The sequence below is a fragment of the Streptomyces graminofaciens genome, from assembly GCF_030294945.1.
Lineage (GTDB): Bacteria > Actinomycetota > Actinomycetes > Streptomycetales > Streptomycetaceae > Streptomyces > Streptomyces graminofaciens.
In genome coordinates this window covers 282055-339725 of the sequence record NZ_AP018448.1, presented here as the reverse complement: position 1 = coordinate 339725, position 57671 = coordinate 282055, and the positions used below count along the sequence as shown (strand labels likewise).

Genomic DNA, 57671 nt, shown 5'->3' with positions numbered 1-57671 from the left:
CGGGAATCTCGCCGAGCTGATCGCCAACCGGTACGTCGTCGGTGTCACCACGTCCCCTGCCATCTTCCAGGTGGTGATCCCGGCTGCGGTTGTGAGGACAAGAGGGCCGACCTCGCCATCCGAGGCGAGGAAGCCGTGCGCAAGATGACCACCGCCGACGTCCGTGATGCCGCCGACATCCTGCGCCCGGTCCACGACCGCACCGGAGGTCGCGACGGCTGGGTGTCCATCGAGGTCGACCCGTGCTTCGCCGAGAGCACCGAGGCGCCCCCTCACCAGTCCTGTGACTGGTGAGAACTCAGTCACAGCCCGCGCCTGGGGCCTATGGACCACTGGATACTGTTCAGTGGCATAAACGCGACCGTGTCCGATCTGCCGCGGATGGGCACGGTCGCTGGGGTACGTACGGCATCGGGCCTGCGCCCCAACCGCCCGCAACGAAGCGTGCTGCCACCGCAGACAGGCGTCCTTGGTGCTCCAGGACGATTGCGAGCCGTTGGAAGGCGAGAAGGTCGTGACCATCCGGACATCAGACGTGGGGAAACTGCCCGCGACCCTGACCACGTTCGTGGGCAGGCGCCACGACCTCGCCGAAGTGCGCGACCGGCTGGGGACGACGCGGCTGCTGACGCTCACCGGCGCGGGCGGGGTGGGCAAGACACGCCTGGCGCTGGAAGCGGCCGCCGCGTCGGCGGCGGAATTCGCGGACGGTGTGTGGCTGGTGGATCTGGCGCCGGTACGGGACCCGTCGCTGGCGGCGAACGTCACGGCGACCGCGCTGGGGATGCCGGACCTGGGCACCGGACCGGTCATCGACCAACTCGCTGCCTTTATGACGCACCGCCGGGCGCTGATCGTGCTGGACAACTGCGAACACCTCGTCGACGCCTGCGCCGATCTGGCCCACGCGCTGCTGTCGGCCTGCCCGGCGCTGCGCATACTGGCGACGAGCCGCCGGGCGCTGGGAGTCTACGGCGAGCGGGTCTTCGCTGTTCCTCCGCTGGAGCCCGACGACGCGGTGGAGCTGCTGCGGGACCGGGCCACCGCCGTCCGCCCGGAGTTCCAGATCACCGACGGTAACCGCGCCCAGGTCCGCCGACTGTGCGACGACCTGGACGGGCTGCCGCTGGCCATCGAGCTTGCCGCGTCCCGGCTGCGGACCCTCACCGTCGACGAGGCCGTGAACCGGCTGGAGAACCGCTTCGGACTGCTCACGAGCGGCAGCCGGGTCGCCCGGCCGCATCAGCGGACGCTACGCGCGTTGATCGACTGGAGTCACGAGCTGTGCACCCCCGACGAACGGCTGTTGTGGCACCGGCTGTCGGTCTTCGCCGGCGACTTCGGCCTGGACGCGGCCGAGGCCGTCTGCGCGGGCGACGGCATCGGCCGGGACGAGGTACTCGATCTCCTCGATCGACGGGTCGTTCAGTCGATCGTGGTGCCCACCGAGCGCGAGGGCCTGCCGCGCTACCGGCTGCTGGAGACCATCCGCCAGTACGGGCGGGACCGGCTCGCTGAATCCGGCCAAGAACAGCAGACACTACAACGGCACCACGATTTCTATTTGGCCCTCGCCGAGCGCAACGCCGACGGCTGGTACGGCCCCGGCCAGCAGGAGAGCCTGACCCGGTTGCGTGCGGAGCATGCCAATCTGCGCGCGGCGCTGGTCCAGGGCGGCGACACGCAGGCCACCCTGGCGCTGGCCACCGCGCTGCGCTTCCACTGGTGCGAGGGCGGATTCCTCGGTGAGGGACGCCGCTGGCTCGACCACGCGCTCGCCGCCGCACCCGACCCCACCCGGGCCCGGGCCAGGGCGCTGTGGGTCGCCGCCTGGGTGGCGGTGCTGCAGCGCGATCACGCTTTGGCGTACCGGTGGCTGGACGAGGCCGCAGAGCTGGGCGAACAGCTGGACGACCCGGTGGTGTGCGCCCACGTCCAGAGCCTGCGTGGCGCGTTGGCGTTGTTCGGCGGCCGGCTGGAGGAGGCTGTGTCCTTGTTGGAGGAAGCGGCAGCCGCTCATAGCGGGACAGGCGAGGAGATCGGGATGGCCCACGCGCTGGCTCTGATGGCTATCGCCCAGTACCACCTCGGGGATCCACGCATCACGGAGACCTGCAGGCAGGCGCTCGCCCTTGCCGCGGAGCATGACGGGCGGTTGGTCCGCGCATTTGTGCAGTGGGCGCTCAGCTACGACGCGTGTAGGCGCGGCGACCTGGCGGAGGCTGCGGCACGGCTCCGGGCCGCGCTGGAGAACGAGCAGGGCTTCAACCACTACATCAGGGTCGGCGTGATGCTGGAGCAGCTTGCCTGGGTCACCGCCGCGGGCGGTGACCACAAGCAGGCGGGGCGGTTGCTGGGTGCCACGCGTGTCCTGTGGCGGGACCTCGACGCATCCATCTCGGCGTTCGGCCCGCACACGGCCGAGCAGCACGACCGGTGCGAGGAGGAAGTTGTACGGGCCCTGGGCCCGGCGGCTTACGAGAAGGCCCTCGCGGAGGGCGGCCGCCATCGCGGCCCCGACGAGGCCATCGCCTACGCCCTGCGCCCCTGGCCCGAGCCCGTCGCCACGACTCCCGCCACTCCTGTCCCAAGCCCGCTGACCCCCCGGGAGCGGGAGGTGGCCGCGCTGGTGGCCAAGGGCATGAGCAACCGGCAGATCGCCACAACACTCTTCCTCTCCCCGCGCACGGTGGACCGCCACATCGACAACATTCGAGCCAAGCTCCGGTTCAGCCGCCGTACCCAGATCGCGGCATGGTGGGCGGCGAACCAGCTACCCAATTCCTGAGTATCCGCAAAAACACCCATGGTGCGCCGGCGGTCGCGCACCAATGATTGCTGCAACCCACCAAGGCGGAACCGAGTCACCCCTGAGGCAGCTCCTGGTCCCTCCTTCATGCTGCGGCTCGGCCCCACACAAGGGTCTGCCGTCGGCGGTGGCGGCTGTCACATTGGCTGGACGCGGCAGCGCATAGGTCGAAAGGGTAGGCGTAATTCGCCTGAAGGACAGCACACCCAAAAGGTGTGAGGCGACTTTCGCGCAGGATGGGGGGATTTCACCGGACGAGGAAATTCCGCGCCGGTGCCCTTCTGACGTCAAGCCGTGAGGGTCGTCGGGTCCCCGAATGCGAAGGCCTGATCATTCGACGTCGAGGGATCGCATGCATCTCTGATTTTTCCAGACCAGATCCGAGAATTGCATTGTGAAACGTTTCAATGCACGAGTCACATGGTTCGAATTCTCGATTGACGCTCTAGCGGAAAGAAAGATGAAAGTGAGAGCATCCATGAAATCGAAGAGACTCGCCAGAATGGCGATCGGGGCCGCAGTCGTCGCGGTATCCCTGGCAAGCCCGACCCCCTCATGGGCGGCTGATGAGCCGGCCGCAGCAGCGGCGAAGAAGCCGAGCCAGGCCCAGTGGGAGGAACTGGACAAGGTCGCCAAGAAGCACTCCGCTTTCGGCGTGTTCGGTGTCACGAGTGACTCCGGTCCGGTACTGACGTTGCCCGCGGGCGCGTCTGCCGACGAGAAGGTCAAGGTGGTGGCGGAGGTCCCGGATGGGATCCAGGTCACCGTCAAGACCAGCAAGTTCACCAAGAACGAGGTGGACAAGATCCAGAAGGGGATTGGGGAAGCCAAGTGGCACAAGGATGCGAAGAAGTATGGCCTCGGCGCGTTCTATGACGGCGAGAAGGACACGGTGGTGGTCAACACCGACGCCCCCGAAAGCATCAGGGAAGCACTGAAGAATTCCTATGGCGACAAGATCCAAGTGGTCCAGTCGCGCTTCGAACAACAGGCCACGCGATTCGACGACTATGAGCGGTTCTACGGAGGGGCCTCGATCCACAACAACCATGGGACCTGTACGGCCGGATGGAAAATTCGGGCGGTCAATCCCGACAACGGCCAGTCGGCCGATATGCTGACCACTGCGGGGCACTGCTTCCTGAACAACGAACTCGTCCAGAACAGCGGAAGCAACCGCTGGATGGGGTGGGTCAAGAGGTTCGGGGGGACTTACGGGGGAGGTGACCTCGAAGCATTCGTCGGTTACCAGTACTCCAACCACATCTACACCGGCGGTTACTACAGCAGCACATCGAACATGCAGACCGGGAGCCTTTCGGGCATGTACACCGGCCTGCACGTCTGCGTGAGTGGGCAGACGACGTACAACCACTGTGGCCACCCCATCGCGTCCACCAACTATGGCTTCAGCTGGTATGACCGCAACGGCCATTCCCACTACAACAACAGTGCGGACGGCTTCACTTACAACCGGGGTGGAACCAACAACAACGGCACGCTCACCGCGGCCGGTGACTCGGGTGCTCCCGTCCATGTGCCACACGACCAATACACCACGAGTGCCACCGGCAGCCACTCCGGCCTTGTCTCGTGGTACGAGGGCGCCTGCGGTTGTACGCAGTACCGGATGTACGGGGTCAAGGCGCAGTTCGTCCATGACAAGTGGGGTGGCAGCGTATCCACCTCCTAATCGCCGCGGCCAGCGGGGCGTAAGCAGCCAGGTGCGGCCCTTACCGACGGGCGTGGCACCGAGGGTCGGGCCGCCAGGCACTGCCGCCCCTCTCCGGTCCGGCGGACCGGGGAATGTCTGAGCGCCACCCGGCAGGTCATCGTGGGCGACAGACCGGGCAGTGGGTTCGGCGTGGCCCCAGCAGACGGGTGTCGGCTGCTCTTCACGGAGCGACCGGCACCCGCCCCCAGACCCACTCCGTGTGCCACCGCCCCCACGTCCGCTGCAATGCCCTCCTCCCCGCGCTCCGTCAGGTCCCCAAACATCCCAGTTCTTCTCGACACACCCACCCGTAACACCCCGAGCCGTCCTGCTGGGCGGTACCGCACAACCCTGGAGCTTGATCTTGTCCCCCACCTCGTCCGTCTCCCCGGCACCGATGGACCAGTACGCCGCACCCGGCCGCCGTGCGGTCACCAGGCTCGGCCTGTGGCTTGCTGCCGGTACCGGCCATCTGGCCACCCTGACCGCCCTCGGCGGCCTGCTGGTCGCCCTCGCCTACGCGATCGGGGGCTGGGGGATCACCGCGTTGTCGGTCAACGTCACGGGCCAGGGATTCTCCTGGCTGCGATCTGACAGCTGGGCCGTGGCACTGCTGCAGACCGGCAACATCACCCTGGATCTCCTGGGCCTCGCCATCGCCCTGTACACCGCCTACGGCATCGCCGGCCGGCCGGCCGTGATCCCCGCCTTCGCCAGTGGCCTGGCTGCGATGACCATGGAGACCGGCTATCTGGGCGGTCTGGCCGCCGGCGTGATCGCCGGCGTCACCACCCGGGCACTCCAGCGGATCAACGTCCCGGCCAGATGGCGACCTCTCATGGTTGACGCGGCCATCCCGATGGTCGCCACCCTGTTCACCGCGGTCGTGTTCTTCCGTGCGCTCGTCGCCCCCCAAATCGCCCAACTCGACGCGTGGCTCTACGACAAGCTGGTCACACTCGAAGTCACCGACCACCACGTCGTGCTCGGTCTGGTGCTCGGCCTGATCGTGTGCTGCGACTTCGGCGGGACCGTCCAAAAGGCCGCCTTCGCCTACGCCCTCGGGGGCATCGGTTCGTACGTCCCTACCCCGGCCCACATGACGTTCATGGCCGTGGTGGTGGCGGCCGGCATGGTTCCGGCACTGGGCATGTCGCTGGCCACCGGGGTACGCCGCAAGCTGTTCACCGAGGCCGAGCGGAACTACGGCAAGGTGGCCTGGCTGCTCGGTGTGGTCTCCGCCCCCGTAGGCGCGGTCCCCTTCGCGCTGCGCGACCCGCTGCGGGTGATCCCGGCCTCCATGGCCGGAGGCGCCGTCACCGGCGTGCTGATCATGACCTTCGGCTCGACCATGGCCGTCCCCTACGGCGGCTTCTTCGCCGCCGGTCAACTCGGCAAGCCGCTGCTGTTCACCGCCGCCGTCGCCGCCGGCGCCCTGGTCACGGCAGGCGTCGCGGGCGCGCTGAAGAGCCTGCGCCGCACCGCACCGGCCACCGCGACCACAGGCGCTCGCCCAAAGATGTCCGTTGCTGTCTGAGCCCCTTCCGGGCATAGTCCATGCGGCAAGTGCCTGGGTGAAGCCAGGCCCTTCCGCCCACTGCCGTCATTTCTCCGCGACCCACAGCGCCCCGCCCTTTCTGACGGAACGGCGGCACCTGACCTGACAGGAACGCCTGTCGCCGGCTTTCCGGCGCGCTGCGAAAACCGTCAGACCTTATTAAGCGGCCAGGGCTGGAAATCGCCGCACTGCCCGAATTCCCCGCAGGATGGGGAGCCGCGTTTCCCAGCACCGGCCCTGGACGTGCCGCGCCCCGCGCGACCAAGCGCGGCTGCACCGGATACCGCCATCAGCGGAACTCGACCGAGCGCCTGAACGACCGATGCCGGGCCCGTTCGCCCCATAGGGAGGCGCCGCGAGCGGAAATATGGGTTCAGAAAAAGCAGAATTGATGCGAGCCAAGAAAGTCTTGTGCATCGATGGGCTGGGCCCAACAATAGAAAGCAAGCCAGCTTTCCTGGAATATCGAGAAATCGGCTCGGCGGCCACCAATCACCAATGTGCCCCGGATGAAATAATCTGCGGCCTGAAAGAACACGGCGAGGTTGAATAACATGAAGCGAAAGATGTTCAGGGCGCTCCTGGTGGGCGGCCTCGTGTCTGCGTCAGTCGCGGTGGGCATCGCCCCGTCGTACGCAATCATTGAAGACCCGACGAACGCGGGGATCAGTGACGAGGACTGGGCCAAGTTCGTACAGCTCGGCGACTACAACGGCGCCCTCGCCGAGTTCGTGGACGACGACGGCGTGCCAGAGATGTTGTTCCCCGCTGGATCGACCGCCCCTGCCAATCTGCAGTATCCCGCCGACTGGACGCCGTGGACCACCTTCGGCCTCTACGCTGCATGGGACAGCCAGTTCACCGGCATGACCGAGATCTCGGCGATCGAGGACAACGCCGTCACGACGATACTGAACGCCGGTTTCGACGCCGGAGCATCCTTCAACCCGGAAGAGGACACCGTGGTGGTGGTCACCTCGGCACCGTCATCGGTCACAGCTCCCCTTGTCACCACCTACGGCGGCAAGATCCGCATCATTGCGGGGAGCGGCGCCGCGCAGTCGGCCGCCGGTGGCACGTCAGACGATTCCCCGAAGAAGCACTCCGGCAAGAAGCACGCCAAGAAGTACTTCACCAAGAAGGAGGCGTCCGCCAAGCCCGTCAGGAAGGCACCCGCACCCACCGGAAAGTGATCCTTTCGGTAGCCGATCTCAGGTGACGCGTTCACTACGGTACTTGCCGGCATGACGGCAGCGGCCCCTCGTGATGCACGTCCCGCCGAGTGGATGACCACTACAGCGTGGCCCGCGATTGCAGGAGTCACACCGACACACCGTAAGTCCTACGAGAGCCAGCCTCGATCGTTCACGAGTCCCCGTCAGCCTGCTGCTTGCTGACGGGGACTTTGTGGCTGCGTGGTGGCGTCTTTTCGGGGCTGGGGCAGGCTGAGGGCCCGGCTCTCGCGTCGGGTGGGCGCCGGGTTCCACTCGCCGGTGCGGTGGTGCGGGTTGGTGAGATGGTCGAAGTGGCTGGTCAGCCGGGGTTCGGCAAGGTGTGGAGCCGGTCGATCGCGTGGGTGATGACGTCGGTCCAGGGCCATCGGGCGGTGAAGCGGAGCCAACGACGGCGTCCGGTATGCACGAGCTGGGCGGCGGAGAACAGGCGCAGGCGGAAGCCGTTTGGGTTTCCCAGCGGCGGCTTTGGCCGGTCAGGGCGAGCATCGCCATCCAGGCGAGGAGGTCGAGTGCGAGGGAGACGATCTCCAGCCAGATCCGGTTCTTTGCGATCTCGTGCAGGGGAAGGTTCCGCAGGCCGGTGTCGCGGGCGTTTCGGACGCGGTCCTGACAGCGGGCCCTTCGGCGCTGGCGTAGTTCGAGGTCCGCGAGCTGGCCGCCTTGGCCAGTGGCCTGGCCGCGATGACCATGGAGACCGGCTACCTGGGAGGTCTGGCCGCCGGCGTGATCGCCGACGTCACCCCCCCCGGCAGTCGTCGCCCGCACTTATGCACATGGATCTCGGCGGCCCTGATCATTCGCACAGTTGCCGTGTACAAGAAGGTCCCCTCTGCCCCATTGACGATGGCTCCCGGCACACGGCACTCTGTATTCCGTCATACAAAGTTCATCCCTGGGAAGCAGAGGTGTGACGTGGCCGGGTCTGGACTCGATCTTCGGGTGACGCAGGACAAGCTCGTACGGGACAAGGTGGTCGACGCGCTGCGCCGGGCCATCCTGGACGGGGCCCTGCAGCCTGGTCGCAGACTCACCGAGCGCGAGTTGACCGAGCTCACCGGAGTGAGCCGCACGTCCGTGCGGGAGGCGCTGAGGCGTCTCCAGGCCGAAGGGCTGGTCGAGGAGTCGCCCAGCCGAGGACTGCGGGTGACCACTCCGACCGCGGAGGAGATCGAACAGATCTATGAGATCCGCGCCGAACTCGAACCGCTCGCGGTGCGCTTGTTCGTCGAGCGTGCGACCCAGGAAGAGGTCGACGAACTCGCCTCCGTCACCCAAGAGTTGAACCCGGGGGGCGACGCCAACAAGGACGTGCTGGACCGCTTCGACGGGATCTTGCTCGCCGGCTGCCGCAACCCCATGCTGGCGGAACTGCTCGGCGGCCTTTACGGCCGGATCCACGCCCTGCGCCGCATCTCGGCCGCCACCCCCGGCCGTATGGCCGTCACCAAGCAGGAGTACGCCGATCTCATCGACGCCGTCCGGCGCCGTTCCGCTGCCGACGCGGCGGAGGTGGCTCGTCGGCACGTCTCCGCGGCCAGAGCGTCCGCCAAGGTCGCGATGGGCCTGCTCAAGCTGGAAGCCGACTGACGGATTCGAGGACGGCTGCCCCTGAGCGGCTCATGGACCAGAAACCCGAAGACACCGAAGAAGCCGAGGAAGTCGGCAAGAACACCAAGAGCACAAGGAAGTGCGGAAATGAGTACGGACACCATCGCCCCGGCGATACCTGACCTGTCGGACCCGGCGACCTTCGCCTCCGGCGTACCCCATCAGACCTTCGACGCGGTCAGGCAACTGCCGGGGCTGTACTGGCAGCCGGCCAAGGCGGGCACGCTCAACGGCGGCTTCTGGTGCGTCACCCGGCACGCCGACATCGTCGAGATCGAGCGGAACCCTGAGGTCTTCAGTTCCCAGTGGGGGCCGTTCTTCCCGACCCTGCCCGCGCCGCATCCCGAGTTCAGCCACAACATCATGTACAACGACCCGCCGGAGCACAGCCGGCTGCGCCGGGCCGCCGCCCGTTCCTTCGGACCGCGGGTCATCGCCAACTTCGACACCTGGGTCCGCGAGATCGTCGTGGAGGTGCTGGAGGACATCACCGTCCACGGCGAGGTCAACTGGGTGGGCGACGTAGCGGCCATCGTCCCGTCCCGCGTCATCGCACGGGTGATCGGCGTGCCGCACCGGGACCGCCAGCGCATCGTGGACTGGACCCTCACGATCTTCGACGCCGCGGAGCAGCCCAACGGCGGCGAGTCCATACTGGCGCTGCTCCCGGACGTCCACGCGTACCTGGAACAGTTGCGCATGGACAAGTTGCGAGACCCCCAGGACGACTTCGCCACCGTGCTCGCCCAGTGCGCCGAGCGCGGTGAGATCAGTCAGCCGGAGTACCTGCACTATCTCACCCTGCTCCTCATCGCCGGATTCGAGACGACGCACACGGTCATAGCCCAGTCGATGCGACTGGTCCTGGACGACCCGCAGATCGCCGATGCCGCCGACCGGGCCGTCGCCGCCGACAACCTGGGTGGGCTGGTCGACGAGTTTCTGCGTTACGTCACCCCGGCCATGAACATGGCTCGCACGGTGACCCGTGACGTCGACTTCCACGGCACGCGGATGCGCAAGGGCGACCTGGTGCAGATGTTCTTCACCGCCGCCAACCGCGACCCGGCCGTCTTCGCCGACCCGCACCGCTTCGACCCGCTGCGGACCTCGAACGAGCACATGGCGTTCGGTAACGGTCCGCACCACTGCATCGGCAAGAACCTCGCCAAGCTCGAACTCAAGATCCTCTTCGAGGAGATGCACCGCCGCGGTATCGCCATCGCCCTGAACGGTGAGCCCAGGCGCGGTTGGAGCACCTTCATCAACAAGCTCCTGTCCCTGCCCGTCACCGTCACCACGACCGGCCGCCAGGAGGCCCGCCCATGACCACTCTGACGGATGCTGTCGTCGTCGTGACCGGAGGGGCAACCGGTGTCGGACTGGCCCTCGCCCGCGAAGCCGCAGCACGCGGCGCCCGAGTGATGATCGCCGATGTGGAGGACGCGGGCGCGGCGGTGGAGAGCCTGCGGGCCGACGGTGCCACAGCGGACTGGCTGCGGACCGACACCTCGGACTACTCGCAGGTCAAAAGGTTGACTGAGGCCACCGTCGAGCGGTTCGGCACCGTCAACGTGGTGTGCAACAACGCCGGCATCGGTGTGGCCGGTGCACTCCAGGACGTGGACCCGGGCGAGGGGAAACGTCTCTTCGACGTCAACGTGCTGGGCATGTTCCACGTCGTCCACGCGTTCGCCCCGCTGCTGAAGGACACCGCCGCGCGAGGCGGACCGGCGTACGTACTGAACACCGGTTCCGAGCACTCTCTCGGCGTTCCGCCTCATGTGATGCCCATGAGTACGTACACCGCGTCGAAGTACGCCGCGCTCGGCCTCACCGACACGGCACGCCGTGACCTGAAGGACTTCGGCGTCGGAGTCTCCCTCCTCGCCCCCGGCTGGGTCCGCACCGAGAGGGTCAGCGCACTCGTCGCCGCCGATCCGCATGCGGCCGCCGCTATCGAACCGTTCGCCCAGGAGCCCGCTGTGGTGGCCGGTATGGCGTTCGACGGCCTGCTGAAGGGCACGGCGATCATCGCGACCAACCCGCACAGCCGTGCCTTCGCCATGGAGCACGCCCGCGATCTCATGGCCGACATCCAGGCGCTTCCCCTCCTGGACGGTCCGGACGACCACGCTCACAGCGGCACGGGCGACGCGTCCAAGTGCCCCTTCTCCCAGGGCTGAGCAGAACCCTTCACCGTCCGCGCCACCCCACGCGTGGCAGTCGGCTCCAGGGTCACCCGCCCCCTCAGATTCTCCGTTTCACCCCTCACCTTTCCGCGATCGGCGGCCGCGCAGCGGAAACCGCGCCATGACGGCCCATCGCGTCACTCCGTCATTCCTGGAATGACCAGAACTCAGGACTGAACCATGCCTGAACGAAGGCAAGTGGCGATCGTCGGCGTCGGCCAGACCGACTTCGGCGCCCTCTACGCCAACAAGGACGCGCACCGCGACGCCTACGCCCTCGGCGCGCAGGCCCTGCGCCTCGCGCTCGACGACGCCGGCCTGCGCAAGGACGAGGTCGACGGCCTCCTCACCGCCCGCATCCACTACGAGCACGGCGCACATGTGCTCGGCATCCCCAGCCCCCGTGTCATCAACGCCCTCGAGGGATCGGGCCGCATGAGCGGCGTCGCCGTCCAGCACGCCGTCTCCCTGATCGAGACCGGACAGGCCGATGTCGTGGCCTGCGTCTACGGCAACAACGGCCGTTCGGTGAAGATGACCTACGGCGGCGCCTACACCGACAGCCCCACCACGCGCTACGACGCGATGTACGGCATGACGTCGCCAGGCGCGTACGTCGGCATGATGTACCGCCGCTACGCGCACGACTACGGGGTGCCCGACGGCGCCCTCGCGCCGATCGCGATCAACAACCGCCGCAACGCCGCCCTGAACCCCGTGGCCGTGATGCGCGAGGAGATCACCGAGGAGCAGTACCTCGGCGCCCGCTACATCGCCGACCCATTGCGCCTGTACGACTACTGCATCATCAACGACGGCGGCGTCGCGCTGATCCTCACCACCCTGGAGAAGGCCCGCGACCTGGCCAAGCGGCCGGTACGAGTGGCGGCCACCGCCGCACGTGCCAGCGTCAGCAACTACTACACCAGCACGGACTTCTTCCACTCCGCCTCCCAGGACGTGGCTCGGCGCGTGTACACCGCCTCGGGCTACGGCCCGCAGGACATGGACTGCCTGCAGATCTACGACAACTTCACCCCCACCGTCCTGTTCAGCCTGGAGGGCTTCGACCACGCGCCGCGTGGCGAGGCATGGAAGTGGGTGACCGGCGACCGCATCGCGCGCGACGGCGAGATGCCGGTGAACACCGCAGGCGGACACACCGGCGAGAGCTACATGCAGGGCTGGGGACACCACGTCGAGGCCGTGCGCCAGATCCGCGGCGAGGCCGGCCCCCGACAGGTGACGGACTGCAACGTCGCCCAGTACATCTGCGCCTCACCCATCACCACATCGCACATCCTGGTCGGGGAGTGAGCACACCCATGGACAATCAGAAACTCGTCGAGATGCTCCCGCCCGTCACGGACGCCAACCGCGACTTCTGGGAGGGCACCCTCGCCGGTGAACTCCGACTCCAGTACGGCGACTCCGGCACCCCCCGCTACCCCGAGTCGCCGGTAGACCCGGTGACCCTCGGCGAGGACTTCGCATGGCGCCCGGCGAGCGGCAGGGCCACGTTGTGGTCCTGGATCGTCATGCACCAGAAGTACTTCCCCGCCTTCGCCGACGAGGTCCCCTACCTGGTGGCCTTCGTCCAGTTGGAGGAGGGGCCGTACCTGATGACCACTCTCGTCGACCCGCCGGAGCATCTGGAGTGCGGCATGCCGCTGGAGGTCGTCTTCGAGAAGATCTCCGAGGACCGGGCCATCCCGAAGTTCAAGGTGGTGTCCGGATGAGCGCCACCACAACCTCCCCGGCCGAGACTGACCAGGTCGTCCTCGTCGAGCACGTGGACAACGGCATCTCCCGCATCACTTTCAACCGCCCCCACAAGCGCAACGCCATGAACCGGGCGGCCCGCGTCGGCGTCGTGCGCGCCCTCGACGAGTGCCGGGGCCGCTCCAAGGTGATCATCCTGACCGGCAACGGCCCCGCCTTCTGCGCCGGCGTCGATCTCAAGGAGGGCGACGTCAGCACCGGGGACGCGGAACTCGACCGGCGCAGCGAGTGGGCGGCCGTACAGGAGGAGATCCGCAACCACCCCGCCATCGTCATCGCCGCCGTCAACGGCGCCGCCCTCGGCGGCGGTTCCACCCTGATCAACGTCGCCGACCTGGCCGTAGCGGCCGACGAGGCCCAGATAGGCATGCCGGAGATCGGCTTCGGCCTTTACCCGACTCTTGCGGGTCCGGCCGCCCAACTGCGGCTCAAGCCCAAGCACGCGGCCTGGCTGGTCCTCACCGCCGAGCGCATCGACGGCACCACCGCGGCCGAGTGGGGGCTGGTCAACCGCGCTGTTCCTCTGGAGAACCTCGACGCTGCGGCCACCGCCCTCGCCGAACGCGTCGCCTCCTTCGACGCGACCGCGCTGGAGTGGTCGAAGAAGGCACTGTGGAAGATCCCCGGCGAGATCTCCGAGTGGACCGAGGCCATCGCCTACGGCCATGAGATCGCCGATGAACTCCGCGGCCGCAGCACCGCTCTGGCCGAGGGCCTCGACCGGTTCCGGTCGGGCGAGCGAAACCCGGGGCAGGGCTGATGTCCGGGCAGCGCACCTTCCGGGTCGTCGAGGTCACCGAGTCGGTCGCGGGAGCGGCGTGCGGACGCCTGTTCGTCGCCCTCGGCCACGACGTGCTGCTGTGCGAACCGCCCACCGGTACGCCGCTGCGGGCCAGGGAGTTCACCTTCGCGGCCCTGGGCGCCGGCAAGCGCAGCGCCGTCCTCCACCCCGAGCAACTGGCCGCCGACGAGACGAGCCCGCTCGCCACGGCCGACGTCCTGATCACCGATCTCACGCCGGCCGCGGCCGCCGCCGAAGGCCTGGACCTCGAAGAGCTCCGGCAACGCTTCCCCCGTCTGGTCATGGTCTCGCTCACCGCATTCGGGCTGACCGGAGAGTACGCCGAGAGTGTCGGCGACAGTCTCCTGGCGGAGGCGTACGGCGGACTGGCCACCATGGTCGGTGAGCCGGACCGTCGCCCGCTGAGCCTGGGCGGTGAACAGAGTGCGCACTCGGCTGCCTTCGTCGGCCTGTACGGCGCCATGCTCGCCCTCCGCAACCGCGACCGCACCGGGTGCGGCGACGTGGTCGAGGTCGCCCTGAGCGACGTCGCCGCCTATATGGACTGGAAGAGCGACGTCCTTCACGACCTCGGCGGTGGGGTCCCGAAGCGTGCGGGCTCCTCGCAGGGAGGTTGGCGTGTGGTGCGGGCCAAGGACGGCTGGGTCGGAGTGATCTTCTCCGCACACCAGTGGCCTGCTGTTGTCGAGCTGTTCGGCGACCCGCGCCTGAGTGCGCCCGGCCTCGACGACGTCGAGCAGCGTGCCCGGCGCTCGGAGGAGTGGTGGGCCGTGATCGCGGAGGCGGCGGCAAGCCGTGAGGCCGTGGAGTTGTACACCGAGGCGCAGCGCCTCGGACTGCCCTTCGGCCATGCTGCCGACGCAGAGAGGCTGATGACCGACGAACAGCTACGCACCCGGGGCTTCGTCCTTCCGCCCGGTATGCGCCGCAGGGACACCCCCGTGGTCGGCCCTCCGTGGACCGTGCCTGGAGCGCCGTCATCCACGGTAGCGGCACCCCGGTCGGGCGACGACGATGGCAGTTTCACGGCCGGGCCACGGCCGGCGGCGGCCCGCACGCCGCGCGCGAGCGCGGCCGGGCAGCACAGGGACGCGGCACCTCTGGACGGTCTGGTGGTTCTCGACTTCGGCACCATCACAGCCGGGGCGGCCACGAGCCGCCTGCTCGCCGACTACGGCGCGACCGTGATCAAGATCGAGTCGCAGGGCCGCCCGGACCCGTTCCGGGCGTGGGTGATGCCGGGCAGCGCCGACAAGGCGGCCGGGGCACAGGCACCGGCCTCCCCGATGTTCGCCTCCAACAACGCCGGCAAGCGCGGTCTGAGCCTCGACCTGAAAACCGAACACGGCCGGGCCGTCGCTCACCGGCTCATCCGCAGGGCGGATGTTCTGGTCGAGAACTTCCGCGTGGGCGTCACCGCCCGCATGGGCATCGACTACGCCACCGCCCACCGGCTCAACCCCGATCTGGTCTACCTGTCCCTGTCGAGTCAGGGCGTCTTCGGACCCGAGGCCTCGTACGGCTCCTTCGGTTCGACTCTGGACCTGCTCTCCGGCCTCGCGGCCGTCACGGGTTACCCGGGGGAGCGGCCCATGTGGTCGGGCGGCGACGTCAACTATCCGGATCAGGTGGTGTCGTTCGTCGGTGCCGCGCTGGTCGCGGACGCCGTCACCAGCGGCCGGCGCGGCATCCACCTGGACGTCTCGCAGCGGGAGGCCGTCGCCTGGACCCTGGCCGATCAGCTCGGCGAGTACGTCTGGACGGGGCGCATGCCCGCACCGGACGGCAACCGCCGCCCCGGCGCCACCCCCCACGACACCTACCCCACCGCGGAGCCCGACAGCTGGCTGGCGATCGCCTGCACCAGCGCCGGACACCGGCGGGCGCTGGCCGAGGTGATCACCGCACTGCCCGGCCATGAGCCGGAGGACTGGTGGCTGAACCACCAGGACACCGTCGACTCGACCATCTCGGAGTGGACGGCCCGGCACTCCCGTGACAAGGCCGTGGCGAAACTGCGCCGCGCGGGCGTTCCCGCCGTACCCGTGAACACCGCGGCGGACCGTGCCCGCGACCCCCGTTACCGCGAGCGCCGTGCGGCACTGCGCGTCCCGGAGTGGCTGAAGGGATTCCCCATGATCCTGCACGGCCACACGCCGCCCGACCCCGCTCCCGCGCCTGCCCTCGGAGACAACGCCGAGCACCTGGACGACCACGCCCTCGACGCGCTCCTCGGCGGCGTTGACCGGCCGTCGTCCCTCCACTGACCTCCTCCCGCACCCCGCACCCGCACACCTCGATCAGGAGACCGCCATGCCCCGTGTCGTATTCGTCCGTCCGGACGGGACCAAGCAGGAGGCCGACGCCTCCGACGGAGCCTCTGTCATGCAGGCCGCCACCGCCAATCTGGTGCCCGGAATCGTCGCCGAGTGCGGTGGCGAGCTGTCCTGCGCCACTTGCCACGTCTTCGTGGACGAGCAGTGGCTCGGGGCGCTGCCCGCGCGGTCGGAGGACGAGGAGGAGATGCTGGAGGCGACCTCCGAGGAACCGACCGACGCCAGTCGGCTGTGTTGCCAGATCACGCTGGACGCCTCGCTGGACGGCATCGTCGTGCACATCCCGAAGACCCAGAAGTAGGACGGGCGGGAGACACCATGCACATCGAACCCACTGCGACCGACCGTATCGTCGTGGTCGGCGGCGGTCAGGCCGGCGCGGACTTCGTCGCCGCCCTGCGCATGGCCGGCCACCAAGGGCCCGTGACGCTCGTCGGCGCGGAGCCCGGTTACCCCTACGCCCGCCCGCCACTGTCCAAGGCGTACCTGTCCGGCAAGGCCACGGCCGAGGACCTGTACATCCGGCCGCCTGCCATGTACGAGCAGCAGGGCATCGACCTGCGCACCGGCACCCGAGTGACCGCGATCGACCGGACCGCCCGCCACGTGGTCCTCGCGGACGGTGAGCGGCTGTCGTACGCGCACCTGGTGCTCGCCACCGGCGGTCGGGCGCGCAGACTGCCTGCCCCGGGACTGGACGCCGCACCCAACGTCCACTACCTCCGGACCCTCGCTGACGTGGCCGCCATGCGGCACCGTTTCGTGCCGGGCGCCCGGCTGGCCGTCGTCGGCGGCGGTTATGTCGGACTGGAGGTGGCCGCGGTCGCCCGGCAGGTCGGGCTGGACGTGACGGTCCTCGAGGCGCTGCCCCGTGTCCTGGCCCGGGTGACCGCGCCGCAGGTCTCCGCTTTCTACCAGCGGGTGCACACCGAGGAAGGCGTGGACATCCGCGTCGACACCGCGGTGACCGGCTTCGCCTTCGCCTCCGACGGCTCGGTGGCCGCCGTGGAGCTCAAGAGCGGCGAGCGGATCGACGCCGACCTTGTCCTCGTCGGTATCGGCCTGGTCCCCGACACCGAACTCGCTGAACAGGCCGGGCTCGCCGTCGACAACGGCATCGTCGTCGACGAGTACTGCCGTACCGAGGACCCCGCCGTCCTCGCCATCGGCGACTGCACCAGCCACCCCTGCGGTGAGCACGGCGGACGCCGCCGACTGGAGTCGGTGCCCAACGCCTCCGAGCAGGCGCGGGTCGCCGCCGCCACCGTGACCGGGAGCCTTCAGCCGTACACCGCCATCCCGTGGTTCTGGTCCGACCAGTACGACGTGAAGCTCCAGACCACAGGGCTGTCCACCGGCTATGACGAGGTCGTGATCCGTGGCACCACCGAGACCGGGCGGTCGTTCGCGGCCTTCTACCTCAAGGACGGCCTGGTCCGCGCCGCGGACGTGGTCTGCAGCCCCCGGGACTTCACCGCCGCCAGAAAGCTGGTCGCGGCACGGGCCAGGGTCGCCCCCGAAGCGCTCCGCGACCTGTCGGTCCCCCTCAAGCAACTGCTCTGAGCCATGCAAGGCACCACTCAGATGGGAAAACGAGAAATGACGGACCACACGGCGGCCCCGGCGGCCTCCTCGCGCTCGGAGCGCTTTCCGGCCGGTACGGACCGCGACTACCGGATGCTCATCGACGGAGAGTGGGTCCCCGCCTCCGACGGCGAGACCTTTTCCTGCCTCGACCCGTACGAGAACCGTTCCTGGGGCCGCGTCCCCGCCGCCACCGCAGACGACGTCGACCGGGCCGTGCGTGCCGCCCGGCGGGCCTTCGACGAGGACGGCTGGTCCCGCACCCCCGCCTCGCTGCGCGCCGGCCTGCTGCGCAAGCTCGCCGACCTCATCGAGGAGCACGCCGAGGAACTGGCCTTCATCCAGATCCACGAGAACGGCAAACTCGTCAGCGAGATGCTGCCCGGAGCGCGGGCGATGGCGGCGCACGCCCGCTACGTGGCAGGGCTCGCGGAGAACCACCACGGCTCCACCCTCCCCGCCCACCCCGGCTTCACCGCCTACACCGTGCCCGAGCCGGTCGGCGTCGTCGCGGCGATCACCCCGTGGAACTCCCCGCTGACCCTGCTGTCGTGGAAGCTGTTCCCCGCGCTCGCGGCCGGCTGCACCCTCGTCATCAAGCCGTCCGAGGTGACCCCCACCTCCACCCTCCGCCTGGCCGAACTCTGCGAGCAGGCCGGCTATCCCAAGGGCGTCGTCAACGTCGTCACCGGCTTCGGACAGCCCACCGGCACCGCGCTGACGGGCCACCCCGGCGTCGACAAGATCGCGTTCACCGGCTCCACCGCTGCGGGCAAGGCCATGCTCAACGCCGCCGCACCCCGCATCGGGCGGGTCACCCTGGAACTCGGCGGAAAGTCACCCAACATCGTCTTCGCCGACGCCGATCTCGACAACGCCGTGCACGGCGTCATGGGCGGCATCTTCGCGGCGACGGGGCAAACCTGCATGGCAGGCTCCCGGGTCCTGGTCGAGGACAGCGTGTACGACGAGTTCGTCGACGCCCTGTCGGCGGCCGCGGACAAGCTGGTCCTGGGCGACCCGCTCGACCCGGCGACCGACGTGGGCCCGCTCGCCTGCCGCAACCAGTTCGACAAGGTCCTCGACTACATCGACATCGGGCAGTCCGAAGGGGCGCGCCTGGCCGCGGGCGGTGTCCGGGACGCCTCTACCACGGAGCTGGCCCGCGGCCTCTTCGTCCGGCCCACCGTCTTCTCCGGCGTCGACAACTCCTCGCGGCTCGCACAGGAGGAGATCTTCGGGCCCGTGGCCAGTGTCGTGCGGTTCAGCGGCGAGGAGGACGCGGCCCGGCTCGCCAACGACATCGATTTCGGTCTCGCCGCTGCCGTGTGGACGCCGGACATCGGCCGCGCCCACCGCATGGTCAAGCGGCTGCGCGCCGGCACGGTCTGGGTCAACGCCTACCGCGTCGTCCACTACGCCGTGCCGTTCGGCGGGTTCAAGCAGAGCGGCATCGGCCGCGAACTGGGCCCCGACGCGCTCGACGACTACACCGAGACCAAGTCCGTCTGGATCGACGAGGGCAACCCGCAGATGTTCGGCCGCCACTGACATGCGCCACCACGAAGAGGGAGTTCCGGACATCGTGCTCGAACACAAGAACTTCTACATCGACGGCGCCTGGTGTCAGGCCTCCGGCGACGAGACGACCGAGGTGGTCAACCCGGCCACCGAGCAGGTCATCGCCACCGTGCCGGCCGCCTCCGCGAAGGACGTCGACGCGGCCGTCGCCGCCGCCCGCGCGGCGCTGCCCGGCTGGTCCCGCACCACCCCCGCCGAACGCAAGGCCTTCCTGGACCGGCTCCACCAGGGCCTGGTGGAGCGCGCCGACGAGATCGCCGCGACCGTCACCGCGGAGATGGGCGCGCCGCGGCAGCTCTCGGCGAGGGTTCAGGCAGGGCTGCCGATCGCGGTCGCCGAGTCGTATGCCCGGCTGCTGGAGACGTACGAGTTCGAGGAGCGCATCGCCACCTATCTCGTCGTCAAGGAGCCGGTCGGCGTGGTCGCCGCCATCACCCCGTGGAACTACCCGCTGCACCAGGTCGTCGCCAAGGTGGCGGCCGCCCTGGCCGCGGGATGCACCGTCGTGCTGAAGCCGTCCGAGGTGACCCCGCTCAACGCCTACCTTCTCGCCGAGATCGTCGACGCCATCGAACTCCCCGCCGGCGTCTTCAACCTCGTGCCGGGCATCGGGTCCGTCGCCGGTGAGGCGCTGGTCGTCCATCCGGACGTCGACATGGTCTCCTTCACCGGATCGACCCGAGCCGGAAAGCGCATCGGCGAACTCGCGGCGGCCACCGTCAAGAAGGTCGCACTCGAACTCGGCGCCAAGTCCGCCAACATCATCCTCCCCGACGCCGACCTGGACTCCGCGGTCCGCGACGGGGTGGCCAACGTCCTGAGCAACTCGGGCCAGACCTGCACGGCGTGGACCCGGATGCTCGTGCACCGGGATTCCTACGAGCGTGCGGTGGAACTGGCCAAAGAGGCGGCCGAGAGCACGGTGGTGGGTGATCCCGCCGACGAGCGGACCCAGGTCGGCCCGGTCGCCTCGGCGGCCCATCGGAACCGGGTGCGCGCGTACATCGTCGACGGCGTCGGCCAGGGTGCCCGGCTGGTGACCGGCGGTGTCGAGCCCCCGGCCGGCCTGCTCACCGGCTACTACGTGCGCCCCACGGTCTTCGCCGATGTCACCGAGGACATGACCATCGCCCAGGAGGAGATCTTCGGCCCGGTCATCGTCCTCATGCCGTACGCGGACGAGGAGGACGCCCTGCGGATCGCGAACAACTCCCTGTACGGGCTGTCCGGCGCGGTGTTCTCGGCCAGCGAGGAACGCGCCGTCGCGTTCGCCCGCCGCCTGGACACCGGCATGGTCCACATCAACGGCGCACGGTTGAACCTGCTCGCGCCCTTCGGCGGGTACAAGCAGTCCGGCAACGGCCGTGAACTGGGCGTCCACGGGCTGGAGGAGTTCCTCCAGCCGAAGGCACTGCAGCTCCCCGCACCGGCGGCCACGGGAAGGACGGCGCCATGAACGACTCCGATCACCCCGCCGCGCGGGGTTTCCTCTCCGAGATCTGGGACTCCCTGGGAGGGGAGAAGGAAGCACTGGACCGAGTGCGGTTCGAAGGACACGGGGCATTGCGGTCGCCGTTCGCGGTGACCGACCTGGCCGCGGCGTCGTTCGCCGCAGCAGGGCTGGCCCTCAGCGACCTCCTCGCCACGGTCGGCGGCGAGGGACCGCGGGTACGGGTGGACCGGATTCTTGCCAGCGGATGGTTCGATCTGCCGGTCGGCCCTTCTCAGCCCCTCGACCCCTCGGTGCGGCAGCCCGTCTCCCACACCTGGATGTGCGAGTTCCAGACGGCCGACGACCGGTGGCTTCGCATGCAGGCGACGTTTCCGACGCTGCGTTCCCGCATCGCGCGCGCACTCGGAACGAGGGAGGACCGGGGCGAGTTCGAGTCCGAGATCCGCAAGCATCCCGCGGAGGACGTCGAGCGGCTCCTGGTGGACGCGGGCGCGGCCGTCGCCGTCAGTCGCTCGGTCGAGGAATGGCGACGACACCCTCAGGGCCGGGCCGTGGCCACGGAACCCATCGTGCACATCGAAACCGGTGAAGCGGGCGGCGACGCCTGGAAGCCGACACCGGGACGTCCGCTGGCCGGCATTCGCGTACTCGACCTCACCCGGGTCATCTCCGGACCGATGGCGACCCGGTTCCTGGCGGCCTGCGGTGCCGAGGTGCTGCGCATCGACCGACCTGGCTCCGACGAGAGCAGCGTTTTCGGGCGGGGCAGCGACATCATGCTGGGCAAGCGGTGGGCGTTCCTCGATCTGCGGACCGAGGACGGCCGCGACCGGTTCCTCAAGTTGCTGTCCGAGGCGGACGTGCTCGTCCACGGATACCGCCCCGGGGGCCTGGACAGCCTCGTCGCCCCGGAGGCCCGGGCCGCCGTACGGCCCGGCCTGGTGGAAGTGGCGCTCAACGCGTACGGCTGGACGGGCCCGTGGAAGGACCGCAGAGGCTTCGACACCCTCGTCCAGTTCAGCAGCGGCCTCGCCGACGCGACGACGGCCTGGGCCCTCGCCGACCCGGAGAACAGGACACCGATCAACGCGCTCGGCAGACTGGTCGGGGCCGACCGGCCCCGGCACCTGCCCGTCGAGGCACTCGATTTCGCGACCGGGTACCAGATCGCCGCCGCCGTGATCCGGGGGCTGACGCACCGAGTGAGAACAGGCGAAGGCTCGGTTTCCCGTCTTTCGCTCGCCCGGACCGCCGCGATGCTGATCAGCACGGGCCACGTCGCCGAGGAACCGGAGATCCGCCTGCCCCTCGACGGGCCGTACGAGGACCGCGTCTTCGTCAGCGGTGACGGCCGTCCGGTGAAGCGGCTCCGGTTTCCCGTCGCGATCGAGGAGACCCCGCTGTTCTGGGAGCGGCCCTTCGAGGCGGCAGGTTCCTCTGCCCCGATGTGGTCCGCCTCGGGCTGACGGCGACCGGACTGGCCCCGGCCGTAGAACAAGTGCCGCGGTCAGGGCACTGCCGTCCCCGGGCGTCGTGGCGGTGAGTGCACAGCGTCGAGTAGCCGATCCCCGAAACGGTCAGCCGGGTTGTGACCGCTTCACGCGTGGGAAGAGACGTTCGACCGCGGCCACCACTGCGGCACGGCGAGCGGCGACGGACGGGTCCGCGGCCTGTTCGGCGGCGGCGCCGATCTCGGTCTGAGCCGCCCACGTCGTGGCGATCTGGTTGACCAGGGCGAGGACATCGACCGGGTCCCATGCGGGGTCGAGATGTCCGGCCTGCTGTGCCTGCCGGAGCTGGTCGAGCTTGCGGGCGATGGCCGCCCTTGTGGGATCGGCGTCGGTGTCGACGACAGCCGAGTCGGCCAGTTCGAGGCGTCCCCAGGTGATCAGGCGGTGGTGATCGGGGCGGGCCGTGAAGTGGTCGAAGAGACGGCCCGCGTAGCCGGGCAGGTCGCCCGGATCCATTTTGGTGGCCTCCGCGAGCTCGGTCAGTTCCTTGGCTGCGATGTGGCCGTAGAGCGCCTCCTTCCCGCGGAAGTACGCGTAGACGCGTTCCTTGCTGGTCCTGGCCTGCTTGGCGATGCGGTCCACCCGGGCACCGGCGATTCCGTGACGGGCGAACTCATCCGTGGCGGCGGTGACGATGCGTTCACGGGTTGAGTCGGCGCTTTCCGGGGCAGCGGGCTCGGCGGTCGGGTCGGTGGTTGGGCGAGGCATACGACCAGGATAAGTGGCCGAACTGTTTGGTTTGGCATTGTGGACGGCTGACGTCTAAACTCAAACCAAACAGTCTGGTTTGACGACGCCTGGCTGACAGCTACGTATGGAGCAAACTCATGCACCACCGCAACCTGGGCTCCCAAGGTCTTCGTGTCTCCGCGCTCGGACTCGGCACCATGGGGATGACCCTCGCCTACGGCTCCTCGAACGAGGAGGAGAGCATCGCCACCATCCGTCGTGCGCACGAACTCGGGATCGACTTCTTCGACACCGCCGAGCTGTACGGCGTCGGCACGGGCAGCAACGAGATCCTGCTCGGCAAGGCTGTGAAGGACTTCCGTGACGAGGTGGTCCTGGCCACCAAGTTCGGTTACGACATGACCGCGCAACAGATCGGTGCGGGGTTCGACAGCCGACCGGAGAACATCCGCAAGGTCGCCGAGAACAGCCTGCGCTACCTGCAGACCGACTACATCGACCTCTTCTACCAGCACGTCTCCGACCCCGAGGTGCCGGTCGAGGAGGTCGCGGGTGTCGTCGGCGAACTGATCGCCGAGGGCAAGGTGAAGTACTTCGGCCTGAGCAACGTCGGCCCGCAGTACATCCGCCGCGCCCACGCCGTCACCCCGGTCACGGCTCTGCAATTCGAGTACTCGATCTTCGAACGTGAGGTGGAGGAAAAGACCCTGCCGGTACTCCGGGAGCTGGGTATCGGCCTGGTCCCGTACTCCCCGCTGGGCCGCGGTTTTCTCACCGGCGTGGTCAAGCCCGCCGCCGAGTACCCGGCGGACGACATGCGCAGCTGGGACGAGCGCTGGCAGGGCGAGAACTATACGTACAACCTGCACGCGACCGAGCAGCTGAAGAAGCTCGCCGCCGCCAAGGGCATCACCACCGCCCAGCTCGCACTGGCCTGGCTGCTCGCACAGGGTGACGACGTGGTTCCGATTCCCGGTACCCGCAATGCCGCGCGCCTGGAGGAGAACGCCGGTGCCGTCGACGTCGAACTCACCGACGCCGACCTCGAGCACATCACGACGATCCTGCCCCAGGGTTCCGCCGGCAGCCGCTACCCGGCCGCCATGCTGTCCGCCATGTCAACGGACTGATGCTGAGACACTCCCGCAGATCGTTGGCCCCGTACCCGCCCTGGCGTGTACGGGGCCGGCGTGAGTGTCTGGTCGGGAAGCCCGTGGATGGACGCCCGACCCGAGATCTGTTCGCCTCGGCTCGGTCTCGACAGGCGGCGCATGGCTCGCCCCACCCGGATACCTCAGATGCCGCCCCGCGCGACTGCCACGGGAACAGCCGCTGACCCGGACACTGGTCCCGCTGGTGTCTCCCCCCGGAAGCACGCCACGTGGTGGCCGCTGGCCCCCGGCGCCGACGGTACGGAGAGTCGGCAGAGACGCTACTGAGGCCAGGCCCGGTCCTCGCTGGCTGTAAGCCGGGTCGTCCTGAAGGCAGGGCCGTGGCCTCGGGTTCATCTGCCGCAGCCGGTCTTCCCGGACAGGGCGAGGTCGTCTTTCCGGGGAGGCCGGGGCGGCGGGGGGTTGGTTGCGGGCTGCTCCCCGCCGTGCGGGGCGGTGCGCATGTGGGGAGTCCAGGACGGCCAGCTCTCCGACCAACCGCCCGCTGCGGCAACGGCCGCAGCTTCGTCGGGGCCGATGGTGTGATGACGCTGGGTGATGCGGTCACCTACCTGGCGGGACCAATGCGGCCGGCCATGGACATGCGCCTCGACCCGCAACAGGCCATTGCCATGGTGTCGCCCTGGTGGCAGGAGTGCCTCCACTCGTCAGACAGGCGAGGCGCACATGCCTCGCTGAAATCTGGCGTGCCGGTACGTAGGCTGATGCAACAGCTCACGTCTGTGCACTGAATCCCGTTCATACGGGGGAGGGCACGAGACGCTGCTCGGCCCAGATGATCTTGCCGTCGTGGGTGTGGCGAGTGCCCCAGCGTTCGGTGCACTCGGCGACAAGGAAAAGGCCCCGGCCGCCCTCGTCGGACAGGCGTGCCCGGCGCAGATGCGGGCTCGTACTGCTGCCGTCGGAGACTTCGCAGATCAGCGACTGGTCCTTGATCAGCCGGAGCCGTATCGGGTCGGCGGCGTGACGGATGGCGTTGGTGACCAGTTCGCTGACCACCAGCTCGGTCACGAAGGCGGACTCCTGCAGCCCCCATGCCGTGAGGCAGTCGGAGGCACGCTTGCGAGCCTCGGCTACGGCAGCCGGATCACCGGGGATCTCCCAGGAGGCGACATGGTCCTGGTGGAGGGCCCGGGTGCGAGCGATGAGCAGTGCTATGTCATCGGCCCGGGACTCGGTCCGCAGTGTCTCCAGGACCGTGTCGCAAAGAGCTTCCAGCGTGGGAACGCGACGGGCCAGGACACGGCAGAGCGTATCGAGCCGTTCATCAAACGAGCCGATCGAATGTGACACCCATGGTGATCATCCTGACCGTTTTGTCGTAAGTGTCATAGCCCACGATGGCTCCGAACGCGTCTGCCGACAAGGCGGGCTCCGGCTATGGCCCGTGCGCTGTCGGTGCAGGCGGGCCGGTGCCCGCCGGGGAGTGGCGCGCCAGGGTCTTACCTCCGAACTGTGGGGCGGTTGCTGCGGCGCTGGCTGTCGCGGCCCGCACGCGCGTCGGTCGTGGGTCCGGAAGGCCCGTCGACGGCCGCCCGCATCGACCGTTCTTGCAACCTCGAGCCGCCCGCTGTCATCCGCCGGCTGATCGACCAATCGGCGGCGCGCACCACGGCATCGAGTGGGGCGCCGTCCGTGCGTGCGACTCCGGTCCTCCGATCCGATCCGTCTTGTTCAGCGCGGGGCGAGTGCGGCGAAGGCTTCGTCGAGCAGGTCGTCGAGGTCGCAGCGGCCGTCGGAGGCGGTCCAGTGGTTGACCGCGATGTTCAGACAATCCACCGCGGCGGCGGCGCGCACCAGAGGGCCCAGGGTGGGAGGCCGCGCCGGGTCGTCGCGTTCGGCGAGCGCCTGTGCGATGGCGGGGCGCCAGCCGTTCTGCTTCTCCTGGCTGCGGGCACACAGTGCGGGCGTCTGCATGATCAGCTGGGACATTGCGAGTGCGCCGTCCGTGTCCTGGCGGTGGGGCCTGATGACGATGTCCAGTGCGCGCCGCAATGCCGTCCAGTCGTCCTCGTCGGCTGGCCGGGCCCGTACGGCATCGGCGATCTGCTCGCCCTGAGCGTCAACGGCGCCGAGGACGGCATCCTCCTTGCTGCCGAAGTAGCGCAGGAAAGTGCTGCGGGACACTCCGGCGGCCGCGGCCAGGTCGTTGACGGTGACCTTCTCGAAGCCCTCACGGCGGAACAGGTCGAAGGCCACGTGGGCCAGCTCCGACCGGATGGCGGCCCGCGCGATGTCTCTCGTGCTCGTACGTGCTGCTCCAGTCACCCCGCGATCCTACCTCACCCTTGAACTCAACCCGCAATAATGAGCTACAGTTCTCAATGTGACACCAAGTTTCATCAAGAAGCCAATGGTTCAAAAATGGCGCTTCAGTGCAGCGAGGGGGAGAACCATGGGGCGTCTGCAGGCCGAGAGGAGCGTCATTGCTGACGGCGTGCCTGGTATCGGCCGACCACGGCCGAGCGGCTCGCCGAGGAGGGGGCCGCGGTCGTTGTCACGACACCAACGTCGCGCCAGCGGCGACCGTCAGCGGGGCCGACAGGAGACTGTCGTCCGCGATCGCCGTCGAGTTCGACATCAGTGACGAGGCTCGGTCCAGGCGCCGGCCGAGCAGCAGTGACGCCGGAGTCGATCTCTGCGCATCACCCCTCGGCCGCGACAGCGACCTGCGGGCGCTGGACCTGGCGGGGCGGCAGCGGTCCTCACGACGCGAACCCTGCCGCGCCGGTTGGGGCAGGACAGTGGTGTCATCGTCAACACGTCCGACCGCAAGCAGACCTGACCGTGGCCGAGACCCAGCCACAGCACGACCGTCGGCAGTTGCAGGCCATGGCACCGCAGTACGCCCGCAGACACACCAGGGGAAAACCCGCCGATCTCGCCGTCGCCGTCCTCTTCCCCGACGGCGCCGCCTGGATCAGTTGTCAGCCGTGGCCCACGGCAGAGGCGTGAGCCCGCGCAGCCGAAATCTCACATCGCGATTCCCACTTCTACCCACCGAAATGGAGACATGAGCCATGGCCAAGACCCTCGGACTCATCGGCGCCGGCAACATCGGCAGCGCACTGGCCCGTCTAGCCGTCGCCGCCGGCCTGAATGTCGTACTGAGCAACTCCCGCGGCCCCGAGACCCTCACCGACCTTGTCGCCGAACTCGGCGAGCACGCACGCGCGGCCACACCCACGGAGGCTGCAGAGGCCGGCGACCTGGTCGTGGCGACCGTTCCGCTGAACACCTACCAGCAGCTCCCCGCCGCAGCCCTGGCCGGCAAGACCGTCATCGACACCATGAACTACTACCCCGAGCGCGACGACCGGATCGCCGAGCTCGACGCCGGCGAGCAGACCTCCAGCGCCCTGGTCCAGCGGCACCTGGCCGACTCCCAGGTGGTCAAAGCCATCAACAACATCGACTTCGTCCGCCTGTTCAGGTCCGCCCGGCCCGTCGGCGCCGACGACCGCAGTGCGCTGCCCGTCGCAGGCGACGACGCGACCGCCAAGGCGCAGGTGGCTGAGCTTCTGGACGCGCTGGGTTACGACGCCGTGGACACCGGAAGCCTCGCCGACAGCTGGCGCAGCGAGCCGGGCACCCCCGTCTACGTTCAGCCGTACCTGCCCGCACAGCCCGCGGGGCTGACCGACGCGGAGAAGTGGCGCTGGTTCTCCGAGACCCCGGGCCTCCCGGTACCCGCAGACAGGGTCAAGAAACTGACCGACACCGCAGTACGGCGCTCCGCGGGCGATGCCCGCGCGACTCTTGCTCAGGACTGAACCAGAAGGCGGGGATCAGGCATCGGGTGGAAGCGGGGCCTATTGCTGCCGCAGGCCTGACTCCTGGCTTCAGTAAGCACATCCTCATAAAGGCTGATTCCTGGTGTGTTACGTCACTCCAGCGCGGTCAGCGGTACGGCGGTCAGTGCGGCCGCCACCGTGCCGACCAGGGGAGGGCCGGCCTCCTGCAGGGACGAGGCCAGGGCTATGCCTGCCGCCCAGGAGCCGATGGTGACGCCTATGTTGGACGACGCGCTGCTCAGTGCGGAGGCGAGGGTGGGCGCGGAACCGGCGAAGCGCACGACGAGCGCGCCGAGCACCGGGGTCGCCGCGAAGCCGGTGATTCCCAGGAGGGTCACGGTCACCGCGGGGCTGGTGGAGAAGAACACCAGTAGACAAAGGATCAGCGTGGTCGTGGCGGCCGAGGCGATCATCGTGGCCAGGGGCCGGTCGTCGCCCACGCGCGCGCCGACTGCGGTGCCCAGTACGGCGCTCTTCCCGTAGACGGCCAGGACCAGGGGGACGGCTCCGGCAGGGACGCCGGCGCGCTCGGTGAGCAAGGGTGAGATGTAGCTGTAGGTCGCCAGGACACCGCCCATGAGCAGGGCGATGAAGCCGAGCACCAGCCAGACCCGCCGCTGCCGCAGCGCGGCGAACTCGGCCCGGACGGAAGGTGGTTGCCGTCGCGGCTCGGGAGGGACGAACCGGCCGATGACTGCCGCGGCACAGGCCGACAACACGGCCAGCACCCAGAACGGCCCACGCCAGTCCGACACCTGCCCCAGCCACGAACCCAGGGGGACCCCGACGACGTTCGCCACCGTTAGACCCCCCATCAGCAGGCCCAGGGCGCGTGACGTCGCCGTCGGCCCTGCCGCGGTGGCCGCCACGACCGTGGCCACACACCAGAAGGCGCCCGTGGCCAGAGCGGTCACCACGCGGGAAACGAGCACGATGGCGAAGTTCGAGCTCAGCGCGGCGATTACATGGCCGAGGGCGAAACGACGAGTGCGAGAACCAGCGTGGAGCGCCGCGGCAGGCGCAGCGTCGCGATCGCCATCACCGGAGGACCGGCGATCATGCCTGCGGCGAACGCTGTGATCAGCAGGCCGGCTGGGGGCACGTTGACGCTCAGATCGTCAGCGACCTCGGGCAGCAGACCGGCCACGACGAACTCGGTGCTGCCCGTGAGGAACGTGCCGACAGCCGGCACCCACACGACGAAGGGCAGTTTGCGGGACCGGCTGTATACCCGGGGGGACATGCGGGGCCCTTCTCTTTGAGGGTGGCGTGCGACTGCCGCATGGTGCGGCAGTCGCACGGCTGCTTGCTCGGCGGGGTGTCGCACGGCATCGCGCCATGCATACGTCCGGTGGCGCCGTGCGCGTCGACGTCCGCTGTGGCACGGAGGGTGGCTGGCGTCATGGGGTCATGGGGGCGTGCAGGTTTCCTCAGCCGGGCAGGGGCTCGGCGTAGTGGCGGAAAGTGTCGCGATTGAGGTGGATGTCGTACAGGCGCCCGGCGAGGGCCTCGGGGCTGCTGTGTTCGGCGTCTGGGCGGATGGCGCCGGGGATGATCAGTTGGGCGGCGTGGATGTTCTGCGGGGCGAGGGCGTCGTGGAGCATGTGGGCGTAGGCGCTTTCGGCGGCGAAGGCGATGGAGGTACCGGCGACGTTCGGGTTGGGGCGGACGGCGCTGGAGCCGTTGACGAACAGCAGGGTGCCGCGGCCGAGTTCGCGCATGCCGGGCAGGACGGTGTTCACCGCGATGACGGGGCCCTTGATGGAGAAGGCGAGTGGGGCGTCGAGGTCGTCGGGGCTCGTGTCGAGGACCGGCTTCATGAAGTCGGCGCGGGGCACGGGGCTGTACTGGAGGATCTCGATGGGGCCCAGGGTGTCGGCTGCTGCACGGAGGGCAGTGGTGAGGGACGTGGGGGCCAGGACGTCGGCGGCGAATCCGCGGGCCTGGATGCCGTCGCGGGTCAGTCCTCCTGCTATTTCCTGCAGGTTCTGGGCGCTGCGGGAGATGAGGGCGACGGTGTGTCCGGCGGTTCCGAAGCGGCGGGCGGTGGCGAGCCCGAGGCCGGGTCCGGCGCCGATGAGGGCGAAGGTCGTCATGGTGAGTTCCTGAGAACGTCGGTGGCCGGGGAGGACCGGGTGTGGCTGATGGTGATCTGTGGTCTGTGACTTGCCAGGTGACGCCCTCGCAGCACTGGCTTCCTTCGGCCCGGCGTTGCGGACTCGCTGGATCCGGTGGAGGGAGAAACAGGGTCAGGTTCAGGGAGCTCGAGGGGCACAGCCCTCGCGTCAAGACGGATCAGTTCAGTCGGACTGAGCGGCGCCCTGGGAGGAAGGGGGAACATCGCCGCAGGTACTGGACGACGGCGTGCTGGGTGCCGCGCCGTCACTCGGGATCACGTGCTCCAGCCGACGATCGCGTGCTCCAGCCGACGATCGCCGCGGAACGACGTCGCCTCTGGGCGATCGCGAGGGTGATCGTGGGGGAACAGGGTCAGCGCGGCGATGACGGTGCCGACCACGGCGGGACCGGTGGCCCCGAGCGACGAGTCGAGGGCGGACCCGGCGATCCAGGAACCGGCCGCCGTACCGAAGTTGAATGCCGAGACGGTGAGGCCGGAGCCCAGGGTGGGCGCCTGGCCCGCGAAGCGTACTGCCAGGGAGATCAGCACCGGGTTGGCGCCGAGCCCGAACAGCCCCAGCAACGTGACCAGCACAACGATCGGCGCGGCGAAGCCGGACAGCAGGCACAGCGCCAGCAGCAGGACGGTGGCCGTCGCCGCCACGATCGTGGTCGCGTGCGGGCGGGCGTCGCCGAGACGGCCGCCGACGAGGGAGCCCACCAGGGCGCCGACGCCGAAGCCGACGAGCACCAGCGGCACGAGACCGGCGGCGAGGCCGGTCCGGTCGGTCAGCAAGGGTCGCGATGTAGGAGTACGTCGACAGGACCCCGCCGGTCGTGGTCGCGCAGGCGGCCAGCGCCAGCCAGAGCCCACTGGAGCGCAAGGCCGACAGCTCGGACCGGATCGACACCGCCTGCCGACCGGTGCCGTCGTGCGGGACGTAGCGGGCCATCAGCGCCGTAGCGGCCGTCGTAAGGGCCGCAAGCGCCCAGAAGGGTCCTCGCCAGCCCATGAGGTGCCCGGTGAAAGCACCGAGCGGCACCCCGACGACGTTGGCGAGCATGGCACCGGAACCCACGACGCCCAGGGCACGGGAGCTCGCGGCGGGCCCGGCGACCCCTGCCGCCACCGCCACCACATTGGCCACCGCCCAGAACGCCCCGGTCGCGAGCGCCGTCAGAAACCGTGCCGCGAGCAGCAGCGGGAAACATTGCCAGCGCGGAGTGCGGGACGACTGCCGGTCCTCCGCCCCCGCCCTGTTCGCCCGGAGCGCGACCTTGACACCCCAGGATGCATCCGTACAGCCATTCGGCAGTTCCGATGTTCGGCCGAAATCGCAAGATCTTACGTTTAAGATCGGACCCGGCTGCCCCACAACGGAAGGCTCTTCGATGGACGGTAAAATAGTGCAGGTGAAAATTCACCCTGCCATTGGTGTCGCCCGGGTCGGCAACAGCAGGGAAACACCCTTCATCGGCCCGGAATCACCGGACCAGAAACCCGAGGACCACGGCTCGTACAAGGATGGTTCCGGGGCGATCCGGAGGCAGGCCGCGCGATTCCGGGTGTACGGCTACAACGCCGCAGGGGAGGTCGTACGGGAGCTGAAGCCGGGCGACGCGGGTGTTTCCGAGATCCAGTGGACCGTGCACCTGGCCAACAAGAAGGCAGCTTGGTACCAGTTCCATGTGCCGCTCGACATCCCCGAGGGCAAGACGCTCGCGCCGGAGCAATACGGTCGGCGAAACGCCGACGTCGTGGGCGCCGACCGGAAGAAGTTGGTCAACGACCCCGGAATTCGCACCGTTCGCGGCTCGATGACCGAGACGCAGAAATTCGATTCCGGCAAGATCATGGGAAAGGCGGTGTACCTCGGGGAGATCTCCACCCGATCCGACGGCCGCCTGGTGGTGCTCGGCGGAAGGGGAAATTCCGCCTCCTACAAGAACAACCCGATCACCGGAGTCGCGAACAACGACACCTGGTACGACGACGTGTCCGACGGCCCGGTGACGGCGAAGGTCCGTATCGACGGAAAAGAACTGACCGCCACCCCCGCATGGGTCGTGGTGGGACCTCCGCACTACGCCCCCGGTGTGAAATCCGTCCGCACTCTCTACGACCTGCTTTTCGATGTCTTCGTCAAGGCCGGTTCGCTGACCCGCCCGCAGCAGATCTCCTTCACCGACCATATCGAACCGATACTGCGCCGATTCTGCGATCTGCAGTGGGTCAACCAGGGTTTCGCCACACAGTTCGGCTGGAACGGCCCCAACTTCTTCCTCTCCCCGACAATGCGGAAGCGGCTCGCCGATCCCTCCAAACGGAACCGGGAACTGCGCCGCCAGATCTACGTCTCCCTGCGCGACTACGACCGCGACGGAACGTCCCCGCTGCCGTGGCCGTGGCTCTACGGCGACGCCATGGCCAGCAAGCCCAAGTCCGTGCGCCAGCACAGCAAACTGTCCCCGACCCAGGACTGGATGCTGAGTCGTTGGGCGGACGGCGCGTTCCAGGCCGGACCGCTGCGACCGCCCCGACCGACCGTGGACGACGCCCCTGTAGCCGAGCAACCGGGGCTGCTGGACCGGGCGGCCCTGGAGAACTGCGCCGCCGACGCGTTCCACCCGGGGTGCGAGGTCACCTGGCCGATCAGGACCCCGAGCATGTTCAGCGCGCCGTTCCGCATCAAGCACCGCGCCCCGAACACCGCGGAACCCGACTTCGGGCCCACCCTCACCCCGCAGGAGGCGACCGCCGCGAACGGCCCGTTGTTCGCACAAGGCCCCGGCGACCTCACCCGCTGGATGGCCGCCCCCTGGCAGGCGGACACCGCGAGCTGCCGCTCAGGCTACGAGGTGCTGGCCAACCTCGGCCCCCGCTACAGCCCGTACCTGCCGACCTTCTGGCCTGCCCAGGTGCCGAACCATGTGCTGAAGCTGGACGACTTCGAGAAGGTCAACACACCGTCGGTCGGCGGTGACGACAGCGCCCGGGAGGAGGCGTTCGAGCGGCGGGCGACCTGGCTGCGCGGCCTCACCGGCACCATGAACCAGCAACGCACACAGATGATCACGGACTGGTCGAAGCTCGGCATCGTCGAGACGCGCGACTACACCGTGGGCGACGGCAAGTTCCCCGCACGGATCCAGGTGGAGTCGCGCCCGGCAGCACCGCTCGACCAGGCACCGGACACGGCGAACCTCGTCAACCTGCACGTGCCCGAGGCAGGTCCGGCCCTGCTGGCCGCCGCACGCGGAATCCGGCCGGCCGACGGGCTCGCCCCCGAAGCCGTCGAGGCCGACCATGTGGCACAGGCGGTCAGCGAGGCGGCGGAGGCGACCGGCTACCTTCCGGAGGAGATCGCCGCCGGATACCTCGAAAGGCTCGACCCCTTCCACGAGGAGCGGTGAGCCCCGCACTGGCCCCTGGCGCGGAACCCGCAGAAACGTACGACGTGGTGGTGGCGGGCGGCGGCCCGGCCGGCTCCGCCGCCGCCCTCGCACTCGCCCGGGCCGGCCGTACGATTCTGCTGGTGGACGCCGGCACCGGGCCACCGAAGATCGGTGAGACGCTCGTACCCGCCGCGCGGGTCCTGCTCGGCGACCTCGGCGTCGCCGACCGTGTCCTCGGGTCCGGGCATCTGCCCTGCTACGGCAATGTTTCGGCGTGGGGTTCGGCCGACTTGCACGCCGTGGACTTCATCAACGATCCGCACGGCCACGGCTGGCATCTCGACCGGCGGCTCTTCGACCGGCGACTGCGCGAAGCCTCCCGAGCGGCGGGAGCCGAGGTAGCCGAGGGCACAGCCGTACGCGGCACGGCCCGGCGGCCGGACGGCGGTTGGACGCTGACCCTGCGCGGCGAGACGGGCCCCGCCGACGCTCCCGGGGCCGGTGGCGAGCGCACGGTGTCCTGCCGCTGGGTGATCGACGCCACCGGCCGCCCCGCCGCGATCGCCGTCCGGTGCGGGGCCCGGCGGCGGGTCCGGGACCGGCTCACAGCCCTGTACGCACCCCTGGAGCCGGACCCGCGGGACACCGACCGCCGTTCCCTCGTCGAATCCGACGAGGACGGCTGGTGGTACACCGCCCCACAGCCCTCCGGCGGGCGCCTGGTCGCCTACTTCACCGACACCGACCTGTCCGCCGCCCCGTACACCGCGCGCCACTTCCACCAACGGTTGTCGGCCACCCAGCACGTGTCCCGGTGGACCCACCGGCACGGGCCCCCGCCCACGCCACCGGTCGCGCCACGCCGGGCCGCCGCGCACACAGCGCACCTGGACCGGGTGTACGGGGACGGCTGGACCGCCGCCGGGGACGCGGCGATCGCCTTCGACCCGCTCTCCTCCCAGGGCGTCCTCACCGCCCTCTACACCGGGATGAGCGCGGGCCTGGCCGTCGACGCCCACCTGAGTCGCGTGCATCGCGGCGCGGACTCCGGCCTCGCCGCCTATGCGCACAAGGTCGAGGCCGCGCGGACCGCGTACCTGCGCGGCCACCGTCTCATCCACGCCCAGGAAGCCCGCTGGATCCACCGCACCTTCTGGGCACGGCGCCTGGCCGACCTCCCCAACTCCCCCTTCTGAACGCAGTCGGAGCACCGCCTGGTGGCGCAGGCGCGGGCGGCCCGGTCTGTTCATGGGGCGAAGCGGTGGCACCTGTACCTGACGGAGAAGCAGGTGGAGTCGGTGGCGTACGGGTTCCCGCTTCGCCCGCGAGTATGGCGTCACCTACCGATAACGCGGTGTGGCGGCGCTTTCCACATCCACCCGAGGGGCCAAGGCACCGACAGATGGCCGTCTGAGGGCCCAGGCTGAGCCCGACCACGCGCATCGTGAAGGTATGACAGGCAGACGCAGGTGGTACCACCAGAAACGAACCGGGGTACAAGGAGGGGGAACTCGAGGTGCGCCTGACCATCATCCGGGTCATCCGTGAGCACCTCCGGATGCCGCAAACCTCCGCGGGGCTCAACCCTTCCTGGTCGGAATACAACTTTGACTTCACCGGCGCCACCTTCGGCGGCGGCGATCTCACATATAGCCGGTTCAATGGCACCGTGTCCTTCGCCAGGGCAGTGTTCTCCAGCGGCGAGGTGTCCTTCCTCGAGGCAGTGTTCTCCGGCGGCCAAGTGGACTTGCAACGCGTCCTGTCATGGGCGAAGCCACCCACCTTCGACCCAGAGGTGCTCGAGAACCCGCCCGAGCGCTTGCATTTGCCGTTTCCAACCACCAGCACTCCGAACAGGCACCTCTGAGACACGGTCGGGGAAGCGGAAACGCTCAGGCGGTCAACTATCTCGCTCACGTGGCCAACAACAACGCACGGTCTCATTGTGACTGAGCGCCTCACTTGGCGGGTGAGCACCTGAGTTGGCGGGGCCGAGCGATGCAGTTGGTAGGCGTCCAGTCCGGTGATGACATTGACTCCGCCCGACAGCTTCAACAGCGCCGTGGGCACGCGGGGCCAAGCCCGGAGAAGCGGCGCTGCAGGGTGGCGCGAGCGGTTGCTCGTCAGCCCCGGCCGAGCTTCTTGATCTTGATGAAGCGGCGGTCCGTCATCGATGGGCCGTCCTGCGTTCCGCGCAGAATCCAGTAACCGCCGTCCTTGCGCGGCTTGGAGGCGCCGACCGTGCCGATCAGCAGCTCATTGCGCCCGTCGGTGTCGAGGTCGGCCAGGTGTAGGTCCCAGCCAAAGTGGTCGTCGTACCCCCGTGGGGGGCGGTCGAGGCCGATCGCGGATCGGTCGATCGTGATGTTGCGGGACGTACGGGATGCGCTGAGGCCGTCCTTGCCGCCGAGCAGCACCGCCACCCGGGGGCCCTTGGTCAGGGAATAGGCGGCGATGTCGTCGCGGCCGTCGCCGTTGCTGTCGCCGACCGCGACGGCGACGCCCATCCGCAGCCCGAGCCCGCCGGAGGCGGGCCTGCCCCGCCCCGGGCCTTTGTCGCTGCCGTAGACGGCGATGGGCTCATCGTCGTCGCGCCGGGCGAGGATGTCGTCGCGGCCGTCGCCGTCGAAGTCCCCGGCGGCGACAGGGGTGGCGCCCCCGGTGATGCCGGGTACGTCTCCGGCGGGCTTCAGCCCCTTGGCCGTACCCCGGTAGAACGCGGCGTCGAGGACGTCGTCCGGCATGTCCTCCTCGAAACGCACGTCCTCCTCGTCGTACTCGGCCTTGGTCACCAGATCGTCCCGGCCGTCGCCGTCGAAGTCACCGACGACGGTGTCGGCTATGGACGCCCAGCCACCGTGGCCCACGTCGAGGGTCGAGGCGCTGCGGGGCGCGCCGCCGTCGCGGTTCATCGGGCCGTGCAGGACGGTGGCGTGCTGCGGCTTCATGTCGTACCCGTCGCCCGGCTCGGCGAGGGTCAGCAGGTCGAGGGCGCCGTCGCCGTCGAAGTCCCCTGCGGCGGTGGCCGGCAGGACGTCGGCGGGCAGCTTGGTGGCGCCCGCGGGACCGTCGGGGCCGCCCCAGATGACGTGCTGCTCGGACGTCAGCTTCTCGCCGCGCAACACCGCATTGTGCACAACGACATCGGCGTAGCCGTCGTCGTCCAAGTCACCGGTGAACTGCGTCGACTGGTCGTTGGCGAACGGATAAGGGGTGAGCGAGGGATCGGGCTTGACGTAGCGGCCCGTGAGGCGGACCGCCGAGCCGGGCTCCGTACCGCCGGGTGCAGCGAAGACAACAAATCGGTTGTTATGCCACCCGCCCCCGGCCTTCGGTTCCATGTCCCAGTTGTTGACGACCATGTCGGCGTACCCGTCGCCGTTGACGTCGTCCCGCTGGACCCGGTCGCGGTCCCGTTCGACGGGGGACGGGGACGGCGGCGCGGACTTGTCGTCGCCGCCCGAACAGCCCGTGAGCAGCAGGGCGGCCACGCCGAGAATGGCCGGGATGGTGGCAGGACGGTGGGGAGGTGGATACATGCGGCAAAATCCTGCACGGCGCGACTTACGGGCTGGTAACGGCCGTGTCTTGATCGCGGCCCGATCGAGATGAGCGCTTCAGTTGGCAAGTCCCGCCAGGTATAGCGCGTCACAGTTCCCGGCCCGGCCGCGCCCCGCCCTTGCCGTCCACGGACAGTCCGCGCAGCCCGGCGCTCGCAGGCCGACGATCGGCAAGCCATCCGCCCACCGCCCGGTCCAGGGCGTCTCCGTCGATGCGGGTCAGCAGCCGGCGGACCGTCGCCTCGGCCGGGACCAGCCGCCGAGGCAGCACCGGATCAGGGCACACGCCGAGTCCCTCAAGTACCTGCGGTGGCGCGTCCTCGATCCACTCGCCGACTGCCAGCAGCGAGGTCGCCCCCGTCAGCACCGCGCACGCGGTCAGCGCGAGGACGACGGACAGGGCGTGCCGCACTCCGCGCGGATCGCGCGGGTCCGGCACCTGGGTCAGCCGCTCCAGCAGGCCGGGCACCTCGCCGGCGCCGACGTCGAGATGCTCTCGGAGCTGGTCAAGGGCGAGCGGGATCGCGGATGATGCGTCGGCAGGCACGGTCTTCCAGGCAGGTCACGAGGGCGTAGAGCACTCCATGATCACGGGACCTTCCCGGCATCGTCCTCAGGTCACATCAACGCCGCAGCCTTGCCTGCCACCCAGGTCTGCCAGACATGACGGGTGTTCGGCAGGTCAGGGCGGTCAAGGAGCCAGAGCACATAACCTGCATGGCACCGGGCCCACGGACTGTCGGAATCGGCTGCCCGATCGAGCCTGCCGCGCAGGTCAGCGCTGTCGACAGCCCGGGCAACCCGCACGTACTCGCGGTCCTTGCAGCGATACGCACGGCAGACGACGATCTCGACCAGGTCGGTGAGCTTCGCCTTGATCGCCTCCTCCTGGCGAGCACGGGCCACCTCCCGGATCAGGCTCTGCTTCGTACCCCACGCCTTCGCATACTGCGTCCAGTCCTGCGGGAATCTCGCTTCCCACTCCAGGAAGAGCAACGCATAGGGCAACCCCGGCCAAGTCGCCAGATCCTCGTTCGCAGGGCGATCCCACAGCCCGTCAGGCAGCGAACGTCTCTGCGCCTGCTGATACCTCCGACGCGCCTTGAGAAAGGCCGGCTCCCAGTACTGCTCGTCCGCTCCCAGGGGCCACGTCAGCCGCCACATCTCGTTGAACCGACCGAGCGCGTCCACGACCTGCCTCCGTGCCTCAGCCAGATGGGCAAGCGCTGCGGTCCTCGCAGCCGGATCATCCGCTATCAGTCCGAACGCCCAGCCCAGTCGCTCATCCCATAGACAAGCGTCGTCTGCACCAGTACCTGCCTCTTCAGCCACGCAGGAGATCATCCCCCAGCACAGTCGGCTCGCTCCACCTGACGGAGCTGGCAGACGCAACAGCTGCGAGGCGTACGTCAGTGAGCAGGGAACCGTCCGCTCGCCCTCCTTCAGCTCACGTGATCACGAAACGGACGCCCGACGACTACACCGACGCCCTGGATGTAGGGTCTCGCGGCTGATGTCGTAATCTCACGGGCCGTGTCGTACCGATGTCGTATACGACATCACCGTGAGAACAGCGCGTGGGTGCTGCTGCTCAGCGCCTCGTCTCGTACCTGGTCAGGACCACGCCGTCGGGAAACGTCCGCGTCTCCACCAGGTTCAGGTTCACCCAGTTGTCCAGCGCGGTGAAGAACGGCGTGCCGCCGCCCACCAGAACCGGCGCGGTGGCCAGCACGTACTCGTCAATCAGCCCGGCCCGCATGGCCGCCCCGGCGAGCGTCGCGCCGCCGATGTCCATCGGGCCGCCGTCCTCGGCCTTGAGCCGGGTGATCTCGGCGACCGCGTCGCCGGTGACCAGGCGGGTGTTCCAGTCGACCTTGTCGATCGTCGAGGAGAACACCACCTTCGACATGTCCCGCCAGCGGCGCGCGAACTCGATCTCCGCCGGGGTGGCGTTGGGCCGCTGGTCGCCGGTCGGCCAGTAGGAGCTCATCGTCTGCCACAGCTTGCGCCCGTACAGCGACAGGTCGGTCGCCTGCAACTGGTCGGACCAAAACTGGAACAGCTCGTCGCTCGGCACGCCCCAGCCGATGTCGTCGCCGGGCGCGGCGATGTAGCCGTCCAGGCTCAGGTTCATGCCGTAGATCAGTTTCCGCATGGCGCCAGCCTTCCGTGAGTCGGTTCTCACGCGTACAGACCGGCGCGGCGCGGGAAACTCATCGGTGCGCGATCTGAGCTCACATGTAGTCCTCGTGCTCGGGGCTCAGCGTGGTGTACTCGGCCGACTCGGACAAGCCGCCTGATCTCGACCTCGCCCTCGCGAGGAAATGCCACGGATTTGAGACTGATCATGGGTGACAAGGCCGTGAGACAGCCAAGAACGCCCAGGTCACGCGAGATCGACATGTCACGAGCGGCGAGACCCTACAGCGGTGCACTCCACGGCGCTGCTGGAGTCGGTCGTCGCCGCCTCCGCGCTCTACAACGAGGTCGTGATGATGGAGGCGTGCGAGGCGCTGGGGCTGGCCTCCGAGCCCCGCACCATCACGCGAGGCCGCCGTCCGGTCATGGAAGTCGCCGGCGTCCCGCACGAGCTGATCCGCTGGACCTCCCGCCGCAGCGCGCAGATCGCCGCCTGCCTGGCAGAGCTGGAGCACGAGTACGTCACCGCCACCGACGACGACGGCAACCTCAAGTTCGCACCTGAGGTCTCCGAGCGGGCACGGGCGAAGCTGAACCGGATAGCCGCCCGCAAGACCCGCCCCGCGAAGCCGCGGCCCCGCTCCCTTACGCAGCTGCGCGAGGACTGGCACAGGAGTGCACGCGCGTTCCTCGCCGACGCCGTCGGCCTCATCGACTCCCTCCTCGAGCGCGCCCGCGCCGCGGCTGCCGTGATCCGGGCCCGGGTCGCGGCCGTGGTCGACGTCGGCCTGGCGGCCGTCGCGGTCACCGCCAGCGTGTTCGTGATGAACAGCAGCGGCCACTTCCACCGCCGCCACCTGCTCGCCGAAACTCGCCGCCACCTCGCCCTCGTCCAGCGCGGCCGCCGCCGCGAGATGGGCCTGGACGAGACGATCGTGAACGAAGCGCTCGCCACGCACTGCACCGACATCACCGAGGCCCGCACCGAACGCGGCGAGGAACCCGGCTATCACCTCTACACCACCCGCTGGGCCCCCACCGACCCGCCACCCTCCCGGACACCGGCCGCCGCCCCACGCCGGGACCGGAAGCCGGCCGCCGACCCGGCCGCGCCCTTCCTCCCACGGCGCGTTGCGGTCCGCCTTCGCGGTCACCGACCTGGCCGCGGCGTCGTTCGCCGCCGCGGGCCTGGCCCTCAGGGACCTCGTCGCCACGGCTGGCGGCGGGGGACCGGCTGTTCGAGTGGACCGGATTCTCGCCAGTGGTTGGTTCGATCTGGTTCCTGGCGGCCTGCGGCGCCGAAGTGCTGCGAGTCGACCGTCCCGGCTCGGACGAGAGCAGCGGCGTCCTCGGGCGGGGCAGCGACATCATGCTGGGCAAGCGGTGGGCGCTCCTCGACCTGCGGACCGCGGACGGACGGGAGCGATTCCTCCAACTGCTGTCCGAGGCGGACGTGCTCGTCCACGGGTATCGCCCCGGGGGACTGGACAGCCTCGTCGCCCCCGAGGTCCGGGCCGCCGTACGGCCCGGCCTGGTGGAAGTGGCGCTCAACGCGTACGGCTGGACAGGTCCCTGGAAGGACCGCAGAGGCTTCGACACCCTCGTGCAGTACAGCAGCGGTCTCGCCGACGCGACGACGGCCTGGGCGCTCGCCGACGCGGAGCACAGGACACCGATCAACGCGCTCGGCCGGCTGGTCGACGCCGACCGGCCCCGTCACCTGCCCGTCGAGGCACTCGATTTCGCCACCGGATACCAGATCGCCGCAGCCGCGATCCGGGGACTGACGCGGAGGGTGACCACGGGCGAAGGCTCGGTCTCCCGGCTCTCACTCGCCCGGACCGCGGCGATGCTGGTCGGCGCGGGCCACGTCGCCGAGGAACCGGAGATCCGGCTGCCGCTCGACGGGCCCTACGAGGACCGCGTCCACGTCAGCGGTGACGGCCGTCCGGTGAAACGGCTCGCGTTCCCCGTCGACGTCGAGGGAACGCCGCTGTTCTGGGAGCGGCCGTTCGAAGCGGCGGGCTCTTCCGGGCCGACATGGTGCACCACGGCTTGATCCGGCCCGCTCGTTCGACGCGGTCGGACGAGTACGGAAGCGGCCACGGCGGGTTCCGACGCCGCCGCCTTCAACGGCGCCGGAACCCGCCGTGGCGTTGTCGCGGTGGTGGCACGTGCGTGCGGTGCGGTTGTGTCGCTGCGCACGCCGTCGTGGGCGGACACGTGCCGGTCGGCCGGCTCACCGCGTCACACGGGGGAAGAGACGTTCGACGGCGGTGACCAGGGCGGCGCGGCGAGCGGCAAGGGACGGGTCCGCGGCCTGTTCTGCGGCGACGGCGCCGATCTCGGTCTGAGCCGCCCACGTCGTGGCGATCTGGTTGACCAGGGCGAGGACATCGACCGGGTCCCAGGCAGGATCGAGCTGTCCAACCCGCTGCGCCTCGCGCAACTGGTCGATCTTGCGGGCGACGGTCTCCAGAACCGGGCCGGCGCCGGACGGAGCGGCGGTACCGGCGAGTTCGAGGCGCCCCCAGGTGATCAGCCGGTGGTGGTCGGGGTGGGCGATGATGAAGTGATCGAAGAGGCGGCCCTCAGCAACGTCGGCCCGCAGTACATCCGCCGCGCCCACGCCGTCACCCCGGTCACGGCTCTGCAGTCCGAGTACTCGCTCTTCGAACGGGAGGTGGGGGAGAAGACCCTGCCGGTCCTGCGGGAGCTGGGCATCGGCCACGTGCCCTACTCCCCGCTGGGCCGCGGATTCCTGACCGGCGTGGTCAAGCCGGCCGCCGAGTACCCGGCGGACGACATGCGCAGCTGGGACGAGCGCTGGCAGGGCGAGAACCACACGTACAACCTGGGCGCCACCGAGCAGCTCAAGAAGCTCGCCGCCGCCAAGGGCCTCACCTCTGCCCAGCTCGCGCTGGCGTGGCTGCTCGCCCAGGGCGACGACGTGGTCCCGATCCCCGGCACCCGCAACGCCGACCGCCTGGCGGAGAACATCGCCGCGGCCGACGTCGAACTCACGGACGCCGACCTCGAGCAGATCAAGCAGATCCTTCCCCAGGGTTCCGCGGGAAGCCGGTACCCGGCCGCCATGCCGGCCGCCATGCCGGCCACGATGGCGGCCACGATGGCGACCGACTGACTCCAGGCCCCCCGTACCGCTCGTCGGTCCCGTGCCCGCCTTGTCGGTACGGGACCGACAGTCCGGCTCAGGAGAGCCGGACAGGCAGCTTGTCGAACGCGACCAGACGGTCGGTGCGGACCTCCAGCGGATCGCCGGCGAGCTCGACCGAGGAGTACCGCTCGGCGATGAGGCCGAGGATCACGCTGGTTTCGGCCCGCGCCAGCAACTGCCCGGCACACGCGTGGGTACCGAGCCCGAACGTCAGGTTCCGGCTCGCCTCCGGTGGCCGGTTGTGGTCGAACTCGTTGGGGTTCTCGAAGATCGCCGGGTCCCGGTTCGCGGCCCCGATCGGGTACTTGATGCACGAACCCGCAGGGATGTGCACGCCCTGGATCTCGATGTCCTCGTTCGGGAACCGGGTGATGATGAGTTCGACCGGGTTCAGTCGCGCCAGCTCGTTGATGAACGCGTCCCGGATCTCCGGCTTCTCCCTGAACTCGGCCATCAGGTCCGGCCGTTCGGCGAACAGCTTGAAGCCGGCACCGATGAGATAGGCGGGGTTCGGGCCGCCCGACATGTAGAGCAGCACCGTGGTCTCCAGGACCTCGCGCCAGGTGAGCTCGCCGCGCCCGTGGGCCGCGAGCAGCTCGTCGACCAGACCGTTTCCGGGCTCCTCGGCGGTCTGCTTCTCCCGTACGTACCGCTCGGTCTCGGCAAACATGAAGTTCATCCCGGCCAGCGACCTCGCGTGGATGCCCTCGCCCGGTGCGGTCGCGTTGATGAGCATCGCGTCCCACAGGGCCCAGAACATCCCCTCCACGTCACCCACGGGCATGTCGAGGATGCGGCACATCGTCAGATGGGTCGGCATCACGCCCAGGTCGAAGTGGGCGTCCACCACCTCGCCCGGGGCGAGCCTGCCGAGCGCCTCGACGGTGAAGTCATGCGTCAACCGCGCCCATGTGCCGATCATCTTCGGTGTCAGCCAACGGTTCGTCAGCCGCCGCATCCGGGTGTGCTCCGGTGCGTCCTTCGACAGGACCGTGTTGTCGAACGCGGTCCATGGATGAGGGTGTTCGCCGACGGTGGCGAACGACGGCGGCTCCGCTATGCGCATGCACGGCAGTTTCGCGTTGTGCGTGGTGTCCGCGTGGTTCAGCACCACGTACGTGTTCTCCGTCGTCCGGTGCACGGGCGCGATCGCACGGGCCCGCTCGTACGCCGGGTACGGGTCGGCCCGGAATTTCTCGTCGTTCCACGGGAACAGCGCCGAGGCTTCCTCGATGGTCAAGCTCATCTCCGTCACTCCTTCGGGTCTGGTCAGGCCGAGGCCGAGTCAGGCGGGCATCAGGGTCAGGAGCTCCCGGGCCCATGCGTCGGCGAGCTCCGTGGCAGGGGTCGTCGACGCGGCGTCGTGCTTGGCCGTGGTTCCGATCTGCTCCGCGCCGAGCTCCAGCAGCGCCGCACGGATGGTCTCGATGGCGTTGTTGAACGTCTCGTAGATGCTGTCGCCGAGCCCGAACGCCGCGAACCGCACCCCGGACAGGTCCGGGCGCTCCGTCAGGAGCGCGTCGTGGAACGGCGCCGCCGTCTCGGGCAGACCGCCCTCCCCGTAGGTGGAACTCACGAACACCGCGATCTCCATGGCCGCCAGGTCGGACACATCGACATCGGTCAGTTCCGCGGTCACCGTCTCGTACCCCTGGTCGCCGAACGCGGCGGCGATGTCGTCGGCGACCATCTCCGCGTTGCCCGACTCGGTCCCGTACAGGACATGGACGACAGTCATTTCACTTCTCCTGTGGTGTCGATGGCCTCAGGCGTGGCCGTCGGGATGGAAACCAGGGCACCGGAGCCCGCCGCCGCAGCGAGGAGTTCGTCCCTGGTCGTGAACTTGGTTCGGCACCTGTCAGGCCGGGCGCGTCGCACCTCGGCACCGTCTATGCGCTGCCACGCCTCGAAACTCACCACCGAGGCCGGCAGGCGGTCGCGGAGCCCGACCAGGCCCGTACGGTGCAGCGGTTCCTGACCACGCAGGAACTCGAGGACGCCCTTCGCCGCGTCTGCGGCGAGCTTCCGGTTCTCCGCCAGATTTCCCAGTCGGCCGGTAGCGGGACCACCCACCCGGAACACGTTCGACGCCTCGACGCCACCGAACTGCGCCGACTGCGCCGGAGAGGGGTCGAAGCCGAGCGCCGTGATCACGGTGTCGGCGTCGAGGTGGTCGACCAGCGCACTGTCCCCCGCACGACGTGTCGTCACACGGACCCGGCCGTCGAGCCGCCGAACAGAGATCGGAACGTGCTGGAACCGCACGCTCACCGTCGTACGCGGAGAGGCCGCGGGTTCGCCGAGCAGCGGTACGCCGTCAACGCTGAGATGAACACCGACGATCTCGGCGAGTTCCTTGACCATCGACGCATCCCACTTCGCCGCATGCGGCTCACACCTCCCCAGGATGTGGATGGTTCGCACCGGGTTCGGCGCCACTGCGCGCAGTGCGTCGTCGTCGACGTCCGACGCGATGAAGTCGAGGTCGGACTTGGACAGCAGCCGTGCGACATCCGCCGAGACGTTTCCGGTACCGAGGATGACGACCTCGGACCCCAGGCTCTCCGGGCCGCCGTGCCGGTGACGCAGGCGGGCGTCCGGATCGGAGTTCAGCAACCGGATCAGGTCACCGGCGCCGATGACGCGAGCGTCCGGATCCTGGTCGATGCCCAGTCGCCTGTCCGTCCCCAGCCCGGTGGCCAGCACGACGGCGTGGAAGTTCTCCAGGAGCGCTTCGAGGCTCACGTCGGTCCCCACGGACACGTTGCCGACGAACTCCACACCTGGCTGCCCGAAGAGCCGCTCGAACTGGCGCGACACCGCCTTGGCGCCCTGGTGGTCCGGCGCGATGCCGTACCGGACCAGTCCGAACGGCGTCGGCAGCGCGTCGAAGACCGCGATCTCGATGTCCGGCTGTCCCTTGCGCAGAGCCTGGGCCGCGTAGCACCCGCTGGGGCCGGCGCCGATGACCGCGACCTGGAGCGGAAGCCCGTTGTCGACGGCGGCGGCCGGTCGGTTCGGGGCTGTCTCTGCCGGAGTTCTCATGGCTACCTCGGTTACCGCGAAGGAATGCGAAGACGGGATGAACGCTAACTAACTAACGATCGTTAGTACAGTGGGTGGAAAGGAATCCCGATCCGGAATCGATGCCGGGTCAGGAACGTCGACGCCGTCCGGCGCCGCTGGTGCCCGAGCCCGTGGATGTCCTCGACGTAGAACGTCGGTGCATCCCGCCCCGGTCGGCAGCGGCGCCGGACGGTGTTCCGGCCCTCCCTGGTCGTGCAGTCGAACTACCTACCGTTGTGGTCGCAGGTAACACGAAGTCACAGCTCCTGGCGACCGATGCGCTGGTACACCTCGGGACGCCGGCCCCGCAGGACTCGCGCGACGCACAGCCCGATCGGGAACAGCGCGAAGGTGAAGACCAGGAAGAACGACGTGACGAAGCCCGAACCACCGAGCAGATCCGCGTAGTTCGTCACCGCGAGATACGCCACCACACCGATCCCGATGGCCGCCAGGAGCGGTGAGGCGGCGGTCTTCCACGCGGGTTCCTGTGACGGGTTGCGGCGGAAGTAGACGAACACCGCCACGCTCGCCGCGAACAGGAGCAGCACGATCGCGAAGGAACCGATGCCGGACGCCCGGGCGTACAGCACGTTCGGGTCGGTGCCCAGCGCCACGAAGAGGACCACACCGACGGCCCACAGTGCGCCGATGATGGACGCCGACACGTACGGCGACCCGTGCTTGGGGTGCACCTTGCCCAGGGCCGTCGGCAACACACCGTCGGTACCGAGGGAGTACATGTAGCGCGCTGTGACGTTGTGGATGGACAGCATCGACGCCAGGATCGAGGTCAGCAGCAGAATGGTGACGATGTCGACCACGGTCTTGCCGACCAGTACGGTCAGCGCGTCGGTGAACATCCCGCCGGTGTTGGCCGTCGCGGCCGCCTGCGCCTTGTTCGCGCCTGTGTAGGCGATGTAGGCCCACGCGGCCAGGGCGTAGAAGACGCCGATGCCCGCCACGGACAGGTAGGTGGCCCGAGGGATGGTCTTGTCGGGGTCCTTCACCTCCTCGCGGAAGATGACGGTCGCCTCGAACCCGAAGAAGTTGCCGACCACGAACAGGAGCGCGAGACCGATGTTGGGGTCGGTGACCCACGGCAGGCTCAGGGCGGCACCCCCGGTGCCGGACGGGGCTCCATGGACGAACGACGCGATGTCGAAGACGATCACGACGATCACTTCGAGCACCATCACCGCGGTCAGCACCTTCGCGGAGAGGTCGATGCGCCGGTAGGCCAGCGCGGTGGTCACCGCGACGATCGCCAGCGCGTACCAGCCCCACGAGATGTGCGGACCGTGGAGGTTCTTCTCCACGTAGCTCTGGACGGTGATGGCGAAGAACGGCGGGGCGAAGAACCCGATCATGAAGTAGCCGAACGTCGCCAGGAACGCGCCGCCCAGTCCGGCCGGGCGTCCGAGACCCTGGGTCACGAAGGCGTAGAAGCCGCCCGGGTTCGGAACGGTGCGGCCCATGAGGGTGAAGCCGACACAGAAGACCATGAGTATGACCGTCGCCACGATGTAGATCGCCGGCCCCGTCTTGCCGCCGAACATCAGCAGCACCGGGATGAAGCCCGCCACCGTGGTCAGGGGTGCGGAGAACGCGAGCACGCTCATGGCGAGCTCACCGACGCCCATGTTGCCCTGCAGACGCCGCGGCTCCTCCACGACTTCAGCCATTCGTCTTTCACCACTCACGGTGGGGACCTGCTCGTGTCTTGCCATGAGTTTCTCTTCCTGGTGGGGCCCACCCGAGCTACCGCGGGGCCGGTGGGGTGTTCGTGTCGCGTCCCCGTGTGATGCCGTCCTGTTCAGGTACGTGATCACCTCGTGGACCTCGCTGCGCCGGCACCATGCCCGCGCAGACGTTCTGGTGTGTGGTGACGCTGTCGGGGTGGGACCCCGGTCCGGTCAGGTCACCAGGTCCGACAGCGGCCGGCCCGTCAGCGCCTGTCGGGCGCGCAGTACGACGGCCTCCTGGAGCGCGTCCATCGCCAGGTCGGACCGCCACGCGACGTGCGGGGTCATGACCAGGTTCGGCACGCCGCGCAGTACGTGGTCCGCCGGCAGCGGCTCGGTCGTGAAGGTGTCCAGACCCGCGCCTGCCAGGTGGCCGGAGCGCAGCGCGTCCGCCAGCGCGGCCTCGTCGACGAGCCCGCCGCGGGATACGTTGACGAGGACCGAGCGCGGCCGCATACGGCGGATGACCTCGGTCGACACCAGGTTTCGGGTCTCGGCCGACAACGGCAGGTGCAACGACACCACGTCGGACTGCTCGAGCAGCTCCCTCAGCGGCGCGGCCGGTACCGAGTCGAAGGTCGCGAACGGGTCGTAGCCGCGGACGTTCGTGCCCAGGGCCGCGTACCACCGGGCGACCTGGCGGCCGATCCGGCCCATGCCCACGACCGCGACGTCCAGCTGGGAGAACCGTGGCGTGTCCATCCCGACGTTGCCTGCCCACTGGCCGGCCGCGATGGCCGACTGGCCCGCGGGGATGCGCCGCGCCAGCAACAGCCCCATGGTGAGGGCGTGCGACGCGACCTCCTCGGTTGCGGCACCCGGCACGATGGCGACAGGGACGCCCTTCGTCCGGGCGGCCGCCACGTCGATGTTGTCGTAGCCGATGCCGTACCTCACCACGGCGATGCACTTCTTCATCGCGGCGAAGTCCTGTGCCTCCACGGGCGCGTACGGGGTCACCATCACCACGGTCGCTTCCGGGATCGACGCACGGAACGCCTGCCGGTCCGGCGCCACCACGAACTCCAGCCCGAACTCCTCGGCCAGTGCCCGCTCCCGCTCCAGGCCCGGGTACTGCTGAGGACCGACAAGGAGCAGACCACCGGCATGAGCGGGGGTGCGGGCCGGTATTTCGGTGCTGCTTGCAAGTGACATTTCAACCCTCTCGGATCAGGGCGAAGGTGTTCGGCAGCCGTGATCTCAGGGCGCCTAAACGTGTTCGTGTAGAAAGTGAAATGAAACGTAAGGACGGCCGAATGATGCGTCAACGACTCCGCCCGTACGGGTTCGGAATAGGACTCGATTGGGAACAGTGTGTTGTCGAAACCGGATCAGTCTCCGCGAGGCTCAAGCCGTGGGCGCGGGATCCCTCAAGATCGCTGGTGCGGTGTTCCGCAACCGGGTCCTTTCGAACTCTAGCGAACTAACGGTCGTAAGCCTAGGGTAGGTGTCGAGCATCGCAACCGGAGGTGTACGACCGTGAACGTGCGACAACTTCAGGCTTTCCTCGCGGTCGCCGAACACCTGCACTTCGGCCGCGCCGCGGAGCAGCTCTTCATGGCCCAGGCGCCCCTCAGTCGCACCATCCAGGCCCTCGAGGGAGACCTCGGCGCCCGCCTGTTCGAGCGGAACACCCGTTCGGTCTCCCTCACGCCGGCCGGCCAGGCCCTCGTCCAGCCCGCTCGCGCCGTACTGGAGGCGGTGTCCTGCGCCGAGTCCGCCGTCAGTGCCGCAGTCTCCGGCGAGTCCGGCACCGTCCGTGTCGAGTTCTGCGGTGTTGCTGCGCATCCCCTGGTGGCCGCGCTCTCCCGGGGCATGCGCGCGGAGCACTCCGGCATCCGCCTTGATCTGACCTCGCAGGCCGTGTCCAGGCCGACGATCCGCCGCCTGCTGGACGGGGAGGTGGACGTCGGCCTCGGCCGCTTCGACAACCTGCCGCCCGGCCTCGACAGCGAGGTCCTCATCAGCGACTCCCTCGTTGTCGCGGTACCCCGGACCCACCGGCTCGCCGGTGCCCAGGTCGTCGGTTTCCGGGACGTGGCCGCCGAGCCGTTCGTCTCCCTGCCCTACACCACCGGCTCGGTCACCACCGACCGGCTCTGGCGCCTCGGCTACGCCCACGGCGCCGGCGGTGTCAACAACGTCCAGTTCGCCCCCGACACCCCCTCCTGTCTGGCGCTGGTCGGAGCCGAGGTCGGCTGCCACCTCGCCCTGCGATCCGTCGCCCGGTCGACGACCAACCCCAACATCGTCTTCGTTCCGCTCGCCCAACGCGAATGCGAACTCGTGCCCGATGTGCACCTGCGTGCGGCGTGGCGATCCGGGGCGGTCACCCCGCCCGTCGCGGCCGCGCTCGGCCACCTGCGCCGCTGTCTGCACCAGGACCGGCCGACGGTCGCCGCCTGAACCGCCTCTTGGCCGCACCGATTATTCCAGTTCCGGAAACAATCTCCGGTGGCCTTCGCATCAATTCCGTCTGGTGCTGAACATTTCCGAGAAGTAACGTCGCGTTGTCGAAATCGTACTCGACCCTCCCCGGCGATATCGGGGAAACCAACGGGCCGTGCAGATCAATGCGGTACTCACCCCGCCGGTCGAGTCTTTTTTTGTGCGCGAAATCCCGCAAAGGAGCATCCATGGGCAGCGAAGAAAGCGTGCGCGAGATCGACGCGCTCGTCGTCGGAACCGGCATGGGCGGTGTCATGGCCCTGCGCACGCTCACCGCCGACGCCGGCCTCGACGCGATCGCGATCGACAAGGCGCCGAAGGTCGGGGGAACTTGGTACTGGAACCGTTACCCGGGTGCCCTTTCCGACACACAGAGCTTCATGTACCAGCTGCCCTACGACAAGGAACTCTTCCAGCAGACCGACTGGCGCACCCGCTACGTCCCAGGTCCTCAGATCCGCCAGTACGTCGAGGACGCCGTCGACTTCTGGAACCTGCGCTCCCGTATCCAGCTCGAAACCACCCTGGTCAGCGCGGCCTTCGACGAGGCGAACGCCCACTGGCACGTCGTCACCGACAAGGGCGAGTTCCGTGCCCGCTTCCTGATCACCGCGGCCGGCCTGCTCTCCCAGATCAACATCCCCGACTTCCCCGGCATCGACCGGTTCGAGGGCCGCATCGTCCACACCGCCGCCTGGCCCGAGGACCTCGACATCGCCGGTCTGCGCATCGGTGTCATCGGCAACGGCTCCACCGGCATCCAGTTCATGACCGAGGCCGCCAAGACCGTGGCCCACCTGACCTCGTTCCAGCGCACCGCCCAGTACACCGTCCCGGCCGGCAACCGTGAGTGGTCCGAAGCGGAGCTGGAGCAGTTCAAGGCCACGTGTGAGGACCGCTGGGAGGAGTTCCGCACCTCCAAGATCGGCTTCGGCATCGACGAGACCAAGCGCAGCATCTGGAGCGTCTCGGCGGAGGAGCGCGAGGCCATCTTCGAGTGGGCCTGGCGCAAGGGCGGCAACTACACCTTCGCCAACGAGACCTTCTGCGACGTCACCAGCGACCGCGCCGCCAACGAGCTCGCCGCCGACTTCATCAAGCGGAAGATCAGGGAGATCGTCCAGGACCCGGAGACGGCGCGCAGGCTCACCCCGACCGAGCTGTTCGCCCGTCGCCCCATCTGCGACTCCGGTTACTTCGAGATCTTCAACCAGCCCAACGTCACCCTTGTCAGCACCAGGGAGAACCCCATCCGGGAGTTCGAGGCGGGCGGCATCGTCACCGAGGACGGCGTCCACCACGAGCTCGACGTCCTGGTCCTGGCCACCGGGTTCGACGCCGTCGAGGGCAGCTACCGGAACATGGACGTCCGCGGCATCGGCGGAAAGAGCCTCAAGGAGCACTGGGCCGACGCGCCCCGCACCCACATGGGCATGACCGTGTCCGGCTTCCCGAACCTGTTCATGGTCCTCGGCCCGAACGGCCCGTTCGTCAACAACCCCTCCGCCATCGGCGTTCAGGCCAAGTGGATCGCCCAGGCTGTCCAGAGCATCAAGGACACTCCCGGCGCCTCCATCCGGCTGCGCGAGGAGGCCGAGGAGAACTGGCTCCAGACCTGCCTCGACGAGCTCAAGGGCTCCCTGTTCCTGGAGACCGGTTCCTGGATCTTCGGCAACAACATCCCCGGAAAGCGAAAGGCCCGCACCGCCAACTTCTACGTCGGCGGCCTCAACAAGTTCATCGCCATCTCCGAGGCCGAAGCAGCCCAGGGATACCCCAGCTACGAGGTCCGCGTCCCGTCCGTGGTCTGACCAGCCACCCCCACAAGCGGTTTGGAGAAGCAAGCCATGCACACGTACAAGACCATCTCACCGCTGAACGGCGAGGTGCTCGCCGAGTACACGATGATGACCGACACCGAGGTCACCGCGGCGCTCACCCGCGCCACCGACGCCTACCGCGACTGGGCCCGCTCCGGCGTCGACGACCGGGTCGCCGTCCTGGCCCGCATCGCAGAACTCCACCGCGAGCGAAGCGCCGAACTCGCCGAGGCCATGGCGACCGAGATGGGCAAGCCGCTCGCGCAGGCCGAGGGCGAGGTCGCCCTCTCGGCGTCGATCTACGACTACTACGCCCGCGCGGGCGCCCAACTGCTGGCCGACGAGGTCATCGAGATCAAGGCCGGCGGACGGGCCGTCGTCCGTACGGCCCCCACGGGCCCGGTGCTCGGGATCATGCCGTGGAACTTCCCGCTGTACCAGGTGGCGCGCTTCGTCGCCCCCAACCTGCTGGTCGGGAACACGGTCCTCCTCAAGCACGCCCGCTCCTGCACCCGCACGGCGCTCCTCATCGACGCCGTCGTCGCCGACGCGAACACCCCGAAGGGCGTCTACGAGAACCTCATCGTGTCGTCCTCGCAGATCGGCGACCTCATCGCCGACGACCGTCTGCGGGGCGTCTCGCTGACCGGCTCGGAGGAGGCCGGCCGGATCGTCGCCACCCAGGCCGGCCGGCATCTCAAGAAGTGCGTCCTCGAACTCGGCGGCTCGGACCCGTTCATCGTCCTGCCCGACGCCGACCTCGACCTCGCGCTCGACCTGGCCGCGACGGGCCGGTTCAGCAACGCCGGCCAGTCCTGCACGTCCTCCAAGCGGATGATCGTCCACAGCGACGTCTACGACCGGTTCCTCGAGGGATTCGTCGCCCGCGCACGGCAGTGGAACACCGGCGATCCGCTGAACCCGGAGACCCGCATCGGCCCGATGGCGTCCGAGTCCGGCCGGCAGGAGATCGCCGAGCAGGTCGAGGACGCCGTGGCCAAGGGCGCCGGGCTGCACCTCGGCGGCGTGGTCCCCGACGGCCCCGGCGCCTTCTATCCGGCCACCGTCCTGACGGACGTCACCCCGGACATGCGCGCCTACGGCGAGGAGCTCTTCGGTCCCGTCGCGGTCCTGTACAAGGTCGACTCCGTCGAGGAGGCCGTCGCGCTGGCGAACGACTCCCGGTTCGGGCTCGGTTCGGCCGTCTTCACCCGCGACGAGGACCTCGCCGCCGACATCGCCGAGCGGCTGGAGGTCGGCATGGTCGGTCTCAACACCCTCGTCCGCAGCCAGCCCGACATGCCGTTCGGCGGCGTCAAGGCGTCCGGTATCGGCCGCGAGCTCGGCCGCCTCGGCCTCGACGAGTTCGCCAACAAGAAGACCGTCCGCCTCTCCTGACGGCTCCGGTCCTCACGCCGCGCCCTGCCCGTCGACCTCCCCGCGGGCAGGGCGCATCCGTCGACGGCACACCCCTACGACTCCCACCCGAAGGACCTGACGTGAAACTCGTCTCCTACGACTCCGGTGCCGGCTGGCAGCCGGGCCTCCTCCACGACGACCAGGTGTTCAGCCTCAACAGCGCGCTGCACGCCGCCGGCCTGATCTCTCGCGACCTGCCGTCCGTCCGCGCCTTTCTCCGACAGCACGGCGGCCAACTGCCGACGATCGCCGCAGCCCTCGGGCCGCTCCTCGCCGACGGCACCGCGGAGTCCGTCGGCGGCGTCGCCACGGTGCGCCTCGGCCCGCCGGTCACCGACCCGCTCAAGGTGCTCTGCGTCGGCCTGAACTACTCCGACCACGTTGGTGAGACCGGCCGTGCCATGCCCACCCACCCCGACCTGTTCGCCAAGTTCGCCAGCAGCCTCATCGGCCCTTACGACACCATCGACCGGTCCGACGTGACCGACAACCTCGACTTCGAGGGTGAACTCGCCGTCGTCATCGGCAGAGAGTGCAGCCGCGTCGACGAGAGCGACGCGCTGTCGTACGTGGCCGGTCTGTCGGTTCTCAACGACATCACCGCCCGCGACCTGCAGTACCGCGGCACTCAGTGGCTCGCGGGCAAGGCCGTGGACCGGGCCACTCCGTTCGGCCCGGCGATCGTCACGCTGGACGAGATCGGCGACCCACAGAGCCTGGACATCGAGACGTTCGTCAACGGCAGCCGGGTCCAGGGATCCAACACGAAGTACATGATCTTCCCGATCGCCAGGATCATCTCCTACGTCAGCCAGTTCCTCACCCTCAGCCCCGGCGACGTCATCGCCACCGGTACCCCCGAGGGCATCGGCGCGAAGCGGAATCCGCCCCTGTGGCTGCGTCCCGGTGACAAGGTCGAGGTGCGTCTGGAGAAGATCGGCATCCTGAACAATCAGGTCATCTGAACTTTCTCTCTCACGTCTGCGGAGCCGGCCCGGGGGCCGGCTCCGCAGACGTTTCCGTCAAGACCTGTCGGTCGTTGCGGACGGCGGCGCGAACGGCCGCCGTCCGGGTCTCAGACGCGCGACGCGAACAGCTCGGCCAGATGCCGGGTCGACACCCCGGCCAGATCACCGAGCTGGACACGACAGGACATGCCGTCCGCCAGAACCACCGCGTCCGAGTGGGCTCGCACCGCCGGGAGGAGGTGCGTCTCGGCGACCGCGACGCTGACCTCGTAGTGCCCCTTCTCCACACCGAAGTTGCCGGCCAGGCCGCAGCACCCCGGCACCTTGGTGACGGTCGCGCCGGCCCTCTCCAGCAGACGCTGGTCGGTGTCCCAGCCGATGACCGCGCTGTGGTGGCAGTGCGGCTGCGCGACGACCTCCACACCGGTCAGGTCGGGCAGCGGCAGGTCGAGGCGCTCGACGAGCTCGGCGAAACTCAGCACCCCCGACGCCACCACGTCGGTCTCCTCGGCGTCGCACAGCTCCCGCGCGTCGCTGCGCAGTGTGGCGAGGCAGGACGGTTCCAGCGCCATCACCGGGATCCCGCTGCGGACGTGGTGCGCGAGCGTCCGCACGGTCCGCGCGACGAGGGTCCGCGCGCGGTCGAGCTGGCCGGTCGTGATCCAGGTCAGGCCGCAGCAGGCGTCCTCCTGGATGACGCGGACCACGAGGCCGTGTGACTCGAGGAACCGGATCGCCGCCAGGCCGGACTCCGGGAAGAAGTGGTCGGTGAAGGAGTCGGCCCAGATCAGCACGTCGGCCGGCGCCTCCGCCACCCGGGAGGTGTCCGTCGCCCGCCGCAGCGTGGGAGAGGCGAACCGCGGCAGGGACCGCCGGTGGTCGACCCCGGCGACCCACTTGGCCAGGCCGGCGAGCGGCTTGACGCGCAGCAGCAGGTTGGTCAGCGGCGCCAGCGGCGCGGTGAGTCGGGCCCACCTGGGGAGCTGCCCGAGGAACACGTGCGACCTCGGCCGCCTCATCCCGGTGACGTCGTGCCGTTGGTGCAGCACCTCACTCTTGTAGGTGGCCATGTCGACGCCGCTGGGGCAGTCGCTCGAACATCCCTTGCAGGCCAGGCACAGGTCGAGTGCCTCCGCCACGGCCGGGTCGTTCAGACCGCCGCGCAGCAACCCGCCGTCGAGCGCTTCCTGCAGCACCCGGGCACGGCCGCGGGTCGAGTCGCGCTCGTCCTTGGTGGCGAGATAGGACGGGCACATCACTCCGGCGGTCTTCGGCGCCACGCACTTCCCGACACCTGTGCAACGGTGCACTGCGGCACCGAGGTCTCCGGCGTCGTGCACCAGGCGCAGACCGGTGCGCACCGGTGCCTGAGGGCGTACCGGGCGCAGGTCGTCGGTGATCGGAACCGGGTCGGCGATGATGCCCGGGTTGAGGATGCCGTCGGGGTCGCAGACCGCCTTGACCTGCCGGAACAGGGCGAGGGAGGCCTCGTCGTACATGAGCGGCAGCAGCTCGCCGCGGACCCGGCCGTCACCGTGCTCTCCCGACAGGGTGCCGCGGTAGTCGCGCAGCCGTGTCGCACAGGCGGTCATGAATTCGCGGAACACCCCGGCCGAAGCGGGGTCGCCGGGCCTGAAGGGGAAGTCGATGCGGCAGTGGATGCAGCCGTCGCCGAAATGGCCGTACGGAATGCCCTGAAGGCCGTGCACCCGCAGCAGTTCCTCGAAGTCGCGCAGCCATGCGCCCAGGTTCTCGGGCGGGACGGCGGCGTCCTCCCATCCTCCGTACGCCGGTGTCGGCAGCGACCTGCCCGCGAGCCCGGCGCCGTCCTCACGGATACGCCACAGGGCAGCCGCCTCACGCGGGTCGTCCACGAGCTTGGTGTCCAGTGCGGCGCCGGCGGTGACGAGCCGTCGCACCGCGTCCTCGCCCGCGACCTCCGCGAACAGCCAGCCACTTCCCCGTGGCAGGTCGGGGACGGGTGAGCCCTTCGCGCGCACCAGACCGACGATGCGTGAGTCCATGCCCTCGCACGCGACGAGACGCCCCGGTGCCGCGGCGAGCAGCGCCGGGACGGCATCGGCCGCGTCGGCCATCGTCGGGTATCCGAGCACCAGCATCCTGCGATCGACTCGGTCGTCGACGAGCCGGACCGTCGCCTCGAGGACCGTGGCGAGGGATCCCTCGCTGCCGACGAGGAACCGGTCGACACGGCGCCGCTCAGGCAGCAGGTGTTCAAGGCTGTAGCCGCTGATCTGGCGGCCGAAGCGGCCGAACTCGGTCCGCAGATGGGCCAGGTTCGTGTCCCCGACGGCCGCCAGCCGCGCCGCGGTGACGCCGCCGGCCCGACCGCCCTGTTCAAGGGCCAGTTCGCCGTTGCCGTAGAGCACGCGCAGCGACTCGACGTTGTCCACCGTCCGTCCGTAGCCCAGCGCCCGCGACCCGCAGGCGTTGTTCCCTATCATTCCGCCGACCGTGCAGCGGCTGTGCGAGGACGGATCCGGCCCGAACCGCAGTCCGTGCGGCGCCGCCGCGCGCTGCAGGTCCGCGTGGACCACGCCGGGTTCCACGCGTGCCGTACGCCCGTCCCGGTCGATGTCGAGTATCCGGTTGAACCGGCGGGTGTCGATGACGATGCCGCTTCCGACCGCGTTGCCGGCGATGCTCGTACCCGCACCGCGCATCGTGACCGGAACCCGCAACTCACGCGCCACCCCATGAGCGGCGATCACGTCCTCGGCGTTCCGCGCCTTCACGACCGCGGACGGCACGACGCGGTACAAGCTCGCGTCGGAGGAGTACAGCGCTCGTGTCACCGACGAGTCGTCGAACTCGACTCCAGCCACGCGGAGAGCGGCGGCGAGGTCATCAGGCTGTGCTGGGATCGGCATGCCTCAGACTAACTAACGTAAGGTAGTTTCGCTACTTGAACAGGTCGCTCTCCGGCGGACGAGTCGACGGAGCGTGAAGAGGCAAGACTGGTTGAGCCTGACTAACGTAAGGTAGTTTCCGACGTCACGCATCGCTGTGCCGGCCTCGACCGCACGCACGGTCGAGGCCGGACACCCTCGGGTCTTGGACGTCGGCGAAGGAGGATTCGGTGGGCAACGAACGGTGGCCCGGCGCTGTCGAGGAGTTCGGCCAGCACCTGGGCAAGCTCGACTGGAGCAGCCAGAGCGCGTCCCGGCGGGCGATCCTCGAGGCGTTCCTCCGGCTGGCCACCGAGAACGGGTTCAACTCGGTCACCATGCGCATGATCGCCAAGGAGATGGCGATCAAGGCCCCGAGCCTGTACAACCACTTCCCGGACGGCCGCGACGAGATCGTCGCCGAGTCCCTCCGCTGGCACTTCTACAAGTTCGGCGTCGCCGTACTCGACGAGGTGCGTGGTGTCTCCGACCCCAGGGAGGGCTGGCGCCGGATGGTGCATGTCCACCTGACCCGGCAGATCCAGCTTCCCGAAAGCAACCTCTGGGACCTGCTGGTCGCGACCGACCAGGTCGTCCACTTCCTCCCGGCGAAACTCCGTCAGGAAGTCGACGCCTGGGTCGATCTGTACGAGGCGCTCTTCCGCGCCGCGGCCGAGGACATGGGCTTCGGCCCTTCGGTCCAGCAGGTCAAGCTCGTCATGACGGTCCTCGAAGGCGCGAACCGCTGGGCCATGTGGGACGGCAGGCCGCGCTCGCTCGCGGCGCTGGTCGAGAAAGCCCACACCGCGACCCTCGCTCTGCTGGAAGTCGCGAAGGACTGAGGGCCGGCCTTCGCCAAGAGGAAGGGGACAGACGATGACGCCGCGGAAATACCCCTCCGGACCTCTCGCCCGCCGGAAGGAGCAATGGCCCGGAGGCCACGCCTTCGTGCCGCCGGGTGAGGGCCGCCGACCGGGAGTCGCCCTCATGGAGTGGGAACTGCGGGGCGAGTCATGGACGGACGAGCATCCGCACGACGAGTTCAACTACGTCCTGGAAGGCCGCCTGTTCGTCGCGTGCGACG

General features: G+C 69.0%; 47 protein-coding genes and 6 pseudogenes (2 of these 53 only partly in view). 32 read left to right on the top strand and 21 right to left on the bottom strand.

All coding sequences use genetic code 11. The annotated features are described in order from the left end of the window. From SGFS_RS51680 to SGFS_RS01670, 4 genes and pseudogenes are all read left to right on the top strand, one after another. A pseudogene (locus tag SGFS_RS51680) lies at nt 1-267 on the top strand (transaldolase family protein) (its annotated part extends 17 nt beyond the left edge of the window); the annotation flags it as partial. 247 nt (nt 268-514) lie between these two features. After that, nucleotides 515-2788, top strand: coding sequence for an ATP-binding protein (locus tag SGFS_RS01680; RefSeq protein ID WP_286247027.1), 2274 nt, complete (start codon nt 515-517; stop codon nt 2786-2788). 523 nt (nt 2789-3311) lie between these two features. Then, the gene (locus tag SGFS_RS01675) at nt 3312-4502 is read left to right on the top strand and encodes a chymotrypsin family serine protease (protein WP_286247025.1); all 1191 of its coding nucleotides are present in this window, start codon (nt 3312-3314) and stop codon (nt 4500-4502) included. A gap of 385 nt (nt 4503-4887) precedes the next feature. Next, entirely contained in the window at nt 4888-6060 is a 1173-nt protein-coding gene (locus SGFS_RS01670) for a fructose-specific PTS transporter subunit EIIC (RefSeq protein ID WP_286247024.1), read from the top strand. A gap of 394 nt (nt 6061-6454) precedes the next feature. On the opposite strand, the gene SGFS_RS01665 is transcribed toward SGFS_RS01670, so the two are convergent. Next, nucleotides 6455-6637, bottom strand: coding sequence for a hypothetical protein (locus tag SGFS_RS01665; protein ID WP_286247022.1), 183 nt, complete (start codon nt 6635-6637; stop codon nt 6455-6457). A gap of 28 nt (nt 6638-6665) precedes the next feature. Between SGFS_RS01665 and SGFS_RS01660 the strand changes: the two genes are divergently transcribed. Further along, nucleotides 6666-7274 (top strand): hypothetical protein, encoded by a 609-nt coding sequence (locus SGFS_RS01660; protein WP_286247019.1) that lies wholly within the window; start codon nt 6666-6668, stop codon nt 7272-7274. Nucleotides 7275-7614: 340 nt separating this feature from the next. On the opposite strand, the pseudogene SGFS_RS01655 reads toward SGFS_RS01660, so the two are convergent. Further along, nucleotides 7615-7976 (bottom strand): annotated as a pseudogene (locus tag SGFS_RS01655) (transposase); the annotation flags it as partial. A gap of 279 nt (nt 7977-8255) precedes the next feature. On the opposite strand from SGFS_RS01655, the gene SGFS_RS01650 reads away from it, so the two are divergent. From SGFS_RS01650 to SGFS_RS01595, 12 genes are all read left to right on the top strand, one after another. Then, on the top strand, nt 8256-8903 hold the full coding sequence (locus tag SGFS_RS01650) for a GntR family transcriptional regulator (RefSeq protein ID WP_286247018.1): 648 nt from the start codon (nt 8256-8258) through the stop codon (nt 8901-8903). 108 nt (nt 8904-9011) lie between these two features. Next, nucleotides 9012-10253, top strand: a complete 1242-nt coding sequence (locus SGFS_RS01645; RefSeq protein WP_286247017.1) for a cytochrome P450 — start codon at nt 9012-9014, stop codon at nt 10251-10253. Beyond that, entirely contained in the window at nt 10250-11110 is an 861-nt protein-coding gene (locus SGFS_RS01640; protein ID WP_286247016.1) for an SDR family NAD(P)-dependent oxidoreductase, read from the top strand. Before SGFS_RS01645 ends, SGFS_RS01640 begins: the two co-directional genes overlap by 4 nt. Nucleotides 11111-11296: 186 nt before the next feature. Continuing rightward, nucleotides 11297-12433 carry a thiolase family protein gene (locus tag SGFS_RS01635; RefSeq protein ID WP_286247015.1) on the top strand — a complete coding sequence of 379 codons (1137 nt, stop codon included), beginning with the start codon at nt 11297-11299 and terminating at the stop codon, nt 12431-12433. Between the two features lie 8 nt (nt 12434-12441). Then, nucleotides 12442-12855, top strand: a complete 414-nt coding sequence (locus SGFS_RS01630; protein WP_286247014.1) for a Zn-ribbon domain-containing OB-fold protein — start codon at nt 12442-12444, stop codon at nt 12853-12855. Then, nucleotides 12852-13658, top strand: coding sequence for an enoyl-CoA hydratase/isomerase family protein (locus SGFS_RS01625; protein WP_286247013.1), 807 nt, complete (start codon nt 12852-12854; stop codon nt 13656-13658). Before SGFS_RS01630 ends, SGFS_RS01625 begins: the two co-directional genes overlap by 4 nt. Next, a complete protein-coding gene (locus SGFS_RS01620; protein ID WP_286247012.1) occupies nt 13658-15967 on the top strand; it encodes a CaiB/BaiF CoA-transferase family protein in 2310 nt (769 codons plus the stop codon). The genes SGFS_RS01625 and SGFS_RS01620 overlap by 1 nt, the downstream gene beginning before the upstream one ends. Nucleotides 15968-16013: 46 nt before the next feature. Continuing rightward, entirely contained in the window at nt 16014-16337 is a 324-nt protein-coding gene (locus SGFS_RS01615; RefSeq protein WP_286247011.1) for a 2Fe-2S iron-sulfur cluster-binding protein, read from the top strand. Between the two features lie 17 nt (nt 16338-16354). After that, the gene (locus SGFS_RS01610) at nt 16355-17599 is read left to right on the top strand and encodes an NAD(P)/FAD-dependent oxidoreductase (RefSeq protein WP_286247010.1); all 1245 of its coding nucleotides are present in this window, start codon (nt 16355-16357) and stop codon (nt 17597-17599) included. A gap of 36 nt (nt 17600-17635) precedes the next feature. Continuing rightward, a complete protein-coding gene (locus SGFS_RS01605) occupies nt 17636-19171 on the top strand; it encodes an aldehyde dehydrogenase (RefSeq protein WP_286247009.1) in 1536 nt (511 codons plus the stop codon). Nucleotides 19172-19205: 34 nt separating this feature from the next. Then, nucleotides 19206-20657: an aldehyde dehydrogenase family protein gene (locus SGFS_RS01600; RefSeq protein ID WP_286247008.1), complete on the top strand. Its 1452-nt coding sequence runs from the start codon at nt 19206-19208 to the stop codon at nt 20655-20657. Then, a complete protein-coding gene (locus SGFS_RS01595) occupies nt 20654-22120 on the top strand; it encodes a CoA transferase (RefSeq protein ID WP_286247007.1) in 1467 nt (488 codons plus the stop codon). The genes SGFS_RS01600 and SGFS_RS01595 overlap by 4 nt, the downstream gene beginning before the upstream one ends. A 111-nt stretch (nt 22121-22231) precedes the next feature. Here the strand turns inward: SGFS_RS01595 and SGFS_RS01590 are convergent, their stop codons facing one another. After that, nucleotides 22232-22873, bottom strand: a complete 642-nt coding sequence (locus SGFS_RS01590; protein WP_286247006.1) for a TetR family transcriptional regulator — start codon at nt 22871-22873, stop codon at nt 22232-22234. A 119-nt stretch (nt 22874-22992) separates the two neighbouring features. Here SGFS_RS01590 and SGFS_RS01585 point away from each other — a divergent pair, with 119 nt between their 5' ends. Beyond that, nucleotides 22993-23985, top strand: coding sequence for an aldo/keto reductase (locus tag SGFS_RS01585; RefSeq protein ID WP_286247005.1), 993 nt, complete (start codon nt 22993-22995; stop codon nt 23983-23985). A 780-nt stretch (nt 23986-24765) separates the two neighbouring features. On the opposite strand, the pseudogene SGFS_RS01580 reads toward SGFS_RS01585, so the two are convergent. Together SGFS_RS01580 and SGFS_RS01575 are read right to left on the bottom strand one after the other, a co-directional pair. Continuing rightward, nucleotides 24766-25296 (bottom strand): annotated as a pseudogene (locus SGFS_RS01580) (ATP-binding protein); the annotation flags it as partial. 405 nt (nt 25297-25701) lie between these two features. After that, complete coding sequence (locus tag SGFS_RS01575; RefSeq protein ID WP_286247004.1) at nt 25702-26295, bottom strand: TetR/AcrR family transcriptional regulator; 594 nt, start codon at nt 26293-26295, stop codon at nt 25702-25704. Nucleotides 26296-26814: 519 nt separating this feature from the next. Here SGFS_RS01575 and SGFS_RS01570 point away from each other — a divergent pair. Both SGFS_RS01570 and SGFS_RS01565 read left to right on the top strand, forming a co-directional pair. After that, nucleotides 26815-26982: a hypothetical protein gene (locus tag SGFS_RS01570; RefSeq protein ID WP_286247003.1), complete on the top strand. Its 168-nt coding sequence runs from the start codon at nt 26815-26817 to the stop codon at nt 26980-26982. 65 nt (nt 26983-27047) lie between these two features. Continuing rightward, a complete protein-coding gene (locus SGFS_RS01565) occupies nt 27048-27800 on the top strand; it encodes an NADPH-dependent F420 reductase (protein ID WP_286247002.1) in 753 nt (250 codons plus the stop codon). Nucleotides 27801-27913: 113 nt separating this feature from the next. Here SGFS_RS01565 and SGFS_RS01560 read toward each other — a convergent pair whose 3' ends face one another. From SGFS_RS01560 to SGFS_RS01540, 5 genes and pseudogenes are all read right to left on the bottom strand, one after another. Beyond that, entirely contained in the window at nt 27914-28753 is an 840-nt protein-coding gene (locus tag SGFS_RS01560; protein WP_286247001.1) for an MFS transporter, read from the bottom strand. A 29-nt stretch (nt 28754-28782) separates the two neighbouring features. Further along, nucleotides 28783-29064, bottom strand: a complete 282-nt coding sequence (locus SGFS_RS01555) for an MFS transporter (protein WP_286247000.1) — start codon at nt 29062-29064, stop codon at nt 28783-28785. Between the two features lie 187 nt (nt 29065-29251). After that, on the bottom strand, nt 29252-29917 hold the full coding sequence (locus SGFS_RS01550; protein WP_286246998.1) for an SDR family NAD(P)-dependent oxidoreductase: 666 nt from the start codon (nt 29915-29917) through the stop codon (nt 29252-29254). 296 nt (nt 29918-30213) lie between these two features. After that, a complete protein-coding gene (locus SGFS_RS01545) occupies nt 30214-30735 on the bottom strand; it encodes an MFS transporter (RefSeq protein WP_286246996.1) in 522 nt (173 codons plus the stop codon). A gap of 61 nt (nt 30736-30796) precedes the next feature. Beyond that, nucleotides 30797-31087, bottom strand: a pseudogene (locus SGFS_RS01540) (MFS transporter); the annotation flags it as partial. Between the two features lie 244 nt (nt 31088-31331). On the opposite strand from SGFS_RS01540, the gene SGFS_RS01535 reads away from it, so the two are divergent. From SGFS_RS01535 to SGFS_RS01525, 3 genes are all read left to right on the top strand, one after another. Beyond that, nucleotides 31332-33353 carry a LodA/GoxA family CTQ-dependent oxidase gene (locus tag SGFS_RS01535; RefSeq protein WP_286246994.1) on the top strand — a complete coding sequence of 674 codons (2022 nt, stop codon included), beginning with the start codon at nt 31332-31334 and terminating at the stop codon, nt 33351-33353. After that, a complete protein-coding gene (locus SGFS_RS01530; RefSeq protein ID WP_286246992.1) occupies nt 33350-34531 on the top strand; it encodes an NAD(P)/FAD-dependent oxidoreductase in 1182 nt (393 codons plus the stop codon). The genes SGFS_RS01535 and SGFS_RS01530 overlap by 4 nt, the downstream gene beginning before the upstream one ends. Nucleotides 34532-34851: 320 nt before the next feature. Then, complete coding sequence (locus tag SGFS_RS01525; RefSeq protein ID WP_286246990.1) at nt 34852-35202, top strand: pentapeptide repeat-containing protein; 351 nt, start codon at nt 34852-34854, stop codon at nt 35200-35202. A gap of 256 nt (nt 35203-35458) precedes the next feature. Here the strand turns inward: SGFS_RS01525 and SGFS_RS01520 are convergent, their stop codons facing one another. The 4 genes from SGFS_RS01520 to SGFS_RS01505 all read right to left on the bottom strand — a co-directional run bounded on the left by SGFS_RS01520 (nt 35459) and on the right by SGFS_RS01505 (nt 39050). Next, nucleotides 35459-36874: an FG-GAP repeat domain-containing protein gene (locus tag SGFS_RS01520; protein ID WP_286246988.1), complete on the bottom strand. Its 1416-nt coding sequence runs from the start codon at nt 36872-36874 to the stop codon at nt 35459-35461. Nucleotides 36875-36983: 109 nt separating this feature from the next. Beyond that, nucleotides 36984-37442: a transposase family protein gene (locus tag SGFS_RS01515; protein ID WP_286246987.1), complete on the bottom strand. Its 459-nt coding sequence runs from the start codon at nt 37440-37442 to the stop codon at nt 36984-36986. Between the two features lie 71 nt (nt 37443-37513). Then, on the bottom strand, nt 37514-38086 hold the full coding sequence (locus SGFS_RS01510) for a hypothetical protein (protein WP_350283959.1): 573 nt from the start codon (nt 38084-38086) through the stop codon (nt 37514-37516). A 400-nt stretch (nt 38087-38486) separates the two neighbouring features. Then, the gene (locus SGFS_RS01505; protein WP_286246983.1) at nt 38487-39050 is read right to left on the bottom strand and encodes a dihydrofolate reductase family protein; all 564 of its coding nucleotides are present in this window, start codon (nt 39048-39050) and stop codon (nt 38487-38489) included. Between the two features lie 274 nt (nt 39051-39324). Between SGFS_RS01505 and SGFS_RS51200 the strand changes: the two are divergent. After that, nucleotides 39325-39660: pseudogene (locus tag SGFS_RS51200) on the top strand (relaxase domain-containing protein); the annotation flags it as partial. 635 nt (nt 39661-40295) lie between these two features. Beyond that, nucleotides 40296-41093, top strand: a complete 798-nt coding sequence (locus SGFS_RS01495) for a CoA transferase (RefSeq protein ID WP_286246980.1) — start codon at nt 40296-40298, stop codon at nt 41091-41093. A 180-nt stretch (nt 41094-41273) separates the two neighbouring features. Here the strand turns inward: SGFS_RS01495 and SGFS_RS01490 are convergent, their stop codons facing one another. Then, the gene (locus SGFS_RS01490; RefSeq protein ID WP_286246978.1) at nt 41274-41663 is read right to left on the bottom strand and encodes a hypothetical protein; all 390 of its coding nucleotides are present in this window, start codon (nt 41661-41663) and stop codon (nt 41274-41276) included. Here SGFS_RS01490 and SGFS_RS01485 point away from each other — a divergent pair. Further along, nucleotides 41625-42179, top strand: a pseudogene (locus SGFS_RS01485) (aldo/keto reductase); the annotation flags it as partial. The gene SGFS_RS01490 and the pseudogene SGFS_RS01485 sit on opposite strands and share 39 nt — an antisense overlap. A 67-nt stretch (nt 42180-42246) precedes the next feature. On the opposite strand, the gene SGFS_RS01480 reads toward SGFS_RS01485, so the two are convergent. The 5 genes from SGFS_RS01480 to SGFS_RS01460 form a co-directional block, all read right to left on the bottom strand. Beyond that, on the bottom strand, nt 42247-43458 hold the full coding sequence (locus tag SGFS_RS01480) for a cytochrome P450 (RefSeq protein ID WP_286246976.1): 1212 nt from the start codon (nt 43456-43458) through the stop codon (nt 42247-42249). Between the two features lie 39 nt (nt 43459-43497). Next, nucleotides 43498-43950 carry a flavodoxin domain-containing protein gene (locus tag SGFS_RS01475; RefSeq protein ID WP_286246974.1) on the bottom strand — a complete coding sequence of 151 codons (453 nt, stop codon included), beginning with the start codon at nt 43948-43950 and terminating at the stop codon, nt 43498-43500. After that, nucleotides 43947-45257 (bottom strand): FAD-dependent oxidoreductase, encoded by a 1311-nt coding sequence (locus tag SGFS_RS01470; RefSeq protein WP_286246972.1) that lies wholly within the window; start codon nt 45255-45257, stop codon nt 43947-43949. The genes SGFS_RS01475 and SGFS_RS01470 overlap by 4 nt, the downstream gene beginning before the upstream one ends. Before the next feature lie 278 nt (nt 45258-45535). Further along, nucleotides 45536-46963, bottom strand: a complete 1428-nt coding sequence (locus tag SGFS_RS01465; protein WP_286246970.1) for an APC family permease — start codon at nt 46961-46963, stop codon at nt 45536-45538. Nucleotides 46964-47194: 231 nt separating this feature from the next. Further along, entirely contained in the window at nt 47195-48178 is a 984-nt protein-coding gene (locus SGFS_RS01460) for a C-terminal binding protein (protein ID WP_286246968.1), read from the bottom strand. Between the two features lie 324 nt (nt 48179-48502). Here SGFS_RS01460 and SGFS_RS01455 point away from each other — a divergent pair, with 324 nt between their 5' ends. The 4 genes from SGFS_RS01455 to SGFS_RS01440 all read left to right on the top strand — a co-directional run bounded on the left by SGFS_RS01455 (nt 48503) and on the right by SGFS_RS01440 (nt 53675). Then, nucleotides 48503-49429 carry a LysR family transcriptional regulator gene (locus tag SGFS_RS01455; RefSeq protein WP_286246966.1) on the top strand — a complete coding sequence of 309 codons (927 nt, stop codon included), beginning with the start codon at nt 48503-48505 and terminating at the stop codon, nt 49427-49429. A gap of 230 nt (nt 49430-49659) precedes the next feature. Then, nucleotides 49660-51282, top strand: coding sequence for a flavin-containing monooxygenase (locus SGFS_RS01450; protein WP_286246964.1), 1623 nt, complete (start codon nt 49660-49662; stop codon nt 51280-51282). Nucleotides 51283-51318: 36 nt separating this feature from the next. Next, nucleotides 51319-52689, top strand: a complete 1371-nt coding sequence (locus tag SGFS_RS01445) for an NAD-dependent succinate-semialdehyde dehydrogenase (RefSeq protein WP_286246962.1) — start codon at nt 51319-51321, stop codon at nt 52687-52689. Between the two features lie 101 nt (nt 52690-52790). After that, nucleotides 52791-53675 (top strand): fumarylacetoacetate hydrolase family protein, encoded by an 885-nt coding sequence (locus tag SGFS_RS01440; protein ID WP_286246960.1) that lies wholly within the window; start codon nt 52791-52793, stop codon nt 53673-53675. Between the two features lie 110 nt (nt 53676-53785). On the opposite strand, the gene SGFS_RS01435 is transcribed toward SGFS_RS01440, so the two are convergent. Continuing rightward, on the bottom strand, nt 53786-56569 hold the full coding sequence (locus tag SGFS_RS01435; RefSeq protein WP_286246958.1) for an FAD-binding and (Fe-S)-binding domain-containing protein: 2784 nt from the start codon (nt 56567-56569) through the stop codon (nt 53786-53788). A gap of 209 nt (nt 56570-56778) precedes the next feature. Here SGFS_RS01435 and SGFS_RS01430 point away from each other — a divergent pair, with 209 nt between their 5' ends. Both SGFS_RS01430 and SGFS_RS01425 read left to right on the top strand, forming a co-directional pair. Further along, nucleotides 56779-57429 (top strand): TetR/AcrR family transcriptional regulator, encoded by a 651-nt coding sequence (locus tag SGFS_RS01430; protein WP_286246957.1) that lies wholly within the window; start codon nt 56779-56781, stop codon nt 57427-57429. A gap of 34 nt (nt 57430-57463) precedes the next feature. Next, nucleotides 57464-57671, top strand: partial view of a cupin domain-containing protein gene (locus tag SGFS_RS01425; RefSeq protein WP_286246956.1) — the 5' portion only. The gene runs 191 nt beyond the window's last position; the window shows 208 of its 399 coding nt (coding positions 1-208); the start codon lies at nt 57464-57466; the stop codon falls past the right edge of the window.

What these genes read in the sequence shown, in the direction of transcription:
- SGFS_RS01605 (WP_286247009.1), top strand. Translation starts at nt 17,636, where the DNA reads ATGACGGACCACACGGCGGCCCCGGCGGCCTCCTCGCGCTCGGAGCGC.
- SGFS_RS01640 (WP_286247016.1), top strand. Translation starts at nt 10,250, where the DNA reads ATGACCACTCTGACGGATGCTGTCGTCGTCGTGACCGGAGGGGCAACC.
- SGFS_RS01565 (WP_286247002.1), top strand. Translation starts at nt 27,048, where the DNA reads ATGGCCAAGACCCTCGGACTCATCGGCGCCGGCAACATCGGCAGCGCA.
- SGFS_RS01645 (WP_286247017.1), top strand. Translation starts at nt 9,012, where the DNA reads ATGAGTACGGACACCATCGCCCCGGCGATACCTGACCTGTCGGACCCG.
- SGFS_RS01475 (WP_286246974.1), bottom strand. Translation starts at nt 43,950, where the DNA reads ATGACTGTCGTCCATGTCCTGTACGGGACCGAGTCGGGCAACGCGGAG.
- SGFS_RS01450 (WP_286246964.1), top strand. Translation starts at nt 49,660, where the DNA reads ATGGGCAGCGAAGAAAGCGTGCGCGAGATCGACGCGCTCGTCGTCGGA.
- SGFS_RS01470 (WP_286246972.1), bottom strand. Translation starts at nt 45,257, where the DNA reads ATGAGAACTCCGGCAGAGACAGCCCCGAACCGACCGGCCGCCGCCGTC.
- SGFS_RS01585 (WP_286247005.1), top strand. Translation starts at nt 22,993, where the DNA reads ATGCACCACCGCAACCTGGGCTCCCAAGGTCTTCGTGTCTCCGCGCTC.
- SGFS_RS01665 (WP_286247022.1), bottom strand. Translation starts at nt 6,637, where the DNA reads ATGTTATTCAACCTCGCCGTGTTCTTTCAGGCCGCAGATTATTTCATC.
- SGFS_RS01625 (WP_286247013.1), top strand. Translation starts at nt 12,852, where the DNA reads ATGAGCGCCACCACAACCTCCCCGGCCGAGACTGACCAGGTCGTCCTC.
- SGFS_RS01610 (WP_286247010.1), top strand. Translation starts at nt 16,355, where the DNA reads ATGCACATCGAACCCACTGCGACCGACCGTATCGTCGTGGTCGGCGGC.
- SGFS_RS01465 (WP_286246970.1), bottom strand. Translation starts at nt 46,963, where the DNA reads ATGGCTGAAGTCGTGGAGGAGCCGCGGCGTCTGCAGGGCAACATGGGC.
- SGFS_RS01505 (WP_286246983.1), bottom strand. Translation starts at nt 39,050, where the DNA reads ATGCGGAAACTGATCTACGGCATGAACCTGAGCCTGGACGGCTACATC.
- SGFS_RS01675 (WP_286247025.1), top strand. Translation starts at nt 3,312, where the DNA reads ATGGCGATCGGGGCCGCAGTCGTCGCGGTATCCCTGGCAAGCCCGACC.
- SGFS_RS01620 (WP_286247012.1), top strand. Translation starts at nt 13,658, where the DNA reads ATGTCCGGGCAGCGCACCTTCCGGGTCGTCGAGGTCACCGAGTCGGTC.
- SGFS_RS01520 (WP_286246988.1), bottom strand. Translation starts at nt 36,874, where the DNA reads ATGTATCCACCTCCCCACCGTCCTGCCACCATCCCGGCCATTCTCGGC.
- SGFS_RS01435 (WP_286246958.1), bottom strand. Translation starts at nt 56,569, where the DNA reads ATGCCGATCCCAGCACAGCCTGATGACCTCGCCGCCGCTCTCCGCGTG.
- SGFS_RS01630 (WP_286247014.1), top strand. Translation starts at nt 12,442, where the DNA reads ATGGACAATCAGAAACTCGTCGAGATGCTCCCGCCCGTCACGGACGCC.
- SGFS_RS01480 (WP_286246976.1), bottom strand. Translation starts at nt 43,458, where the DNA reads ATGAGCTTGACCATCGAGGAAGCCTCGGCGCTGTTCCCGTGGAACGAC.
- SGFS_RS01595 (WP_286247007.1), top strand. Translation starts at nt 20,654, where the DNA reads ATGAACGACTCCGATCACCCCGCCGCGCGGGGTTTCCTCTCCGAGATC.
- SGFS_RS01550 (WP_286246998.1), bottom strand. Translation starts at nt 29,917, where the DNA reads ATGACGACCTTCGCCCTCATCGGCGCCGGACCCGGCCTCGGGCTCGCC.
- SGFS_RS01590 (WP_286247006.1), bottom strand. Translation starts at nt 22,873, where the DNA reads ATGCCTCGCCCAACCACCGACCCGACCGCCGAGCCCGCTGCCCCGGAA.
- SGFS_RS01555 (WP_286247000.1), bottom strand. Translation starts at nt 29,064, where the DNA reads ATGTCCCCCCGGGTATACAGCCGGTCCCGCAAACTGCCCTTCGTCGTG.
- SGFS_RS01535 (WP_286246994.1), top strand. Translation starts at nt 31,332, where the DNA reads ATGGACGGTAAAATAGTGCAGGTGAAAATTCACCCTGCCATTGGTGTC.
- SGFS_RS01445 (WP_286246962.1), top strand. Translation starts at nt 51,319, where the DNA reads ATGCACACGTACAAGACCATCTCACCGCTGAACGGCGAGGTGCTCGCC.
- SGFS_RS01615 (WP_286247011.1), top strand. Translation starts at nt 16,014, where the DNA reads ATGCCCCGTGTCGTATTCGTCCGTCCGGACGGGACCAAGCAGGAGGCC.
- SGFS_RS01460 (WP_286246968.1), bottom strand. Translation starts at nt 48,178, where the DNA reads ATGTCACTTGCAAGCAGCACCGAAATACCGGCCCGCACCCCCGCTCAT.
- SGFS_RS01635 (WP_286247015.1), top strand. Translation starts at nt 11,297, where the DNA reads ATGCCTGAACGAAGGCAAGTGGCGATCGTCGGCGTCGGCCAGACCGAC.